The 57,671-nt window shown below is 68.8% G+C and carries 46 protein-coding genes (1 of these 46 only partly in view); 18 read left to right on the forward strand and 28 right to left on the reverse strand.

All coding sequences use genetic code 11. The features are described from left to right. Nucleotides 1-238 precede the first annotated feature (238 nt). Nucleotides 239-1,144, forward strand: coding sequence for a hypothetical protein (locus QHF84_RS05895; RefSeq protein ID WP_281312186.1), 906 nt, complete (start codon nt 239-241; stop codon nt 1,142-1,144). 7 nt (nt 1,145-1,151) lie between these two features. Here QHF84_RS05895 and QHF84_RS05900 read toward each other — a convergent pair whose 3' ends face one another. Both QHF84_RS05900 and QHF84_RS05905 read right to left on the reverse strand, forming a co-directional pair. Then, complete coding sequence (locus tag QHF84_RS05900; protein WP_281312187.1) at nt 1,152-2,132, reverse strand: lysophospholipid acyltransferase family protein; 981 nt, start codon at nt 2,130-2,132, stop codon at nt 1,152-1,154. Beyond that, nucleotides 2,129-2,416 carry a hypothetical protein gene (locus QHF84_RS05905; protein WP_281312188.1) on the reverse strand — a complete coding sequence of 96 codons (288 nt, stop codon included), beginning with the start codon at nt 2,414-2,416 and terminating at the stop codon, nt 2,129-2,131. The genes QHF84_RS05900 and QHF84_RS05905 overlap by 4 nt, the downstream gene beginning before the upstream one ends. A gap of 81 nt (nt 2,417-2,497) precedes the next feature. On the opposite strand from QHF84_RS05905, the gene QHF84_RS05910 reads away from it, so the two are divergent. Then, the gene (locus QHF84_RS05910) at nt 2,498-3,358 is read left to right on the forward strand and encodes an ATP-binding cassette domain-containing protein (RefSeq protein WP_281312189.1); all 861 of its coding nucleotides are present in this window, start codon (nt 2,498-2,500) and stop codon (nt 3,356-3,358) included. Here the strand turns inward: QHF84_RS05910 and QHF84_RS05915 are convergent. From QHF84_RS05915 to rpsB, 3 genes are all read right to left on the reverse strand, one after another. After that, nucleotides 3,355-4,290 (reverse strand): polysaccharide deacetylase family protein, encoded by a 936-nt coding sequence (locus tag QHF84_RS05915; protein ID WP_281312190.1) that lies wholly within the window; start codon nt 4,288-4,290, stop codon nt 3,355-3,357. The two genes, QHF84_RS05910 and QHF84_RS05915, sit on opposite strands and share 4 nt — an antisense overlap. After that, on the reverse strand, nt 4,283-5,221 hold the full coding sequence (gene tsf / locus QHF84_RS05920) for a translation elongation factor Ts (RefSeq protein WP_281312191.1): 939 nt from the start codon (nt 5,219-5,221) through the stop codon (nt 4,283-4,285). The genes QHF84_RS05915 and tsf overlap by 8 nt, the downstream gene beginning before the upstream one ends. A 223-nt stretch (nt 5,222-5,444) precedes the next feature. Further along, nucleotides 5,445-6,338, reverse strand: a complete 894-nt coding sequence (gene rpsB, locus QHF84_RS05925) for a 30S ribosomal protein S2 (protein ID WP_348652840.1) — start codon at nt 6,336-6,338, stop codon at nt 5,445-5,447. Nucleotides 6,339-6,671: 333 nt separating this feature from the next. Between rpsB and QHF84_RS05930 the strand changes: the two genes are divergently transcribed. From QHF84_RS05930 to QHF84_RS05950, 5 genes are all read left to right on the forward strand, one after another. After that, on the forward strand, nt 6,672-8,111 hold the full coding sequence (locus QHF84_RS05930; RefSeq protein WP_281312193.1) for an ATPase domain-containing protein: 1,440 nt from the start codon (nt 6,672-6,674) through the stop codon (nt 8,109-8,111). Continuing rightward, nucleotides 8,108-8,491, forward strand: a complete 384-nt coding sequence (locus QHF84_RS05935) for a response regulator (RefSeq protein ID WP_281312194.1) — start codon at nt 8,108-8,110, stop codon at nt 8,489-8,491. The genes QHF84_RS05930 and QHF84_RS05935 overlap by 4 nt, the downstream gene beginning before the upstream one ends. Nucleotides 8,492-8,586: 95 nt before the next feature. Further along, a complete protein-coding gene (locus QHF84_RS05940; protein ID WP_281312195.1) occupies nt 8,587-9,018 on the forward strand; it encodes a PilZ domain-containing protein in 432 nt (143 codons plus the stop codon). A gap of 44 nt (nt 9,019-9,062) precedes the next feature. Further along, nucleotides 9,063-11,171, forward strand: coding sequence for an IPT/TIG domain-containing protein (locus QHF84_RS05945; RefSeq protein ID WP_281312196.1), 2,109 nt, complete (start codon nt 9,063-9,065; stop codon nt 11,169-11,171). Nucleotides 11,172-11,190: 19 nt separating this feature from the next. Continuing rightward, nucleotides 11,191-13,197, forward strand: coding sequence for an IgGFc-binding protein (locus tag QHF84_RS05950; RefSeq protein ID WP_281312197.1), 2,007 nt, complete (start codon nt 11,191-11,193; stop codon nt 13,195-13,197). A 45-nt stretch (nt 13,198-13,242) separates the two neighbouring features. On the opposite strand, the gene eutB is transcribed toward QHF84_RS05950, so the two are convergent. Continuing rightward, nucleotides 13,243-15,684 carry an ethanolamine ammonia-lyase subunit EutB gene (gene eutB / locus QHF84_RS05955; protein WP_281312198.1) on the reverse strand — a complete coding sequence of 814 codons (2,442 nt, stop codon included), beginning with the start codon at nt 15,682-15,684 and terminating at the stop codon, nt 13,243-13,245. Between the two features lie 193 nt (nt 15,685-15,877). Between eutB and QHF84_RS05960 the strand changes: the two genes are divergently transcribed. Continuing rightward, complete coding sequence (locus QHF84_RS05960; protein WP_281312199.1) at nt 15,878-16,918, forward strand: hypothetical protein; 1,041 nt, start codon at nt 15,878-15,880, stop codon at nt 16,916-16,918. Here the strand turns inward: QHF84_RS05960 and QHF84_RS05965 are convergent, their stop codons facing one another. From QHF84_RS05965 to rd, 7 genes are all read right to left on the reverse strand, one after another. Continuing rightward, the gene (locus QHF84_RS05965; RefSeq protein ID WP_281312200.1) at nt 16,919-18,325 is read right to left on the reverse strand and encodes a hypothetical protein; all 1,407 of its coding nucleotides are present in this window, start codon (nt 18,323-18,325) and stop codon (nt 16,919-16,921) included. 51 nt (nt 18,326-18,376) lie between these two features. Beyond that, a complete protein-coding gene (locus QHF84_RS05970; protein ID WP_281312201.1) occupies nt 18,377-18,649 on the reverse strand; it encodes a hypothetical protein in 273 nt (90 codons plus the stop codon). A gap of 416 nt (nt 18,650-19,065) precedes the next feature. Continuing rightward, nucleotides 19,066-21,528, reverse strand: coding sequence for a hypothetical protein (locus QHF84_RS05975; RefSeq protein WP_281312202.1), 2,463 nt, complete (start codon nt 21,526-21,528; stop codon nt 19,066-19,068). Between the two features lie 63 nt (nt 21,529-21,591). Continuing rightward, nucleotides 21,592-23,451 carry a hypothetical protein gene (locus QHF84_RS05980; RefSeq protein WP_281312203.1) on the reverse strand — a complete coding sequence of 620 codons (1,860 nt, stop codon included), beginning with the start codon at nt 23,449-23,451 and terminating at the stop codon, nt 21,592-21,594. Then, nucleotides 23,448-25,070 carry an OmpA family protein gene (locus QHF84_RS05985; protein ID WP_281312309.1) on the reverse strand — a complete coding sequence of 541 codons (1,623 nt, stop codon included), beginning with the start codon at nt 25,068-25,070 and terminating at the stop codon, nt 23,448-23,450. The genes QHF84_RS05980 and QHF84_RS05985 overlap by 4 nt, the downstream gene beginning before the upstream one ends. A 179-nt stretch (nt 25,071-25,249) precedes the next feature. Then, nucleotides 25,250-27,058: an IgGFc-binding protein gene (locus QHF84_RS05990; protein ID WP_281312204.1), complete on the reverse strand. Its 1,809-nt coding sequence runs from the start codon at nt 27,056-27,058 to the stop codon at nt 25,250-25,252. A gap of 442 nt (nt 27,059-27,500) precedes the next feature. Beyond that, entirely contained in the window at nt 27,501-27,671 is a 171-nt protein-coding gene (rd, locus tag QHF84_RS05995; RefSeq protein WP_281312205.1) for a rubredoxin, read from the reverse strand. A gap of 169 nt (nt 27,672-27,840) precedes the next feature. Here rd and QHF84_RS06000 point away from each other — a divergent pair, with 169 nt between their 5' ends. Together QHF84_RS06000 and QHF84_RS06005 are read left to right on the forward strand one after the other, a co-directional pair. After that, a complete protein-coding gene (locus QHF84_RS06000) occupies nt 27,841-28,788 on the forward strand; it encodes a bestrophin family ion channel (RefSeq protein ID WP_281312206.1) in 948 nt (315 codons plus the stop codon). 50 nt (nt 28,789-28,838) lie between these two features. After that, nucleotides 28,839-30,242: a rhodanese-like domain-containing protein gene (locus tag QHF84_RS06005; protein ID WP_281312207.1), complete on the forward strand. Its 1,404-nt coding sequence runs from the start codon at nt 28,839-28,841 to the stop codon at nt 30,240-30,242. Nucleotides 30,243-30,259: 17 nt separating this feature from the next. On the opposite strand, the gene QHF84_RS06010 is transcribed toward QHF84_RS06005, so the two are convergent. Genes QHF84_RS06010 through QHF84_RS06020 form a run of 3 tightly spaced genes read right to left on the reverse strand, consistent with a single transcriptional unit; the run spans nt 30,260 to nt 32,837 of the window. Beyond that, entirely contained in the window at nt 30,260-31,420 is a 1,161-nt protein-coding gene (locus QHF84_RS06010) for a DegT/DnrJ/EryC1/StrS family aminotransferase (protein ID WP_281312208.1), read from the reverse strand. 12 nt (nt 31,421-31,432) lie between these two features. Then, complete coding sequence (locus tag QHF84_RS06015; protein ID WP_281312310.1) at nt 31,433-32,434, reverse strand: GDP-mannose 4,6-dehydratase; 1,002 nt, start codon at nt 32,432-32,434, stop codon at nt 31,433-31,435. A 19-nt stretch (nt 32,435-32,453) separates the two neighbouring features. Next, nucleotides 32,454-32,837 carry a hypothetical protein gene (locus QHF84_RS06020; RefSeq protein ID WP_281312209.1) on the reverse strand — a complete coding sequence of 128 codons (384 nt, stop codon included), beginning with the start codon at nt 32,835-32,837 and terminating at the stop codon, nt 32,454-32,456. 222 nt (nt 32,838-33,059) lie between these two features. Here QHF84_RS06020 and QHF84_RS06025 point away from each other — a divergent pair, with 222 nt between their 5' ends. Continuing rightward, nucleotides 33,060-33,884 (forward strand): endonuclease/exonuclease/phosphatase family protein, encoded by an 825-nt coding sequence (locus QHF84_RS06025; protein WP_281312210.1) that lies wholly within the window; start codon nt 33,060-33,062, stop codon nt 33,882-33,884. Nucleotides 33,885-34,012: 128 nt separating this feature from the next. Here QHF84_RS06025 and QHF84_RS06030 read toward each other — a convergent pair whose 3' ends face one another. Next, a complete protein-coding gene (locus QHF84_RS06030) occupies nt 34,013-34,798 on the reverse strand; it encodes an enoyl-CoA hydratase (protein ID WP_281312211.1) in 786 nt (261 codons plus the stop codon). A 5-nt stretch (nt 34,799-34,803) separates the two neighbouring features. Beyond that, nucleotides 34,804-35,649: a nucleoside triphosphate pyrophosphohydrolase gene (gene mazG / locus QHF84_RS06035; RefSeq protein ID WP_281312212.1), complete on the reverse strand. Its 846-nt coding sequence runs from the start codon at nt 35,647-35,649 to the stop codon at nt 34,804-34,806. Between the two features lie 83 nt (nt 35,650-35,732). Here mazG and QHF84_RS06040 point away from each other — a divergent pair, with 83 nt between their 5' ends. Further along, nucleotides 35,733-36,893, forward strand: coding sequence for a hypothetical protein (locus tag QHF84_RS06040; protein WP_281312213.1), 1,161 nt, complete (start codon nt 35,733-35,735; stop codon nt 36,891-36,893). Nucleotides 36,894-36,938: 45 nt separating this feature from the next. Here the strand turns inward: QHF84_RS06040 and QHF84_RS06045 are convergent, their stop codons facing one another. After that, a complete protein-coding gene (locus tag QHF84_RS06045; RefSeq protein WP_281312214.1) occupies nt 36,939-37,577 on the reverse strand; it encodes an NAD(P)H-dependent oxidoreductase in 639 nt (212 codons plus the stop codon). Between the two features lie 51 nt (nt 37,578-37,628). After that, nucleotides 37,629-38,234, reverse strand: coding sequence for a hypothetical protein (locus tag QHF84_RS06050; RefSeq protein WP_281312215.1), 606 nt, complete (start codon nt 38,232-38,234; stop codon nt 37,629-37,631). Between the two features lie 196 nt (nt 38,235-38,430). Between QHF84_RS06050 and rlmN the strand changes: the two genes are divergently transcribed. From rlmN to QHF84_RS06065, 3 genes are read left to right on the forward strand one after another with little or no spacing between them, the layout of a single operon-like run. Then, on the forward strand, nt 38,431-39,618 hold the full coding sequence (gene rlmN / locus QHF84_RS06055; protein ID WP_281312216.1) for a 23S rRNA (adenine(2503)-C(2))-methyltransferase RlmN: 1,188 nt from the start codon (nt 38,431-38,433) through the stop codon (nt 39,616-39,618). 49 nt (nt 39,619-39,667) lie between these two features. After that, on the forward strand, nt 39,668-41,062 hold the full coding sequence (locus QHF84_RS06060) for a biotin carboxylase N-terminal domain-containing protein (protein WP_281312217.1): 1,395 nt from the start codon (nt 39,668-39,670) through the stop codon (nt 41,060-41,062). 16 nt (nt 41,063-41,078) lie between these two features. Next, a complete protein-coding gene (locus tag QHF84_RS06065; RefSeq protein ID WP_281312218.1) occupies nt 41,079-42,881 on the forward strand; it encodes a phospho-sugar mutase in 1,803 nt (600 codons plus the stop codon). Nucleotides 42,882-43,002: 121 nt separating this feature from the next. Here the strand turns inward: QHF84_RS06065 and QHF84_RS06070 are convergent, their stop codons facing one another. Further along, a complete protein-coding gene (locus tag QHF84_RS06070) occupies nt 43,003-44,442 on the reverse strand; it encodes a helix-turn-helix transcriptional regulator (protein ID WP_281312219.1) in 1,440 nt (479 codons plus the stop codon). 201 nt (nt 44,443-44,643) lie between these two features. Here QHF84_RS06070 and aceB point away from each other — a divergent pair, with 201 nt between their 5' ends. Together aceB and aceA are read left to right on the forward strand one after the other, a co-directional pair. Then, nucleotides 44,644-46,284 (forward strand): malate synthase A, encoded by a 1,641-nt coding sequence (gene aceB, locus QHF84_RS06075; RefSeq protein WP_281312220.1) that lies wholly within the window; start codon nt 44,644-44,646, stop codon nt 46,282-46,284. A gap of 21 nt (nt 46,285-46,305) precedes the next feature. Continuing rightward, nucleotides 46,306-47,592: an isocitrate lyase gene (gene aceA / locus QHF84_RS06080; protein ID WP_281312221.1), complete on the forward strand. Its 1,287-nt coding sequence runs from the start codon at nt 46,306-46,308 to the stop codon at nt 47,590-47,592. A gap of 369 nt (nt 47,593-47,961) precedes the next feature. Here aceA and murI read toward each other — a convergent pair whose 3' ends face one another. Together murI and QHF84_RS06090 are read right to left on the reverse strand one after the other, a co-directional pair. Continuing rightward, nucleotides 47,962-48,789: a glutamate racemase gene (gene murI / locus QHF84_RS06085; protein ID WP_281312222.1), complete on the reverse strand. Its 828-nt coding sequence runs from the start codon at nt 48,787-48,789 to the stop codon at nt 47,962-47,964. After that, complete coding sequence (locus tag QHF84_RS06090) at nt 48,786-50,132, reverse strand: homoserine dehydrogenase (RefSeq protein WP_281312223.1); 1,347 nt, start codon at nt 50,130-50,132, stop codon at nt 48,786-48,788. The genes murI and QHF84_RS06090 overlap by 4 nt, the downstream gene beginning before the upstream one ends. A 114-nt stretch (nt 50,133-50,246) precedes the next feature. Here QHF84_RS06090 and QHF84_RS06095 point away from each other — a divergent pair, with 114 nt between their 5' ends. Then, nucleotides 50,247-52,163 (forward strand): type VI secretion system contractile sheath large subunit, encoded by a 1,917-nt coding sequence (locus QHF84_RS06095; protein ID WP_281312224.1) that lies wholly within the window; start codon nt 50,247-50,249, stop codon nt 52,161-52,163. Nucleotides 52,164-52,355: 192 nt separating this feature from the next. Here QHF84_RS06095 and tssC read toward each other — a convergent pair whose 3' ends face one another. The 5 genes from tssC to tssM all read right to left on the reverse strand — a co-directional run. Beyond that, on the reverse strand, nt 52,356-53,840 hold the full coding sequence (tssC, locus tag QHF84_RS06100) for a type VI secretion system contractile sheath large subunit (protein ID WP_281312225.1): 1,485 nt from the start codon (nt 53,838-53,840) through the stop codon (nt 52,356-52,358). A 3-nt stretch (nt 53,841-53,843) separates the two neighbouring features. Then, nucleotides 53,844-54,335 (reverse strand): type VI secretion system contractile sheath small subunit, encoded by a 492-nt coding sequence (gene tssB / locus QHF84_RS06105; RefSeq protein WP_153818121.1) that lies wholly within the window; start codon nt 54,333-54,335, stop codon nt 53,844-53,846. A gap of 195 nt (nt 54,336-54,530) precedes the next feature. Further along, the gene (tssA, locus tag QHF84_RS06110) at nt 54,531-56,189 is read right to left on the reverse strand and encodes a type VI secretion system protein TssA (protein WP_281312226.1); all 1,659 of its coding nucleotides are present in this window, start codon (nt 56,187-56,189) and stop codon (nt 54,531-54,533) included. A 135-nt stretch (nt 56,190-56,324) separates the two neighbouring features. Further along, nucleotides 56,325-57,326 (reverse strand): type VI secretion system-associated protein TagF, encoded by a 1,002-nt coding sequence (gene tagF, locus QHF84_RS06115; protein WP_281312227.1) that lies wholly within the window; start codon nt 57,324-57,326, stop codon nt 56,325-56,327. Between the two features lie 93 nt (nt 57,327-57,419). Continuing rightward, nucleotides 57,420-57,671, reverse strand: partial view of a type VI secretion system membrane subunit TssM gene (gene tssM / locus QHF84_RS06120; protein ID WP_281312228.1) — the end only. The gene runs 3,507 nt beyond the window's last position; 252 of the gene's 3,759 nt are visible here — the last part of the coding sequence; its start codon lies off the right edge, out of view — the gene reads right to left on this strand; its stop codon occupies nt 57,420-57,422.

A 57,671-nucleotide genomic window follows, 5' to 3' on the forward strand; every position in this document is an offset into this window, starting at 1 on the left:
GCATGTCATCGGCCGACCGGCTTCCCACTTCCATCGCGCCGCCAATTTATCACCAAGGCCCGGCCATCCAGGCCAAACATTCACTTTTCCGCCCCCCTTCCGCCGTGAACCCCGGTCCACGCTCCCGCTCGGCCGGCGTGATACACTCGGCTCCCCGAGGCGCTCGGCCGCCCGAGCTCCCTCGCATCGAACCCGGAAAGTACGTATGGCTTGGAACTTGCTCCTTTTCGCCCCCGCCATGCGCAAGACGATGCTCTGCTCGGCCGCGGCGCTCGCCTGGTCCCTCGTCACCGGGGTCGCCTCGGCGCAAGTACCAGCCCCGCCGCTCGAACCGCTTCCGCCCGGAGCGCCCCTCCCGCCCAACATCGTCCAGCACCCCGACGGCCGCACGACCGTCACCCGCACGCCCGAGGAGGGCGTCGACGTCCACGCGCAGACGAGCGCCGGCACGGTCCACGCCTACGAATGCGGCCGCGTCGACGTCGATCCGCGCGGCACGACGCCCACCGCGGCGCCCCACGGCGCCTGCCCCCTCCCCCACGCGTCGCCGTACCCGTACCCCTACATGCCTCCGCCTGCGTACGCCTACGCGCCCCCGCCTCCGCCGCCTCCGCCCGCGCGCAAGCAAAAACCTCGATACGCCCCGGATCCGGGCCGCCGCGGCGCGCTCATCGCGTCGAGCATCATCTTCGGCCTCGGCACCGCCACCACCGGCGCCGCGTATGTCATCTCGTTCAGCGTGAACGCGGCCTGCAGCGCCACGGAGGTCTGCGGCGTGGAGCCCTCGAAGTCCGCGCTCTACGCGATGGGCACGATCCTGACGATCACGCCGAGCGTCCCGCGTTTCGTCGTGGGCGACTGGGGCAAGGGGCTGCTCTACACGGCACTCCGGGGCGGCTCGTTCGTCGCGGGCACGATGATCGAGTGGGGCGACCCGACCTACCTCGTCCCGGTCACGTTCGCGTTCCTCGCGCCGCTCACGCTCGGCATCGTGGACCTCGCGACGACGCCGCATCGCGAGCAGCTCGAAGCGAAGAAGAAAAACGCTGCGGGTAGCTTCGAGCTTCAGGGCATCGGCCCGACCGTCGCGTACGACCTCCGCGGAAACACGATCCCGGCCCTCGGCGCGATCGGCACGTTCTGAGGCGCGCCTAGCGCTTCTTCGTCCGGCGAAGCTCCTTCCACCGCCGGTGCAACCACAACCACTGCGCGGGGTATGTCTCGACGAACGACGCGAGCGCGTCCGTGATGCGCGCCGCGATTCGCTCGACGTCGGCCCGCGTGGCGAGCGCCTCGGGCTCGATCAGATCGACCGCATCGAACTCGTGCAAGCCATCGTCGCGGCGACGGCCGAACGCGACGACGATCGGCGCACGCGCGCGCGACGCCATCAGGATCGGCGCGAGATCACACCACGCAGGCGCGCCGAGGAACGGGAGCTGCGTGACGCCGGTCGCACGCTCGGGGGCTTGATCGATCATCATCGCCACGACGTCGCCGCGCGCGAGCGCTTCGCGTACGCGCATCGTCGCGCCGCGAGCATCCACGAGCAGAACACCACGCTCGGCGCGCAGGTGTTGCCAGGTGCGATCGAGCGCGCGCCAGGACAAACGCTTCGTGATCACGTGCAGCGCCGGCGCGCGCCCCGACGGACCCACGTGATCCCTGAGCCACGCGGCCGCCGCGCACGCCGAAAGATCCCAGTTGCCCGTGTGCGCCGTCGCGACCACCACGCCGCGCTCCTGCGCGAGCGCCCGCGCAAAAAGATCCGCGGCCCGCGGCGACACCACGAGCTTCGCTTCGAGCGGCTCCTTCGGCCGCCCCGCCGTCCAGAGCAGCTCGAAGAGGCCCGCGCCGAGCGAGCCGTACATCGCGGCCGCCGCGCGCCTCGGCCTCGGCACGCCCGCGCGCGCCATGGCCGATTCGACGTGGCGTCGCCGCACCCGCACGAGCCCGCCCACGAGCGCGCCGAGCGCCGCGCCGAACGAGCGGAGCGCGCGGTAAGGCAAGAGCCCCACGAGGCGCGCCACGAGCCACATCCACACGGGTCCCCGAAGACCCTGCGGGCGCGGCTCGGGCGCGCGCTCTGCGACGGCGCCGAGCGTCTCGTCCGCTCGGCCTTCCGCGCTCAACCCAAGAAGCCTGCCTTGCGGCCCGCGGAGACCTTCGTGCCGCCGTCGAGGCTGACCGCGAAGAGGTCCTCGCGCGCCACGAAAAACATCTCGCCCTTGCTCGAGCGCGCCCGGATGACCCCGTGGGCGACGCGCAGCGCCTCCACCTTCGCGATGTTCAGCGCGACGCCGTCGTGCGCGGCGTAGAGCGTCAAGAGCTGCCCCTCCGGCAGGCGGAGCCAACCCTCCGGGTCGGTCGTCACGGAAGCGGAGTCGAGCACGGTGCGGAACATGTCCTCGGTCATGCGGCACATTTCCCGCCACGAGCCCCACGCGTCAAGCGCGAGGGCCCCTCGGACGGGACCGCGTGGTAGCCTCGACGCGCGATGTCCGCCGGAGCCGCGAGCCAATCACCCCGGATCCCGCCGGAGGATCACGTCTTCGTCGACAACGTGAAGAAATCGTTCGGGACGACGCAGGTCCTGAAGGGCGTGACGATGCACCTCCGCCGCAAGGAGACGGCGGTGATCATCGGCGGCTCGGGCGCGGGCAAGACGACGCTGCTCAGGCTCCTCATCGGCCTCGAAAAACCCACGAGCGGGCACATTTGGGTCGACGGTGAGGACATCGGCCCGCTCGGCGAGCGTCAGATGAACCGCGTGCGGCAAAAGTTCGGCATGGTCTTCCAGTACGCCGCGCTGCTCGACTCGCTGAACATCTTCGACAACGTCGCGTTCCCCTTGCGGGAGCACCGCAAGCACATGTCGGAGAAGGACATCCGCGACAAGGTCGTGGGCATGCTGAACCTGCTCGGGCTCGAGAACAAAGAGAAGCGCATGCCGAGCGAGCTCTCGGGCGGGCAGAGAAAACGCGTGGGGCTCGCGCGCGCGCTCATGCTGGAGCCGAAAATCCTGATCTACGACGAGCCCACGAGCGGCCTCGATCCGCAGACGAGCCGCATGGTCGACGATCTCATCGAGGAGACGCGTGATCGGTTCGGCGTGACGAGCGTCGTGATCTCGCACGACATGGCGAGCACGTTCCGCATCGCGCACCAGGCGTTCCTCGTGATCCAGGGCCAGGTCGTCGCCTCGGGCACGCCCGACGAGCTCGCCTATGGCGAGAGCGAGATCGCGCGTGAGTTCATCGCGGCTTCGGGCGTCGCGCCCGAGCGCATCTCGCGCGTCGAGAGCTTGAAGCAAACGCCGGAGGGCGGCGCCGCCGTGCGGTATCACCCGACGAGCTAAGCGATCGCGCGGGCAGCTTCTTCGAGCGTGACGAATTTCGCGCCACGCTTCGCGAGCACGTCGATCGCGGCCGAGAGGGCGTCGAGCCTTCGGGCGAGCGGGATCCGGAGCTCGCGCTGATGCGGGACGAGATGCGCGAGGCCGTCGCTCGCGTCGAGGAAATCGATGCCGTGCAGCTCGAGGTTCACGAGCGGCTCGTCTGCGCACTGCGCGGTGAGCACACGCGCGACGCGAGGTCCGGCGAGGGCGATCGAGGTGCCGATGAACGGTAAGCGAAGGCCCGGCGTGACCTGGATCGGTAGCTCGACGAGCGCGCGGTTTCCCGGGCGGAACAAGGGTTTGCCCGGGCGATACGGGCGCGTCGGCGCGGCGAGCACGCGCGGCGTATCGAGCACCGAAGCGCTCGTACGCCCGACGACGCGCATGGCCGCCATCACGAGCGCCTTCGCGCCGTAGTACGCGGGGCACGGGAAGACCGACGAATCGAAGCGCAGTCCGAGTTCCTCCAACGCATCGAGCACGACGTCGGTCACGGTGTACCCGGGCGCGCGGAAGCCCACGGGGCGACGGCCCGTGGCGCGCTCGATCGCGTCCTGCCCGGCCGCGATGTCACGCCGGATCTCCTCGGGAGAGGCGCGCGTGAAATCGTAGCGGTGCGAGAACGAGTGATTCTCGACGACGTGACCACGCGCCGCGAGATCCGCGAGCTTTGCAGCGCTCTCGGGCCTCGCGAGGTCCGCGCCGATGGCGAAGAGGGTGAGGGGAAGGTCGTGCGCCCCCGCGAAGTCCGCCATGCGGGCGAGGGCGATGTCGTAGACGGCGTGGAGGGCCACGGCCTCGTCCGCGAGCGGAGCGAGGCCGTGGATCTGGTGGTAGTGCGAGATGCCGTCGAGGTCGACGGAGAGCGCGCCGAAGCGCGTCCTCTCAGCCACCGGCCATCTTCGCCACTTCCGAGGCGAAGTCGGGGCCCTGCGGCTTCTCGATGCCTTCGCCACGCTCGAAGCGGACGAAGCGCACGATCTTCACGCTGCCGCCCGCCGCCTTCTCCGCGGCCTGGCGCAGCTTGTCGATCGTCTGGCCAGGGACCACGACCGACTCCTGCTCGGTCAGCGTGACCTCGCTGAACCACTTGTTGAACTTGCCCTCGATGATCTTGGGCCACGCGCTCTCGGGCTTCGGCTTCGGGTCCTCGCGGAGCTGCCCCTCGAAGATCTCCTTCTGCTTGGCCTTCGCGTCGTCGCTGATGTCCTCACGGACGAGCGCGACCGGGTTCATCGCCGCGATCTGCATCGCCGTCTCGTCGGCGAACTTCAGGACCTCGGCGTGCTGCGCGATCGCGTCGCTCTCCGTCTCGAGCGCGAGCACGACGCCGATCTTGCCGCCGAGGTGCACGTACGCGTGCGCCACGCCCGGCTTGCCGGCGGGTACCTCGACGCGGTCCCAGCGGCGGATGTCGATCTTCTCGCCGATACGCGCCGTGAGGTCGACGATCACGTCGCCCACCTTCTTGCCGCGCAGATCGCTGTTCTTGAGGTCGGCGCCGAGGGGCGCGGCCTCCGCGAGGCAGAGCACGTCGCCGACGAAGTTCTTGAACTCGTCGCTGCGCGCGGAGAAGTCCGTCTGGATGTTGACCTCGACGAGCGTGGCGGCGCGCTTGTCCGTCGAAATGGACGCGCGAACCTCGCCCTCGCTGGCGACCGCGCCGGCACGCTTGGCGCTCTTCGCGAGGCCCTTCTTCAGGATGATCTCGACGGCCTTTTCCATGTCGCCCTCGGCCTCGGTGAGGGCGTTCTTGCAGTCGCTCATGCCCGCCTGCGTACGCTCGCGGAGCTCCTTGATCGCCTGCGGATTGATGCCGGCCATGGCTCGTATTCCTCCGGAAAATGTATCGTTCGTGTTGGGGAAATCTTCGAGGTTCGGGCGCCTGGCTCGGCTCGTCCGAGCGGAGCCCCGAACGTGGACAGGATGCTCTCAGGGATCCCCGGGGGCCGAAGGTGGCAGGAAGGGCGCCACCCCGAGCGAGGCGTGAGACCTCGAGCTCGAAAGGGAGCGCCCTCCCGTCACGCTCGCCCAGCCGGGCGCGTGCTCACTGCTGGGGCTGATCGCCGCCGCCGCCGCCGCCACGACGGCCGCCGCGACCGCCACGGCCGCCCTGGTACACGTTGATCTCATCACGACGGCCGCCGCCGCCCTGCTGCGGGCCGCCCTGCTGCGGGCGCTCGCGCTCCTGCTCGCGCTCCACGTCCTTGCGGCGCTGCGAGCCCTCGAGCGCGGCGTCCGCGATCCGGGCCGTGATCAGCCGGATCGACCGGATCGCGTCGTCGTTGCCCGGGATCACGTAGTCGATGAGATCCGGGTCGCAGTTCGTGTCCGTGATCGCGATGACCTGCACGCCGAGCTTGCGCGCCTCGTTCACCGCGATCGTCTCCTGGTGGGGGTCGATCACGAAGATCGCGGCCGGCACCCCGCCCATGCCCTTCAGGCCGCCGAGGTACTTCTCCAGGCGGTCGCGCTCCTTCTCCATGCGCGAGACCTCCTTCTTGACGAACTGCTCGTACGTCCCGTCCTCCTTCATGCGCTCGAGCGTGCGGAGGCGGTCGAGGCCCTGCTTGATCGTGCGGAAGTTCGTCAGCGTGCCGCCGAGCCAGCGGTTCGTGACGAAGTACATCCCGGCGCGGCGGGCCTCTTCCTGGACGATGTCCTGGGCCTGGCGCTTCGTCCCGACGAACAGGATGCTGCCGCCGCGGCCGACCGCGTCGACGACGAAGTCGTACGCGCGCTTGAAGAGGCGCACCGTCTGGTCGAGATCGACGATGTGAATGCCGTTGCGCGCGCCGTAGATGAACGGGCGCATCTTCGGGTTCCAGCGCTTCGTCTGGTGGCCGAAGTGCACGCCCGCGTCGAGCAGCGAGCGGAGGGGCAGCGGGAACTCACCGGGGCCGGGGGGCACGAAGGTGCCGGCGGACTCGGCAGTGGACATCGAAACATCAGTCATGGCACGGATTCCTTACTCGGGTTCGGTTGGACCTCCGCTCCCCATCCTGCGGACAACCCCCCGGGATCCTCGAATCCCTGGGAGCACCGGCCGCAAGTCCCACCTTTCGGGGCGTGTGCCGGGGGAGCGTGTGGAGTCCGCTTGCCGTCGCAAAATTGCTCGGGCAAACGGGGGCGCGCATCCTGCCGCGCGAAATGGGGCTTGTCAACGGAAGGAACGGGCCTTTCGTTCGGTTCCTCGCGGTGAACCTCCTCACGCGCTATCCGTACGGGGGAAAACGCGACGACGGACGGACCACCGGCATCCCAGGGGAACGCCATGAAACAGGATGACGCCGAGCGATCCAGCCTCGACCGGATTCCGACAGGAATCGCAGGCCTCGACACCGTCCTCGGCGGAGGCTTCCTGGCCGGCAGCGTCCACCTCGTCGTGGGACCGCCCGGCAGCGGCAAGACGATCCTCGCCAACCAGATCACCTTCCGCCGCGCCGCCACGGGCCAGACGGCCGTGTACGTCACGCTGCTCGCCGAGGCGCACGCCCGCATGCTCGCGCATCTCGCGGGGTTCGAGTTCTTCGACCCGGCGTTCGTGCCCCACCGGATCGTCTACATGAGCGGCTACGGCGTGCTCGAACAGAGCGGGCTCGACGGCCTGCTCGAGCTGCTCGGCCGTACGATCCGGGAGCACGGCGCGATGTTCCTCGTGCTCGACGGGCTCGGCACGGCGGAGGAGTTCGCCCCCACGACGAGCGTGTTCAAGCGGTTTTTGCTGACGCTCTCGACCTCGGCGAGCCTGACCGGCTGCACGATGCTCCTGCTCGCCACGCAACGCGCCTCGGACCTGCCGCGGCCCGAACAGGCGACGGTGGACGGGCTGATCACCCTGGACAAACGCCGCGCCGGCGCGCGCTCGGTGCGCGAGCTCGTGGTCGAGAAGATGCGGGCAACGAAGTACGCGCTCGGCGCGCACGCGATCGACATCGACGCAAAGGGCATGCACGTCTATCCGCGGCTCGAAGCCTGGCCTTTCCAGCCGCCCTCCGTGCTGCCCCCGCACGGGCGGCTCGGCTTCGGCGTGCCGGGGCTCGACGCGATGCTCGGCGGCGGCGTCCTCGCCGGCTCGTCCACCTTGCTCGCGGGAGCGCCCGGGACGGGCAAGACGTTGCTCGGGGTGAGCTTCCTCCTCGAGGGCATCCGCCACGGCGAGCGCGGGATTTACCTCGGCTTCGGCGAGGCGCCCGCGCGGATCGTCCAGGCCGCAAAAGGCATCGGGCTCGACGCCCAGGGCGCGCTCGATCGCTCCGAGCTGACGATGCTATGGTATCCCCCTACCGAGGGTACGGCGGACGCAGTCGCGTGGCGCCTGCTCGAGGAAGTCAGCGAGGAGGGGCCGAAGCGCGTGTTCATCGACGAACTCCGCGGCTTCCGCAACATGGTGACGGACGTCGAGCGACTCGATCGCTTTCACGCAGCGCTCTGGGCCGAGCTCGCGAGGCGCGGCGCGACCACGATTCTCACGGAGACGCTCTCCCCGTGGGAGCGCGCGCCGAGCCCGTGCTCGGTCCCTCAGGCCGCGTTCGTCGACAACGTGATCGTCCTCGAAGAGGAAGAAAAAGGGCGGCGGATGCGCAGGTACGTCGCGTCGCGCAAGGTCGCGGGCGGCAAGCACGATCCCTCCTTGCGGCGGCTCCGCATTTCGAGCCACGGGATCGAGGTGGAGCGACCGAGCGCGCGAAGGCGCCTCCGGGGGAGCGCGTGAAGACGATCCTCGTCGTGGACGACGAACTCGACATCGTCGACGTCCTGAGCGACCTCCTGACCGCGGAGGGCTACCGCGTGATCACGGCCTCGAACGGGCGCGAAGGGCTCGCGCGGATCGCCGAATCGAGGCCCGATCTCGTGCTGCTCGATCGGATGATGCCCGTCGTGGATGGGGCCGAGATGCTGCGGCTGATGCGGGAAGACGCGTCGCTCGGGGGGATCCCGGTCGTGATGATGAGCGCAGCCGAGGGGCGGAGGCTCTCCCAGGAGCTCGGGTGCGCGGCGTTCCTGAAGAAGCCCTTCGACCTCGGGACGCTGCTCGACACGGTCGCGCGGCTCGCCGGCAGGGGCGATCGGGAAGAGGTCGCGCGGGGCTAGGAGACCCCCCCCAGGATCGCCTCGGGCGTTCGGCCTTGTCACGAGCGACGCTCCCGCGGGAAGATGGCTCCCCGAGCGCGCGCCGAGGTACGCCCATGAGCAACCAAGATCGTGAAGAAGAAGGACCGCTTTCCGAAGGCCCCGTGTCGGGCCCCGCATCGGACCGCCGCACCGCGTTGCGGCACATGGCCGTCTTTCCCGCCCACGTCGACACGGGCAACGGCAACAAGCGCACCGCGGTGATCCGCGATCTGAGCGTCTCGGGCGCCCTTTTGCTCACCCGCGCGCGCGTGAAGATCGGCGACGAGGTGACGCTCTCGCTCTACCTCACGGGCGATCCGAACCACGCTCGCGAGGTGAAGGGCCGCGTCGTACGGGACGAGCGGCGCAGCGTCGAGGTCTCGGACATCTGGCCGTATGCCGTCGCCATCCAGTTCAACGAGCCGTTCGAGGACATCGAGCCCGACGTGAAAGCGCTCGCCGAGAAACAAGCGAGCCTCGGCCTCATCGGCGGCAAGGATCCCTGAGCCGAGCCTCGCCCGTACCTGCCTGCATCGCGTACACTCGCCGTGTGCGCGACCTCAACGCCAGCCCGAGAAAGCTGCTCCTCCGGGGCTTTTTGCTCTTCGCGCTGACCGCCTCCGCGTGTATCGCCGGCGCGCCCGAGGGCATCCGTCGCCAGACCGACGGCGACGGAGACGATCCGCTCATCAATTTCGACGGAGGCGTGCCGCCCATCGACGCTGCGCCCGAGATTCCGAACACGGATCCCTACGCCGTGCTCGGCGCCGATCCCACGCACGGCCCCTTCACCGGCGGCCAGCGCGTGCTCATCCGCGGCAACGGCTTCGCGGCGGCCACGCGTGTCTGGTTCGGCGAGGTCGAGGCCGACACGTCCACGATGGTGCCGATCGATCCGACCCGCCTGCAGATCGTCGCGCCGAAGGGCTCCGCGGGCCCGGTCGCGCTCACCGTGCAGAAGGGCGACGACGAATCGACGCGCCGCTCGCTCCCCGGCGGATACGCGTACGACGCGCTGTATGCGGCGCCGTCGAGTGGCCCCGTCTCCGGCGGCACCGTCGTCGAGATCGTCGGCGACGGCACGAGCTGGGGGCCCGGAACGGTCGCCAAGATCGGGGGCAAACCCTGCACCACGCAGACCGTCAACGGACCGACGTCGATCACGTGCACGGTCCCCAAGGGTACGCCCGGCGCGAAGCCTGTCTCGGTCGACGCGGGTGATGGCCAGCCGATCGTCGTGCTCGACGGATACACCTACGAGGACAGCACGAACGGCTTCAAGGGCGGCCTCTCCGGCGCTCCGATCGCGGGCAAGCTCAAGGTGCTCGTCTACAACAATTTCACGGGCGATCCGATCCCCGGCGCGCACGTGATCGTGGGCAGCGATCTGCCGTCCGCGCTCGTGAAGCAGGCCGATTCCACGGGCGTGACGCTCTTCGACGATCCCTCGCTCGACGGGCCGCGCACCGTGACCATCGCGGCCAAGTGCCACAGCCCCATCACCTTCGTCGACGTCCCCGTCGACACCGCCACCGTCTACCTCGACCCCGTCTTGAGCCCTGCTTGCGTGGCCGACGGCGATCCTCCGCCCGTCGGCGGCAAACCCGGCGCCGGCGGCGGCATCCGCGGCGAGCTCGTCTGGACCGGCAACGTCGAGTTCAAGAAATCACCCTGGATCAACGTGCCCGCGCCCGCGCCGGGCGAACGCCAGGCCGCGTACGTCTTCCACGCGAACCAGGACTCGACCGCGACCTTCCAGCTCCCGCACCCCTCGAACGCGATCCTCCCCGATGCGCCCGGCGAGATCGGCTACCAGTTCCAGCTCGGCAGCGGCGCTGGCAACCGCGCGCTCTACGCGCTCGCCGGCGTCGAGACCACGAACACCGCGTCGCCGAAGTTCACGGCGTACGCGATGGGCATGGTGCAAGGCGTGAGCGTGCTGCCGGGAGCGTTCACCGATCAGGTCTACATCGTGATGGATCGGACCCTCGATCAAGCCCTCACGATGGACGTCGCGCCGCCCGCGCCGGGGCCGAAGGGGCCGGATCGCGTGCGCGCCACGGTCTCCGTGATGCTCGGCAACGACGGCTACGCGATCCTGCCTTCCGGCGTGAAATCGCCGCTCCTCCCGCTCGCCGGGCCCATCCCGTTCGTCGGCCTGCCCGCGCTCGACGGCTCGCTCTTCGGCGCGGCATACATCTCCACGGCCCGCGCGGTCACCGGCCCGCAGGCCTCGGCGCCGATGTCCGTCGTCGGCCGTCTGCTCACCACGAGCACCGCGGAAAACCTCGTCGTGGACGGGTTCGTCGGCGTGCCGACGCTGAACACGCCGGCGAGCGGCGCGGCCTGGGACGGGCGACACCTCGCCACCACGTTCGGCGCGGGTGGCTCGGCGATCGACCTCTCGGTCTACGACATCACGAGCGGCGGCGGCCTCATTCGCTGGACCGTCGTCGTGCCCAAGGGCTCGCACGCCGTCGAGGTCCCCGATCTCTCGGGCTTCCCCTTCCCCGAAGGCGGCCTGCCGAAGGGGCCCATCACCATCGGCGTCTACGGCGCGCGTGTCGACAACTTCTCCTACGGCGCGCTCCGTTATCGCGACATCCGACCGAGCGGCATGAGCGCCTACGCCCTCGACTACTTCAACGTGTTCCTGTGACCTCTGCGAGGAGACGCGCATGAACGAGCGATCCAGGCGCTCGAGGAAGCTCGGCACGGGCGCCCTCGTCCTCGGCACGACGGTCCTCGTCGCGAGCTGCTTCGACAAATCCACCCGCTGGGAAGAGGTCGAGCCGAAGCCCCCGCCGCCGCCCGTGTGCGAGGTCGGCCTCGAACGATGCACGACCGCGCTCGAGCGCTGCACGGACACGGGCGCCGGCGTGGCGTGGACCGTCGTCGAGGACTGCGCGGCCGAGGGCCTCGTCTGCGCGCCGCTCTTGTTCCGCTGCACCACGTGCATCCCGAATGCTGGGAGCTGCAAGGGACAGGAGGCCTATCGCTGCAACGCCGACGGCACCGCCGCGACGCTCGTCGACACGTGTGATCCGTCGAAGGGCATCGCTTGCCGCGCCGGGAGCTGCGTGGACCTCTGCGGCCGCGCCACCGTCGAGAAGAGCAACGTCGGCTGCGAGTACTGGGCGGTCGACCTCGACAACGCGATGATCGACGCGACCAGCAACGCGGCCGCGCAGCAGTTCGCGGTCGTCGTCTCGAACCCGCATCCGGACATCGCCGTCTCCGTGCACATCGCGCAGGACGACGGCCTGCCCGGCTCCGCCGCGGCGCCTTACGACATCGCGACCGCGGTCATCGCGCCCCTGAACCTCCAGGTCTTCAAGCTCGGCCCGCGCGAGGTCGACGGCAGCCCCGAGGGCGAATACGACACGGGCACGCACACGGCGCTGACGAGGCACGCCTACCGCGTCCGCTCGGATTTCCCCGTCGTCGCGTACCAGTTCAACCCGCTGGAAAACGTCAACGTCTTCTCGAACGACGCCTCGCTCTTGAAGCCGACCGAGGCGCTCTCGTTCGGCGTCGAGAACACCGTCATCACGTCGTACGTCGTCGTCGGCTGGCCGCAGACGATCGCCGCGACCGACGATCCGGACACGAACTTCAACCCGAACGACCCGACCAACCTCCGCTCGTTCCTCACGGTCGTGGGCACGCAGCCGAACACCACCGTGCGCGTGAAGACGACGGCGAAGGTCGTGGGCGGCGGCCCCGTGCCCGAGACACCCGAAAACGGCATCATCGAGGTGCAGCTCGACGCGTTCGACGTGCTCAACCTGGAGACCGGCGATTTCAACGCCGACTTCACGGGCAGCACCATCGAGTCGAACGGTCCCATTGCGGTCTTCACCGGCGGCGAGGCCTCGGACGCGCCCCATTTCCCGACCCTGGCGTATCGCCGCTGCTGCGCCGATCACCTCGAAGATCAGCTCGATCCGATCCGCACCGCCGGCAAATCGTTCGCCGTCCCGCACACGCCGAGCCGCACGCGAATGGTCAAGCAGGCCGGCGGGCTCATCGAAGAGGTCCCCGAGCCCGATTACGTGCGTTTCGTCGCCGCCTCGAAGGCCGGCGCGAAGATCACGACGAGCCTGCCCCCGCCCTACGACGTCATCGAGCTGAAATGGCTCGGGGATTCTGCCGAAGTCACGACGTATCGCAATTTCACGGCCGAGAGCACGGAGCCCATCATCGTGGCGCAGATCATGGGCAGCCAGGACGCCGCGGGCGTGCGGCGCGGCCTGCCGGGCGGCGATCCGAGCCTGCTCATCGTCCCCCCGCTCGAGCAGGCCCGGCCCGATTACGTCTTCCTCACGCCCGACAAATACGTATTCGATTACATCTCGATCGTCGTGCCCGCCGACCAGGGCGTCCTGCTCGACGAGATCCTCCTCGGCCCCGACGCCTGCGAGATCACCCCGGCCGACGGCCTCACGGTCGAGGAGCGCGGCGGCAGTCCACCCGAGCTCCTCGTCTACAACTGCCAGCTCAGCTTCCCGCTCATCCAGGGGCTCGCGAACTTCGTGATCACCTTGCCGGGCAAGCAAAACGATGGCGTCCACCGGGTCGTCGCCGGCGTGCCGGTCATCGTGACCGTGGGCGGGTTCGATTCGTACGTGAGTTATTCGTACGCGGCGGGCACCGAGCTGCGGGCGATCGCGCTGCCGCAGTGATCACGGAGAGGGGCTCGCCCGGGAAGGCGAGCCCCTCGCGCGACGTCAGGGCAGCGACTTCGACTTCAGGTTGTTGAGCTGCGTCACCACCTGTTTCGCGGACTCCACCGGATCATTCGAGGCGTACGTCGTGTCGGCGAGACCGGCGAGGACACTCGTGATGTCGTGGTCGACCTTGCCCGCCTCTGCCCAGTACGCGACCGTCGGAATCGTCATGTACACCGAGAACGCGCGGTGCTCGCTGCCGGGCCGCTCGCCGATGATGTGCACGACCGCTCGTTTGCTCTGCTTGTCCGCGAGGTTTCCGAAGAGAATCTCGCCGACGTGATACCCCGCGCGCACGCGCCCCGCCGTGCACACGATGTGCTCGGGCGCGACCTTGTAACCGGCCTTTTCGAGCTCCGCGCGCAGCGCCGGCAGGAACTTGTCGACGTGGCCCGGATCCGAGATCGAGAAAGCGTTCAGGCCTTCCGAAATCATGATCTGCACGTCGTACTTGGCCGCGTGCGTGTCGCGTAGCTTCGCGACCTCGCGGACCGCGTCCTCCTTGAGCTGCTCGCCCGTCGGCGGGTGCAGGATGTAATCGTCGCGATCCTTCGCGCCCGTCCAGACCTTCACCACGCTCGGGATCGTCGCGACGAACGCCGGATCGAGCTCGGCGAGGATGCTCTTCTTGCCGTCGGCCACGAGGGCGCGGATGTACTGATCGAGCTCGGGGTTCAGATCCCACGGGTTTGCCCCGTAGCCCTCGGCGATGAACACGCCCCGCTTCTTCACGGCGTCGAGCGCGTCGAGCGTCTCCTGCGCATTCATGATCTCCTCGACCATGCGCGGATCCCCCTTCGCTTGCAGATACTTCGCATAGACGTACTTCACGTTGCCGAAGTACTGCGTGGGCTTGCCCTGCGCGTCGATCACGCCGAGCTCCTGGAAAAACGCCCACATCTTGTCGTCGACCTTGTAGCCGAACTTCTCGCGGATCCGGACGTGGTCCTGGAACGCGGTCGTCAGGTACGACAGCATCGGATCGTTCTTCGTGGGCAAACCCATGAGGTACGCGGGGTTCGCCGGCATGATCTGGTCGATGCACCAGTCGAGATCGTCGAGATCGACCGACATGTGCAGCGTCGAGCAGATATCGAGGCCGATCGGCAGCCCGTGCAGCTTGCCCATCACGATGTCCTCCAGGCAGCAGCGCACGAGCTGCTCCTTCGTGCGGAAGACCTCGGGGCCGATGAAGCCGGCCACGTCGTTCAGGTGCACCCACGGCGCCTCGGGGTTGCCCGCGGCCTTCTGCGCCGCGGCGACCTTCTTCTTCAGCGCGCGCGCGAAGCCGTACTTGCGCGATTCGTGCACGACCATGTCGAAGCCCGCGCCGTGGCCGTTCGTCGCGTCCGCGCCCTGCCCCGTCTCGAAGTAGAGGCCGTATTTGCCCGAGCGCGTGGCCGCGTGGTTCAGCATCTTCTCCACGGTCACGTCGAACGTCGCGTTCGCGTCCACCGTGCTGCCGAGGCTCTGGAACCAGAGCGCCGTCGAGCCCGGGAACTGCTTCTCCACCTCGGCCTGCACGTCGATGTGCGCGAGACAGCAATGCGGCAGCGTGTCTTCGAGCTTGAACGTGACGAGCACGTCCTTCAGCGCCTCCTCGATGGCGTGCACGCTCGGGACCTCGCTCGACACGGGGTTGTTGCCGAGCACGACGTCGCCGACCGCGAAGGCGAAGCCGTTCATGACCTGCCAGATGATGTCGTTCGTGTCGTCCGTGGGCGAGTTCGGCTGGATACGCGCGCCCATGTAGCCCTTGGCGCCGATCTTCGAGCCCGGCAGCGGGTTGAACACCGTCTGGCCGACCTTGATGAGCTCCTCGTTGCTCATGAGCTTGACGATCATGCCGATGATGTCGCTCGGCAGGCCCACCATGACGGCCTTGATCTCGTCCTCGGTCTTTTCGAGCAAAAACGATTTGAGCTCCCCCATCTTCCAGGCGCGCACGCCCTCGAGCGCGGGCGCGTCGGTCGCCTCCATGATGAGGGAATGGACCGCGTCCTCGAGCATCGGCCGATCCGCGAGATCGCCGATCTTCGTGTTCGAAAGCAGCTTGCGCGCGTTCTGCCGCGACAGCTCGTCGACGGCGGCGATCCCGAGCGCCTCGTCGCCTTCCTTGAAGTCGTTGGCGGCGCCGATCACGGCCTTGTAGAACTCGTGGTCGTACTTGCCTTTGACGCGGGTGACGTACGTGATGACGTCCTCGCCGTCCCTGATTTCGGGGATGGATACGCCGGAAGGCTCGGTGGGCGTCCCCGGGCCCTGCGCGACCGGATCGGAGCCACACCCCGCCGCGAACGTCGCGGCGACGCCGCCAAGGAGCCCCATCATGAAGGTGCGACGGCGGAGCGCGAGGCGCGCCACTGTGGGAAGCGCCGCGGCCGCCATCCGAACCTGCCGAGGTCTACGAGGACGAGTGAGCTCGTTTGTCAGCTTCTTCATGCGATCGTGCTCCCAAGCAACCATCCAAGGAGTCGTCACCCGCATAGCGGCGAGCCTCGTGGAACCGGCCCACCACCCGCGGAAGGTGCCTTTCGAATAAAGCCACCCCGGCTCGATTGTAGGTCGAGCCTCCTCGCTCTGGCAACGCCCTCGTCGCGGAATCGGGTATGGTGGTCACCGAGCGAGGCACGACATGGCTTACAACCGGCGGATCGGGACTTTCGTGGGGCTCTTCGCGCTTTTGGGCGGGTGCCAGATCGTTGGCAGCATCGAGCCGGACCTCGTGCTCGCGTCCGGCGACGAGATCTGCGGCGACGGCGTCGACGACGACGGCGACGGCCTCGCGGATTGCGAAGACCCCGATTGCGGCACGAGCCTCTGCGTCCCGAACGCTCCTCCCGGCTGGGAAGGCCCGTTCTGGGTCCGCCGCTCGGCCTGGGACGGCACGTCCGGGCCCTCGTGCCCCGCGGGCTTTTCGGGCTCCGCCCATTACATGTCCCCCGCGCCCGCGACGTGCACGCCCTGCGCGTGCGGCGACGTCCAGGACGGCGCTTGCGCCCCGCCGAAATTCCGGTGCTGGGCCTCCAAGAATTGCTCGGGAGATGCCGTCAACACGACGCTCCAGAACGTCGGGCAATGCGACGCGCCGTTCGGCCCGTTCCCGCTTGCGTCCGCGAGCTGCCGCATCATCGGCCCGGGCGCCGTGCAATCGGAGGGCGCGTGCGTGGCGAGCGGCGGAGAGCTCACGGAGCCGCAGCTCTTCCAGCAGATCGTCTCGGCCTGCGAGCTCGCCGCGACGACTGGCTGCGCGGAGGGCTCCACCTGCGCGCCGCCGCTCGAACCCGGAGCGCGGATCTGCGTGCGGAGCAGCGGCGGCGGCGTATGTCCGAGCGGCTGGGACGGAGAGACGCTGACGGCGTATGCAGGCGGGCAGGACGCGCGGACCTGCAGCGCTTGCACGTGCACATTGGAGGGCGCCGGATGCGAGGGCGGCGCCTATCGTGCGTTCGATACGAACAGTTGCACCGCGTCCGGATCGGGGGCCGACGCGGCTCCCCCGATCAACATCACGGACGAGACCTGCGTCGACGTTTCCACGCTCGCCGATTCCGGCACGTTTTCGATCCTCGCCTTCGAAGCCAGCGCCTACACCGGCTCCTGTACGTCCCCCCAGGGCGGCGCGCCGAGCGGCGCGGTCCTGCTCGAAGGCGCCATCAAATATTGCTGCCGTTAGTCATTCCACACGAAATCGCGGATCCTGCCTGATTTCGCGGATCCGCTCGCGCGCCCAGGGTTCGTCCGGGCCGATGTCCGCCGAGTCGCCGCCCGCGCCGATCGAGATGGTCCGGCCGCCTTCCAGGTCGAGATCGCAGAGCCCCTCGCCCCAGAGGATCGCGGCCTCGATCGGGCGGCGCTCGGCGCGGGGTCCGGTCGGGCCGAGCACGATCTCGAAGAGCTGCCCGAGGTCGTGCTTCGCGCCGCCGCGGCAAAAACGCGGGGCGCTCTGTGGCACGTGCTGGCCGAGCTCGCCGAGCAGGAAGGGCAAACCGAGGCTCCGGGCGATCGTGAGGTCATGGTCGAGCTTCCACGTCGCGCGGGCGAACGCGGGGTCCTTGTTCGAAGGCGCGACGGCCGTGTACACGTGCGCCGTCCAGACGAGCCGCGCGCGCAGGGAGGCGGGCAGCGCCTCGATCCACGCGCGCTGAAAGGACACGTAAGACGCCTCGTGCCCGCGCAGGTCGCCGAGCAGGATCGGGTGCGGGAAACGCTCGCCGAGCAGGCGGAGCGCCGGATGCACGAATTCATTCACCCAGGCGGAGGCTTCGGGCCCGTCCCAGGTGCCGCGCGCGACGTTCCGGAAGGTATCGAGCTCGTTGACGAGCTCGAAGGCCAGGATCGCCGGATCCCCCGCGATTTCGGGCCTCGCCGCGAGGGCCTCGATGCGCTCGGCGAGGGTGCCCGCGCCTTTTTCTTTCCACCCGCCTTCGAGATAAAAACGTCGAGCAAAAAAGGGGCTCTTCGGATCCTGGTCGTCGAGCGAGCGCGTGCTGTCCGGGGCCCCGTAGCCGGCCTGGTGGTTCTGCAGCGTGACGATGAAGCGCAAGGGCCGCTCGCGGCGCGCGTTTTCGTCGAGCAGGAGCGCGAGCATGTCGGCGGCGTGCTTGATCTCCGACGGCGAGCCCGTTTGCTTCAGCGAACCCCACAGTCGCACGACGGGCGCGCCGCTCCGGGCCACGGCGTCGAGGGCGGTGCAGGCGACGCGGCGGCGATCGAGCTCGGTCGGCCCTCCCTCGTAGAGCAGTTTGTCGAGAAGATCGAACAGGTGCGTCCCGACGAACCGCAGCCGGACGGATCGACCGGCGAAGTCCTGCTCCATGTGCCCGATCACGCCGGGTTTGGCAGGAACGACCCGCGCCAATCCGTCCGGGCGCGGCCAGGCCTCGGAGACCCCGACGGTCTCGGGGCAAGCCGGATGCGGGCGCGGCGCCTTAAGCGAAGGGAGATTCGCGCGCAGATTCGGAGGCGGAGGCGAAACCAGAACCGGCGTCGGATTCGTGAGCGGCGCGGGCAGGACGGCGTCGGGGCGCGACGGCGCGTCACACGCGGCGACGATGCAAAAGAATGCCAGATAAAGACGCATGGCGGGACCGAGGAGACCGAGCTTCCTCCACGAAAGGCCCACCACCCGAAATCAGGAAAATAAAGTGGGGAGGAACTGCTGCATTTGCTTGGCCTGGGCCTCGGCGCGCGCGCGGCAGGCTTCGAGGCGGGCGCGCAGCGGGCCGTCGGCGTCCCGGGCGCCGCGGCGAAAGACCTCGGCCGCGCGCTCGTGCGTGAGCTTGAGCAAAGGAGCGAGGCTCTTCTGATCGACGCGCATCGGAGCGTCGAGCAGCACGATGCACGCTTCGGCCGCATCCCGCAGGTCCGATGCGTCGAGGGCGTCGGCGACCGGGAGAAGCTCCACGAGCGACTGCCTGAGTGTGTCTCGCCCGCCTCTGGGTATCACGCTGGACATGAGGATGCGGTCCAGGATAGCGGAGGAATTCGATTCGGCCATCCGGGGCGTTATTTGTCGCGACGCGGCATGCACATCGAGCGCTCGCCTTGCCTCGAAGCGCCAAGATCGTGCCGCAGGGGGTGCACCCCGGACGGGTGATTTCGATGAGACCGGTAACCCCTGGGCTCCCTGGCTACGGGTGTCCTGACAAACGCAAAACGAGCGAGAGGCACGATCGGTGCGCCCCTCGCTCGCGAGAGCAGCAGCGTCCCCCCCGAGCCGCTGCCTGCTCTCCTGCCCGATCCTACCCCGCGCGCGCCAAAAAGCCCCACGTCCGGAGAGCAATCCCCTGTGGGGATGTCGGTTTTTGGGGAGACGAAAATCTAGCTGGAATGGGCCGAGGCGCCCTGGGGCAGATCGATCTCGGGCACGGTCGGGCGTTCGCTGGTGGGCGTGACGCGGTCGCCGGGCAGAGGCTCGGGGCGGGGCTCCGCGAGCCGGGTCGGCCGCCGCGCCGCAGGGACGAGCACGGCGGCGAGCAGCACCGAGGCGCCTCCGCAGAGCACGGCCGCGCTGTAGCCGAGGCGGAGCGCGAGCAGAGTGCCGCCGAAAAGCGCGAACGCGGCGAACGATCCGGCGACGGCCATCGCGAGGGGAAGCGCGCGATCGGCGATCGAGGAAGCGATGCGCGCGCCGAGCGCGAGGAGCGCGCCGAGGCCGAGGCCGATCACGGAGAGGATCGCCGCGGCGACGCCGAGCCGCGCCGGCAGCGTGAGCCCGAGGGCCAAGCCGAGCGCCGGATCGAGGCCCATCGCGAGGGGCGCGAGGACGAACACGAGCGCGAGCGACCAGCGCTGCGCCGCGCCCTGCGCGCCCACGTCCCCGGGCCGATGCCCGAGCCCGAAGCCCACGCCGAGCGCGAGCAAAAAGACGAGCGGCAAGACGAGCGCCACGAGATCCGCCCGGCCCACGACCGCGCCGAGCCGCGGGATCAGCGCCCCGCCGATGAGCGAGATGCTCGCCGCGGAAAAACCGAGCGCGAGCGCGGCGCGCAGGATCGACCCGCGGGAAGCGCCCTCGAGCGTCCGCCGCGCCGCCACGAGCGGCCCGAGCAGCGCGACGAACGCCGCGAGCGCCGTCACCACGAGGCCGGCGGCGATCGTCAAGAGCCCGCGCTGGTTCTCCTTCAGCCCGCGCACGTCGAGCAGCGTCTTCTTCAGGTCTCCCGGCGCGACCGTGGAGAACCAGAAGGGACGATCGTCCGTCGGCGGCCGGAGATCCGTGCCCTGCCGCGCCGAGAGCTCGGCCGGATCGGCGCCCTCGACGATCGAGCGACGGAGGTTACCTTTTGGCGCCTCCGCCATGAGCAGCTCGGCGAACTTGTGCCGCCGGCAGTGCGAGCGGAGGTTCGTGAGCTCCTCGGCGCGGAGCGGCGTGCGCTTGACGAGGACCGTGCTGATCCGGTCCTTCGTGCAGCCGAAGAGGTGCGTCGCGGGCGCCTCTGCCCCCGTCTCGCGCAGCGCGCTCGTGACGAGCGCGACGAGCCGATCCGCCTCCACCTCCGGCCGCGAGAGCGTCACGGTGCCCTCGGGGACGACCGCGAGGATGAGATCTCGCACGGCCTGCGTCGTGAAGAGCGGGCTCGGCGTGGCCGCGACGGCGCCGACCGGCGAAGGCGCGAAGGCGTCGAAGTATCCGACGACGATGCTGCGATACGGCACGGGAGGACGCCGCACGTATCCGCGTGGCCCCTCGATCGCGACCCGGATCTCGGGTTTGTCGTAGAGCTCTCCGCTCCACGCGCGCGACTCGCCGCGCATCACCTCGTGCACGATCGCCGGGTCCGCCTCGACCGCGTGAATCTCTTTCTGGTTCTGACGGAGCGCGGACCTGAGCTCGCGCCCGCCGGCCGAGCCCACGACGAGCACGGGCCCCTTGTCCTTGTGGAGCACGTAGCCGAGCTCGTCCGGCGTGGCCGGCGGCATCTGCTTGCCGTCGTAGATCTGCGTGCCCATCGTCCCGTCGGCGCGCAGCCACGCGGCGCCCGCCGAGGGTTTGTCCACGGTGAGCAGGGCGTGGTTCGTCCAGTGCTGGAAGGAGACGCGCTCGATCTGGATCCACCGGATCGCCGCGAGCTTGAGGTACGGCGCGCCGATCTCGCCCGCGAGGAGCACCGAGCAGCCGAGCACGAACGTCGTGACGACCCCGAGGTGGACGCGCGGCGGCTCCGCTTCCCCGGACGAACCCTCGCCCTCGGCCTCGACGATCTCACGCCGCGCCGCGACCGCGAACAGCGCCGCCGCGAGGCTCGCCGCGATCGCCGCGCCGAGCCCCACCCGCGCAGGCCCGAACCGCAGGACGAACGCCGCCACGACGACGCCACACGCCGCGCCGAGGAGCCCGCTCTTGCCGACGTCGGCCACGCGCCGCCGCGCCACGCCGAGCGCGCCCGTGAGCGTCACGCCCGCGAGGAGGAACGGCAGGAGCGAGGTGCCGAGGAAGATCGCGAGCTGGCCGAGCGCCGCGCGATCGAAGGTGTCCACGGAGCGAGCGCGCACCCCGACCACGACCGAGACGGCCATCGCGCCCGCGGAGAGCGCGGCGAAATGTGCGACCGGCGCGGCGCTGCGCGGCGATTTCCCGATGCCCCGCACGAGCGAGCCGAACCACGCCCCGAGGCCGAGCCCGAGCGGCAGGAGCGCGAGCCACACGAGCTCGAAGTGCGGGCCCAGCAAGGCAGAGAACAGCCGCACGAGCGCGATCGAGAGCACCACGAACGCGGCGAGGTAAAGCGCGATACCCCCGGCGAGGGCCCTCGACTGGCTGACCGACATTGCGAGGGACATCGTCTAGCACGGGTCGAAGCTCGTTGACCCGCCGAATCTCTCGCGTTCGGTCGCTCGCGTCCCTCAGCGTTCTTTGCCGAGCGGCGAGAGCGGCCACGGGCGGAGGAGGGGTACGGCCGCCGTCGGGCCACTCTGCCGAAGCGCGCGCGTGCACTCGTCGACGAGCAGACGCCGCGGCCCGAACGCCGTCCCGTTCGCGGCATCGGCGTCCATGAGCCGCGTGGGCGTGTCGCGGCCGAAATCGTCAGGGTGACCAGGATCATCGAGCAGCACGTGCCCGAGCTCGTGCGCGAGGGCGAAGCTCGCGCGGTCGGCCCGGAGCGCGGCGCGATCCGTGATGAGCACGTTGCGCACCGCGCCGCCGTCGGCGCCGATGAAGCTCTCGCCGATGCGGCCGCTGCCCGCGAAATTCGGCACCACGATCACCTCGATGGTCGATGGGTCCCCGTCGTCGAGCGCCTTGATGAGCGCGCGCTCCTCGACCGTGCCCGCGATCGCGTCGATGTCGTTGAAGTGCTGCAGCCCGTCTTCCAGCTCGACGCGCCCGATGCACGCCGTGAGCAGCGCGTCCGTGCTGACCGGCCCCGACGCGGGCGGCTCGACGAGCGCCGGCTCGCCGCTCTTGCGCCGCACGAGCACATCGGAGCTGCCGCGCGCGCCCGCCGCGATCGTCGCGTTGTCCGAGACGCGCGCCACAAACCCTGCCGCGGCGATCGCCGTCGCGAGCACGCGCGCCGCGCCCGCGGGCGTCGTGCCTTTTTCGAGCGCCGCCGCGACCTCGCGCCCGTCCACGCGCACGCGCACCTTGCCGCCGCCCGCCGCGGGCAAGCCATGATCACAGCCGAGCGCCACGAGGTGCGGGCGCGGCGGATCCACGATCGTGATCTCCGTCTCGGCGGGCGGCCCGAAGCTCACGCCGCACGCGCCCCAGAGCGTGCTCGCCTGCGCCACGTCCGCGCGCGCGAGCGCCACCGCGCCCGCGTCGTCTCCGCCCACGGGCGGCGGCCCGCCGGGCCGCGGACGCACGAGAAACACGCGCAGCACGCCCCGATATCGCACGAGCGGCCCGAGCGGCGAGACGCGTGGTCCCGCGATGCGCAGGCCTCCGAGCTTGCGCGCCTCGCTGACCAGCGCGAGCTCCACCGCGCCGCCGAGCTCCGCGCGCACCGATCGATCCCGCACCGTCGGGTGGTTCCGATCGATCTCGTCCGGCACCACGCGGATCGGCGCGGTCGAGGCGCACCTGAGCGACGCGCCCACGCCGTCGGGACATGGAACCGCGCCGAGCATCAAGGGATCGAGCCGATCGACGATCGCGCCCGACGGCGCGCGGCCCGTCACGCGCACGACCGGCGGCAGATCGTCCGGCGTGGCCACGACGACGAACCGCACCGCATCGGGGTTCGTGGTGTTCGAATACGGATCCGCGGGCAGCCGCTCCGGCGGCGTGCGCTCGAGCGAAGCGTGCGAGCGCGCCGGATCCACGAAACGACCCTGCCCATCGACAGGCCGCACGTCGATCGCCGCGATCGTACGCGTTCGTCCGAACGCCTTCACCTCGCCGCGCCCCGCCCGCACGGCTTGCAGCGCGACACGCTTCGCGCCCGCGGGGATCACGCTCCCCGCGAACGGCCGCCCATCGACGAGCAGGCGCGCCACGTCGCCGCGGACCTCGATCGTTCGATCCTTGCCCTTGGGCAACGCGAGATCGAACAGGTCCGTCGACGGCGCGACGACGTCCTGCTCGGCGTCGGGCCGACCATCGAGATCGTCGTCGTCGCGATCGACGCCGAGCACGATCCGATCGTCGGCCTGCGCTTCAGGCAGGCTCTCCGAGCTCCCCTGCCCCGCGGCGGCGAGGACGACCCCGAGGACGAGCGCGCGCCCGAAGGGCCGACCGCGCGCGCCCCGGGCGAGGCTCACCGCCCCTCGATCGCCTGCGTGACGATGTGGAACTCGACGCGACGGTTGCGCGCTTGCCCCTCGGCCGACACGTTGCTCGCGACCGGCTTGCGCGCGCCAAAGCCCTTCGATTGGAGCCGGCTCGCCGCGATGCCACCCTTGTTGATCAGGTAGTCACGCACGGCTGCGGCGCGGTTCGCCGAGAGCTTGTCGTTGTACTCGGGCTTGCCGACGTCGTCGGTGTGGCCTTCGACGCTGACGAGCTTGATCTCGGGGTTCGCCTTGAGCAGGCGCACGACCTCGTCGAGGATCGGGTAGCTCTTCGGCAAGATCACGTTGCTGTCGAACTCGAACTCGACCTGCTTCGTGATCTGAATCTCGCTCGATCCGCTGATGCGGCGGACGAACTGCGGGCAACCTTCCTTCTCGGGATCGTCGCCGCGCATGCCCGGCTCCTTCGGGCACTTGTCCTCGGCGTCGGGCACCGTGTCCTGATCGGCGTCGTCCTCGGGGCAGCCGTCGCGATCGTCGATGCCGTCCTTGTCCTCGGGGACGGCCGGACACTTGTCGACGTTGTCGGGGATGCCGTCCTTGTCGAGATCGGACATCGTCGGACAGCCGTCGTCGGGGTTCGGCGGCGCCTTGTCTTCCTTGTCGACGGGGCACATGTCGACGAGGTCCGGGAAGCCGTCCTTGTCCGTGTCGACGTCGTCGCGGAACTGGTAACGCGCCGAGCCAGCGCCGACCTCGGTGTCCTTGAGCTGGAAGGCACCGCCGACGACCGCGACGATGCGCATGTCGGGCGCGTAGCCGCCCGTGAGGCGCGAGCCGACCGAGAGACCCGCCCACGAAAGTTTCTTCGCGTCGAGCGCCATGCGACCCGAGAGCGACCACTCGAGCGGCGAAGCGTCGAGCTCGCCGAGCGTCTCGGGCAGCATGCCCACGGAGCCGAAGAGCTCGGCCCCGATGCGCAGGCGATCCTGCATGAGCGGCACGTAGCCGCCGACGCCGTACGTGAGCTCGCGGCCGACCGTGAGCTCGTGCAGCTTCGCGGTGGGCCGGATGGCGAACCCCGCGTTCAGCGCAATGAAAAACTTCTTCGCGTCGTACTCGGTGGCGATGCCGACGCTGCCCCACGTCTCCTTGTCGCCGCCGAAGGAGAACTCGTCGCCGGTCGGCAAGAAGACCGACGCGCGCAGGCCGAGCTTGAAGGACTTGTCCTCCGTGCGGAACACGAGGAAGCGGCCATCGAGCCGCAGATCCATCGGCGCGAAGGCTTGCATGTTGACATTCTGGTTGAGCCCGGCCGTCGAGTTGCCGGTGGGGCTGCCGCTCTGGTAGAGCGCGAGCGGGAGCGTCACCTGCACCGCGCCGCGCTCGAGGATCTCGGCGCCGGCCGTGAGGTACGCCGCGAGCTGGTTGGCGACAGGCGCGCCTTTGAGCGTCTGGGCCTTGTCGATGTTGTCGACGTGGTTGTCGACGCGAAGCGGGTTCAGCGAGAAGCCGAGCCCGAACTGACCGTAGAGGCGCGTCTGACCGATCTCGGGCCGCCAGATCGCGAGGCCGTCGGCAGGCGCACCGCCGATCTGCAGCCGGTCGAGGTAAAACGTCTTGTCCTGCGCGTGCGCCGCGAGGGGCACGAGCAAGGTGGCAAGGAGGCTAGCGCCGGGCAGAAGGGTCTTTTTCGCCCGCGTTGCCCATGCGGGTCCCGTATGTCGTCGAACCATCACGCGATGTCCTCTGTATCATTGTCCCGGCCAGACCGGGTGGCCGTTGCGCGCCCTCCCTTCACGCAAGGCCACCCTGGCGTCATGGACGGTCACTTCGGCGTCGGCGGAACGACGATCTCGTTGATCGGCAGGAATCCGGCGCCCGCCGGATAGGCGTACGAAACGCGGAGCGTCTGCTGCGTCGTGCCCCAGCCCCAGACGGTGGCGCCGAAGGGCAGCGCGCTCGACATCTCCTGCGGCCCGTTCGTGCAGCCGTCGACACCCTGGAAATCACCCTTCACGAGGTCCACGCGGGTGAACTCGTAGTCGCCGACGGGCTGCCACCCGTCGAGCTCGCCCTTGCACTTCAGCGTGACGGGGGCAAACTCGCCGGTCGTCTTCGACTTGACACGCACCACGACGAGGCTCGTCTCCGGGTACGTCGGGTCCGTGAAGAGCACGTAGCGCTTCAGGAACTGCTGCGGCGGCACCACGTTCACCCAGTCCGGATCGCCGACGTTCGCGAACGGCGCGCCGCCCGTCATGTAGGCGCCGAAGTAGAACGGGTGCTGCGCGTCCTGGCTGCGCACCACGAACGGCCCCGGATCCTCGAACTCGAGGACCTGGCCCTGGTTGATCATCGCGGGCGCGCCCGCGGGTTTCGTGGGCGTCCAGGTGAGGACCGTCCCGTCGACCGCGCCGACGAGCCGCCAGAGCGACGACTCCTCCGACGAACCCGACCGGCTCTTGTACCGCACCGCGACGTATTCGTTGCCGAGCGCGCGCACCGGCGCGAGCTGCTGCTGGCCCGAATCGCAGTCGTCCTGCATCGACGGCACGTTCATGCATTTCGACGCGCCGAACACGGCCACGGGTTTGTCCGAGCCGATGGGGCTGCCCGTGAGCTCCTGGGGCTGCGTGATCTGCAGGAACTGGCCCGCGTTCAGCATGTACTCGACGGGCTTGTTCGCCTCGGACGCGGGGATGCCGCCGCCGCCGACGACCGCCACGTTCGGCAGGAGCGTGACCTTCGTGTTGTCCTGATGCGCGAGGATCGCCATCGAGGGCCAGGCGTCGCTGAAGACCTCGCTCGCCTTGTACGCGTTGATCGCGAGATAGTTGGTGTCCCAAGCGCTCGTCGGGAGCAGCAGCGTGGCCGAGGTGACGTACGCCTGACCGCCGCCGTACGGCGAGATCTGGTAGGCCACGACGGGGTAGTCCGTGGTGATGTGGAAGGCGTCGCCCTTGCCCGTGTCGATCACGCCGGTCTCGAGGTTCAGCGCCGCGGGCTTCGGGCAGTCGACGACGCTCGCGCCCTGCGACTTGCGCGACAGGAACAGGATCGCCACCTGCCCCACGTCGATCCCCGTCGCCGCGTTGTAGGGGTCGTACTGGATCGTGCCGTTCGCGCCGATGCTCGGGATGAACGCGAACGTCGCCGGATCGAGCGTCGAGCCCTTGCGCGAGACCTCGAGGTGCACCGGCTTCGACCAGGTATTCGCCACGAATGCCGCGAAACAGGCGCCGTCCGCCTGCGGCCGGAGCGCCGTCTTCAGCGCCCAGTAATCGCAGCCGTACGAGCTCTTCGACTCCTCGGCGGCCTGGCAGGGGTTGTCGATACACTTCGCATTCGCGCAGCCCTGGTCCGGGGTGCATTGCACCTTGACCTGGCCATAACAATCGACGACCGCCGTGAGGTCGTTCGAGCACGTGTCATCGCAGCCGACGCCGCTGTCGGTGTCGATGATGACGCCGCCGGAGCCGCCGTCGCCCCCCGTTCCCCCGGGCCCTCCAGGACCCGTGCCGGCGCCAGACGCCTCCGGGTCCCGATACGAATCGGTGCACGCGGCATACGCCGTGGCAGCGAGGAGCGCCGAGATCGCGAGCGAGAAGCTCGAAGCCCAGCTGGACTTTTTCACGCAAACCTCCCTTTCCGGCAATCGGTCACGAGGGTACCACGATCAGCAGGCTTCGGTACGGGGACAAACCCCGACTTCCTCCGCGTCTTCCCGGGCGAACACCCTCGCGGAGACAGACTCCGCGCGGAACGCGCGCAGCGAGGCCGGATCGATACGTCCATTCGAATGCGCCGTTCCTTTCCGTATCACAGCCACTCTCTTGGCTGCTCGCCCGCTCGACGACCGGCCAGCCTCGACCAGCCTTTCGTCGGCAGCACCGACGAGGGGTGTCGGTGGTGTATCCTCTATAACCTTTAGATGGTAAGTAACGAGCCGATCCTAGCCGACGTCGAAAAGCCCCGTCAAGGTCCGCCTCGCGGAGGCCTCGCCGGGATCTTGCCATGTGTGAAGCCATGGCCCGCACGCCCAGAGCGCACGAGCCGGCCGATGACGTTATCGCAGTTCAATCGTCCATCGGCTCGAAATCAGCCTTCGAGGCACCACATTCGGGACAATACCAGTCGTCCTTGAGGTCCTCGAACGCGGTGCCCGGAGCGACGCCGCTGTCCGGATCACCGATCGCCGGATCGTAGACGTGGGAGCACACGAGGCAGCGGTATTTCTTATTCTTCATCGGCGTCGTCCCTCGGGAAGGGGGCCCTTATATCCTCGACCCGCCCCGAAGGGTAGCCTCGTGAAAGCCGAAGCTTCTCCACGAGGAAAACGAAAGGGCGCGCGGCCGCCGCGCCGATTGCAAGAGAGAAGAAAACCACGGATCCTTCGGACCCCAACGAACGATCCGCATGGTCATCAGCAACACGCTCCCCTGGCTGAACATCCTCCGGATGCATGCGCCTCACCTCGCGGTCGTGTTCGCGGTGGCGCTCGGTCTGTACCTCGCGGACGCGCTGCTCGGCGTGCGGGTGCCTTTCTCGCCGACGCCGTTTTCCATCGTCGGCGTGGCGCTCGCCATCCTGCTCGGCTTCCGGAACAACGCCTCGTACGATCGCTGGTGGGAGGGGCGCAAGCTCTGGGGCGGCATCGTCAACGCCTCGCGCGCCCTCGCCCGGCAAACGACGACGCTGCTCGAACCCGGCGTCGCCGAGCCCACCTCGGGCGCAGCGCCCGGCGACGACACGCTCGCGGCCGCGCTGAAGAGAGAGATCCTCTACCGGCAGATCGCCTACGTGCACGCGCTGCGCGCCGTGTTGCGGCAGCAAAACGCGCTGGAGGGCCTCGCGCCGTTCCTCCCGGCGGACGAGCTCGCGGCCCTCGCGCAGCAGAAAAACGTGCCCGTCGCGCTGATGCAGACGAACGGCGAGCGCCTCGCCTTCGCGCGGAGGGCGGGCCTGCTCAGCGAGGAGCGACTGCTGCGCATCGACGCGACGCTCGTGGACCTCATCGGCCTGCAAGGCGGATGCGAGCGCATCAAGAACACGCCGATCCCCGCGGGATACCGCGTCTTCACGCACCGGAGCGTGCGGGCCTATTGCTACGTCCTGCCCTTCGGGCTCGTCGAGCACCTCGGCGCACTGACGACGATCGTGGTGATGGCCGTGACCCTCATGTTCCTCGTGCTCGACACGATCGGCAGGTTCCTCGAGGACCCGTTCACCACGGGCCCGAACGCGCTGCCGCTCATGAGCATCACACGCAACATCGAGATCAACCTGCGTCAGGCCCTCGGCGAGACGGATCTCCCGCCCGCCATCACGCCGACCACGAACGGCAAGATCAGCATTCTGCTTTGAGGGCGCCGCCGCGGAAAAACGGCCGCCCAGGAAGGATCGAAGGATCACCCATGAGCACGCCCGAAGGCACGCCCCCGCAGCCGCAAGCCGAGCCGCCGCCGGTGCGGCTCCTCCGGACGAACTGGGTCACCGAGATCCGGCGAACGGAGAGCGGCATACCGACGCTCCCGCCCTCGTTCGTCGTGTCGCAAGGCCGCCTCGTCGAGCTCGTCGACGTGCGCGACGAGGCCGATCTCGAAGGCCCGCTCGGACACGTGCCGGGCGTGCGCTGGGTGCCGACGAAGGACGTGGAGCGAATCGCGGACGTGCTCCCGCAAAACGCGCTCGTCATTCTGATCTCGCGGTCCGGGGATCGATCGGCGACGGCGGCGAAGCTGCTCGAAGCACGCGGGATGACGTTCGTGGCCTCGATGGAAGGCGGGATGCTCGCGTGGAGGAACGCGGGATATGCGACCACGCGCGACCCGTCGTTTCGAACGCGTACGATCGAGACGCTCGCCTGGAACCCGGGGATCTACTCGCCCTCCGAAGGCGGAACGAGGCCGCTCGCGCTCGCGGAGATCGAGGGCCACGTCGGGGATCCCCGATCGGTGCGCTGGGTGAAGATGAGCGCGTTCCTCACGCACGGGAAGATCTCGTGCGTCGACGGCCGCGACGATCACGGCGTCGTGGGCACGCCCGGCGGCGACGCGGGCGAGCTCTTGCTCGCGCTCGCCGCGACCGAGCTCGTCACGGGGCGGCCGATCGGCGAGGGCACGCTGGGCGCGATCCTGGAGCGGTACCTCGACACGTTCGGGCACCTCTACCTGCACACGGACACGCACGCGCTGAACAAGATGATCCTGTCCATGCGCGCCGATCCGCGCCTCGCGGACGTGCTGCCGCCGCGGGAGACGCAAGGCCCAGGCTGGCGCAAGTACATGGCCCGTCCGCCCGAGCCCTTGCAGCCGCTGATCCTGGAGCACCTGATCGTCCCTGATCACATCGGCTGCGGCCACCTCCGGCTCATGTTCCAGAACGGCGAGGAGTACGGCGTGCGGCAGGATCTCGTGCGCGCATTCCTCCGGGCCTACTACACGATGCGCTGGAGCGGCTCGACCGAGGCCGAGTTCGTGGTGCTCGGCGGCGGCCATCAGGAGGGCGCGGTGGTGAGCGTGCGCCTCGCAGAGGAGGTCTATCCGTTCACGCTCGTACCACTCGTGTCCCCCGCCTGCGGCGCGACGCAGATGTTCGTGGCGCACCCCGACGTGACCGCGTTCCTGCGCCGCCAGATCGCCGTGTTCATGACCATGCAGAAGGCGACGGGCCTCGTGCGCGCCGATCGCGAGCGCCTCTACGAGCGCATGACCACGCTCGGCGAGCGGCAGCTCACGGCCACGCTCGGCCGCCTCGCCAAGGGGCTGCCGCACTACGTGGTCCGCTTCGAGGAAGATCAGTCGTTCGGCGTGTTCTGAGCCCGGAGCGTTCGCGTTCAGCCCGGGAAAACGTCTCGCAGCGACGCGTCGAGCGCCGCCACGACCTCGTCGACCTGCGCGTCGGTCATGCGCGGGTAGAGCGGGAGCGTGAGCTCGCGCGGGGCGAACGCGTCCGTGCGCGCGAGGCCCTCGCAGCGCACACGCTCGGTCGAGCCGTGGAAAGAGAAGGCGTGGATCGGCGTGTAATGCACGCTCGTCTGGATGCCGCGCGCCTTCATGGCCGCCATCACGGCCTCGCGCGGCGCGCCCTCGGGCAGGAGCACGGGCATGATGTGGTAGGCGCCCTCCCCCACCCCGCGCGCCTCGAAATCGCGGAACGGGATGCTCACGCGGCTGATCGCGGCGAGGCGCTCGCGGTACCGCGTCACGACCGCGCGGCGCATGCGGTTGCCCTCGGCGAGGCGGCCGAGCTGCACGAGGCCGATCGCGCTGCGGATCTCGTCGATGCGATAGTTCTGCCCCGCGAGGACCACGTCGTAGGAGAACGCGTGCCCCTTGTGGCGATCGAGCGTGAGCGTGGTCATCCCGTGCGATCGCAGGAGCTTGCAGCGCTGGCGAAGCTCCTCCGTGCGCGCGGCGACCGCGCCGCCCTCGCCGGTCGAGAGGTTCTTGTTCGAGAAGAAGCTGTAGCAGCCGACGTCGCCGATCGTCCCGAGCGCGCGGCCCTTCCAGGTCGCGAGCGGCGCGTGCGCCGCGTCCTCGATCACCGCGACGCCGTGCTTCTCGGCGATCGCGAGGATCGCGTCCATGTCGCACGGGTAGCCGGCGTAATGCACGACCGTGATCGCCTTCGTGCGCTTCGTGATCTTCCGCTCGACGTCCGCGGGATCGATCGTGAGATCGTCCGGCCCGACGATGTCGGCGAGCACGACGTTCGCGCCCGTCGTGAGCGCGGCGTTCGCCGTCGCCACGAACGTGAGGCTCGGGCAGATCACCTCGTCGCCGGGGCCCACGCCCACGGCGAGGTAAGCGAGGTGCAGCGCGGCCGTGCAGTTCGTCATGGCGAGCACGCCCGTCGTGCCGAACGCCTCGCCGAGCGCGCGCTCGAAGGCCTGCGTGCGCTCGCCCATCGTGAGCCAGCCGGAGGCCACGACGTCGGCCGCGGCCTGGGTCTCTTCAGGGCCGAAATGAAGGTCGCAGAGGGGAATCTTCCACATGTTCGGATCCGATCAGATCGCGTACTCGTCCGGCCGATAATCGGCGATGCGCTCGAGGACGTACGCCCACGTCTTCTCGAGGCCCTCTTCGAGGGTCACGCGCGGCTCGTATCCGACGAGCTCCTTGGCCTTGCGGCAATCGGCGAGCAGGAGCTCGACCTCGCTCGCGTCGGGCCGCACGCGCGCGTCGTCCGTCTCCAGACGGGCCGGCTTGCCCGAGACCTGGAAGATGAGCTCGGCGAGATCCCCCATGGAGATCGTGCGGCCGCTGCCCACGTTGATGACCTGCCCGAGGGCGCGATCACTCGCGCCGACCGCGAGAAACCCCGCCACGGTGTCGCCCACGAAGTTGAGGTCGCGCTTCGGCCGCGTGCTGCCCACGCGCACGACGTCACGGCCGGCCGCGAGCTGCTTCATCACGCTCGGGATGAACGCGCGCGACGACTGGCGCGGGCCATACGTATTGAAGGGGCGGATCGTGGCGACCGGCGTGCCGAACGAGAGGAAATAACTCTCCGCGAGCTTGTCCGCGCCGATCTTCGTGGCCGAGTAGGGCGACTGCCCCGTGAGCGGGTGCGCCTCGTCGATCGGCGCATACCGCGCCGATCCGTACGTCTCGCTCGTCGACGTGTGCACGACGCGGGCGCCGTGCTCGCGCGCCGCTTCGAGCACGTTCAACGTGCCCGACACGTTCGTCGCGACGTACTGGTGCGGGGCCACGTACGAGTAGGGGATCCCGATCAGCGCGGCGAGGTGGAAGACCACGTCCGCGCCCCGCACGAGCTTGCGCACGCAGGCGCCATCCTCGACGTTGCCGAGGACGACCTCCACATGCGCGAGCACGCTCGACGGGACGCGATCGAGGTGTCCGCGCTGCGAGCTCGACGTGTAGCGGACGAGCGCGCGCACATTCGCGCCCTCGCGCACGAGGGCCTCCACGAGGTGGCTCCCGATGAAACCCCCCGCGCCGGTCACGACCACGCGCTTGCCTGCGTAAAACGAGCTCGCTTCCATCACGGGATCCTGAGTTGCGTCACTTGACGATGATGTCGCCGGCCGGCGCGCCCGCGCCCTCGGTCATGCCCTTTTCGCGGTGCACGCAGAGGCCCTGCTTGCAGTAGCTCTCGGGCGTCGGCGTGGCGCACTTGAGTTCGGGCTCCTCGCACTGGCCCTTCTTGTAGTTCTCGGCCATCGGCTTGATCGTGTCGATCGTCTGGCCATTCACGGGCTTGGCGCAGCCGGGCCACGCGCTCTGCTTGCAGTCCGCGTCGACGTTGCAGTGCTGCGCCTTGTTGAGGAGGTCGTAGGCCTCCCCGCGGATCTTGTCGCACTCCTTCGGGTCCATCTTGCTCGAACACCCGAGCGACGAGAAAAGGGCCAAGAAGGCCAGGGCTCCCAGGGTCACGACGCGTTTCATCGCCTCCGTCCTTTCCCTTCGACGCTTGGGGCCCGCTCGGACGAGCCGAGCTACGCCCCAAACCCCGTTCCGAGCGCCTTGCTACCACGGCTCGGCGCGCACGTCTCGGTCGGCCAAGGAGGCCGCGCACGCACGCACGCTCGGAGTCCGAAAAAATTACGCCGCGCGACGCCCCCTCGGCCGCTCGCCTGAGCCGCCATCGTGACGTAGCCCGAGAGGAGCATGGAACGGCTGCGCGTCCTCACGCTCAACATCTGGAACAAGAAGGGTCCCTGGGAGCGGCGGCTCGAGCTCATCCGCGAGGGCATCCGCCGTCTCTCCCCGGACGTCATCGGACTGCAAGAGGTCATCCTCTACAACGACCGCACGCAAGCCGACGAGATCCGCGAAGGCCTCGGCTACGACGCCGCCTTCGGCATGGCCCACGATCTCGGCGACGGCATGCACTTCGGCAACGCCGTCCTCTCGCGCTTCCCGATCGAAAAACGCATCGTGTGCCCGCTGCCCACGGCCGGCGACGAGGAGCGACGCGCGCTCCTCCACACGAAGATCCGCACGCCCGCAGGGACGCTCCCGTTTTTCGTGACACACCTCAACTGGAAGTTCCACGACGGCGTGGCACGCGAGTCCCAGGTGGTCTCCATCGCCGAGTACGTGATGCACGAGACCCCGATCGGCGCGGATCTCCCGGCCATTCTCGTGGGCGACTTCAACGCGGTGTCACACTCGGCCGAGATGCGCTTTTTGCTCGGGCTCCAGTCGCTCGGAGGCAAGAGCGTGCACTTCACCGACTGCTTCGAGCACCTCGGCGCGCCCCCGGGCTACACGTTCGACTCGGAGAGGAACCCATACGCCGCGCTGACGCACGAGTTCCCGCGGCGCATCGACTACATCCTCGTGCGCGGGCCCGAGCTCGGCACAGGCCGCGGCAAGCCGCTCTCAGCCGAGGTCGTGATGACCGAGCTCCACGACGGCGTCGCAGCCTCCGATCACTACGGCGTGTTCGCAGAGATCAACGTGCAGGAACTCGGGCGGCGTTTGCATTAGCGCGTTGGAGGCGCCTCGCCGGGGTTTCACCCCGGACCCGACGAGGGGCTGTCCGCCCCTCGACCCGGACCAGGGCGCAGCCCTGGACCAAGGGTGCATCGACCGCGATGCGGTCGATGCAGGCGGGATTATTTGCCCTGGAACGAGGGGTCGCGCTTCTCCATCCAGGCGAGCACGCCCTCCATGCAGTCGGCCGACTGCAGGAGCTTCACCTGCCCAGCCTTCTCGCGATCGAGCGCCTCGTCGATGGTGCTGCCAAGGCTCGAGCGGACGGCGCGCTTGATCTCGGCATACGCAAGCGGCGGGCCCTTCGCGAGGCGCGCGGCGAGCTTCATCGTCTCGGCGCGGAGATCGGACGCGGGGAGCACGTGGTTCGCAAGGCCAAGCGAGAGCGCGCGATCCGCCGTGACGCGATCGCCCGTGAGCATGAGCTCCATCGCGCGCCCAAGGCCGATGAGGCGCGGCAACCAGAACGATCCGCCGCCGTCCGGCATGAGCCCGATCTTCACGAACCTCTCCTCCAGGTACGCATCCTGGCCGAGCATCCGGAGATCACACGCGAGCGCGAGGTCACAACCAAAGCCCACAGCCGGGCCCTCGACCATCGCGATGAACGGCTTCGGCGCGTTCACGATCGCGCGAATGATCCCGTGATAGCGATCCATGATCGCGTCGAGGCCACCCGCGGCCTGCAAGCTGCCCATTGCGTTCTTGAGATCGGCGCCCGCGCAGAACGCGCCGCCCGCGCCCGTGAGCAGCACCGCGCGCACCGACGCGTCCGCGCCGAGCCGCGGCAGCGTCTCGAGAAGCGCGCCGAGCAGCTCGTTGTCGAGCGCGTTCTTCGCCCGGGGCCTGTTCAACGTGACGACGGCGACGGGGCCTTCGTGCTCGACCAAGAGGACCTGTTCGGACATGCGCTTTACCTACCCGATTTCTTGGACTCCTCCCAGTAGACGTCGAGCTCCTCGAGCGTGAGGTGATCCTCCCCGCCCGGATCGGGCCAGCCGCCATGGCGCTCGCGAACGCGGGCTTCGACATGGTCGAAGCGGCGCGTGAACTTGTCGATCGTGCGGCGCAGCGCGCTCTCGGCGTCCACGTTCACGTGCCGCGCGAGGTTCACCAGCGCGAAGAGCGCATCGCCGAGCTCCGCCTCGATCGCTCCCGTGTCGCCCGTCGCGATCGCCTCGTCGAGCTCGCGGATCTCCTCGGCCACCTTGGCCCGTGATCCCGCGACGTCCGGCCAGTCGAAGCCCACACGCGCGACCTTCTCGCCGATGCGCTGCGCCCGCACGAGCGCCGGCAAGCTGCGCGGCACGCCCGACAAGATCCCTTGTTCGGGCTTGTCCGCGCGCTCCTTCGCCTTGATGAGCTCCCAGTTGCGCAGGACCTCGTCCGCGCCCTCCACGGTCATGTCCGCGAAGACGTGCGGATGCCGCCGCACGAGCTTCTCGCAAATCGCGGCGACCACGTCGTCCGGCCCGAACGCCCCCTCCGCGCGCCCGAGCTCCGCCTGGAACACGACCTGCAGCAAGAGGTCGCCGAGCTCGCCGCGGAGCTCTTGGCGATCGCCCGCGTCGATCGCGTCGATCACCTCGCACGCCTCTTCGAGCACGTACTTGCGCAGCGTCTCGAACGACTGCTTTCTGTCCCAGGGGCAGCCATCCGGCGCGAGCAGGCGTTGCATGAGCTCGACGAGGCGGGGGAAGGTCTGACCGCGCTGCTCTTCGAGCGGGGGCACGACGACGGGATCAAAAGGCCTGGCCATGACGAACCCGTAGCACGCGCGGCCCACGTGGTCCGTCCTCGTATCCCGCCCAGGCGCGCCAGAGGCCGGTTACCATGCCGCGCGTGAACGCCTCGCCCCCCCCTCCGCCCGCGCCGGCGCGCTCGTGGCGCTGGGCCGTCCTCGCCATGGTCGTCGTTACGCAGGCCGTGTTTTTCTACACCCGCTGCGTGGTGGACGAACGCCCCACCGTGGACACGTTTGGAATGCCGAACCCGTACCTCGAGCGACCGATCATCCAGGATCGGGGCATGCTCGGCACGCGCGCGCCGGCGCAGCCCGGGGATCTCGTGGTCTCGCAGGGCAAGGCCCTCATCGCGGGCCTCGCGACCGATGGGACCCGCGTCTACTTCGGCGAGTCGCTCCTCGGGCAGCAGATTCTCGCGGTGCCCGTGGCGGGCGGCGCGGAAATCGTACTTGGATCGGGGCGCATGCCGCTCGACGTCGCGCTCGGTAAGGACGTGCTCGTCGTCGCGGACGGGGGCGGCCTCATGACCGACGGGCAAGGCACGATCACGGCCTTCCCGCTCGATGGATCGGGCGAGCCGCGCGTGCTCGCCTCGCGGCTCGTGCTGCCGAGCGCGGTGGCGGTCTCTGCGACGCACGCGTACTGGATCGACGGCGGCACCGTGGAGCGCGATTACATGGACGGCTTCGTGGCACGCGCGCCGCTCGCGGGCGGGGCGCACAAGGTGCTCGCGGCGGGCGAGCGCGCGCCGACTGGGCTCGCCGTGGACGCGACGCACGTGTACTGGGCGCGGCAAGACGTGAACAAGCAGGGCGAGGTCGTGCGGATGCCGATCGGCGGCGGCCCGATCGAGGTCATCTCGTATGGCCAGGACCGCGTCAAACGCATCACGGTCGTCGGGACGAACCTGTACTGGATCTCCGCGAAGGATCTCGAGGGGACGCGCGCCACGGTGCGCAGCGCGCCCGTCAAAGGCGGCCCCGCGCTGGACGTCGCGGTCGCCGAGAGCCGCATGTGCTCGATGGCGATCGACGGCGAGTCCGTCTACTGGTCGGATCCGGGCGAGATCACTGGGGCGGGCGCGAGCGTGCGCGGGCGCATCCTGAAGCAGCCCCTCGCGGGCGGTGAGCCGACGGTCCTCGCGAGCGGCCAGGATCGGCCGTGTTACGTCGCGGTGGACGCGGCGCACGTCTACTTCAGCACGCAGAGCCTGGAGCGGGTGAAACGGGCGCCGAAGAACCCGGCTTCAGCGCCTTGATGCTCCCCTCTCCGCGAGGGAGAGGGGCTCAGGGTGAGGGAATCTTCAGAGCGACTTGGCGAGCTCGCCGGCGCGACCGATGGCTGCTTCGAGCGCCTCTTTCGCGACCTGCGGGCCGCCGAGGCCCATCGGCTCCGCGATGATTTCGTGGAACGGGCCGAGGCCCATGAGCCCGAGGATCGTCTTGAGGTATGGCACCTGAAAATCCCACGAAGCGAAGGGCGATCCCGGCGGATACGCGCCGTCGCGCGACACGAGCAGGACGACGGGGCGCCCGCCGAGCAGGCCTTTGAACTCGCCCTTCTGCACCTCGAATGTGAGGCGCGCCTGCACGACCGCGTCGATCCAGCGCTTGAGCTGCCACGGGACCGAGAGGTTCCACATGGGCGTGGAGAGCACGATCAGGTTCGCCTGGTGGAGCTGATCGGTCCACCGGCTGAGCGCGTTCCAGCGCGTGGCCATCTCCTCGTCGAGCTCGCCCTCGCCGTACAGCATCTCGAACTTGGTCTGGACGTCCCACTCGTCCCAGGCCGGCAGCTTCTCCGCGTCCCGCACGAGATCGACCTCGACGCGATGCGTGTCGGGGTTCTTCTCCAAGTATGCGCTGAAAAACGCGTTACGAAGCTTGCGCGTCCGCGAGCGCTCGGCCCGCGGAAGCGCGAACAAGTCCAGCACGATCCCCATGACGTTTTTCTCTTCCCCTTGTTCGCAAGAGCCGCGAGGCGAGCCCGACGATCAGGCGACGGCCGCCCACTCGACGTCGAACTCGAGCTGCGACCCTTGCGCGCCCGACGTGCTCCGGAGCCCTCGCGCGAGGTTGCGCACGCCGGCAAGCAGCGGCTCGTTCGACGTGGAGAGCCACGCGCCGCCGATCGCGACCTGACCATCGATGTGCACGCGGAAGCTCACCTTCTCGCGCGCGGCCGAGATCTCGAACGTCCCTGCGCCACGGGTGAGCGCGAAGCGGGCGAGATCCGAGACGGCCGACTGCAGAAGCATGCCTCGGTTCCACTCCATCCCGAGGTAGACGCAGAGGTACCGGACGTAGTTGCGCAGGGTGATCACCGAGATGTCGTCCTTCACGACGACCGTCTTCATCGGCTTCGGCACCGCGCCCATTTCTCGGAGCAGCTTGCGCTCGAGCTCGGTGGCCTCTTCCACGCTGAGCTCGCGGAGGTTACGCACGAGGAAGCTGATCAGGCTCGCCTTGCCTTCGGAATCCAGCGCGTCGATGTCCTTGTCGGCACGCGCTCCCAGCACCTCCACAGCGGCGTCGAGGGACGAACCATCGACATACTTCGTCGCCACTCGCCGCGCTGCCTGGGAAAAGCTGACACCCATGGTGTACTCCCTAGGTCCGTTCTTTTTCGGGATTCACCCAGGCTACGACAGATTCCATCACCCGTAAAGCAAACGGGCCCGAGGGTCCGTCTCGGCCGTTTCGACGGCCGATCCCGACGTTTCGAGTCTGTGCTCGCGGCAACTCTTGTTCGCTCCCTTGCCGCTACGTCTCGCGCGCATTAACCACGACGCCATCGTGAAGCCTGCCGCATCCGTTCATCCCATCGCGCGCCTCCCCGAAGAATGGCGCGACGCGCTCACCTCGCGCGGCGAGCGGGCCTTCGCGGCCAAGCAGATCTTCGGCTGGATCCACCGTCACGGCGTCGTCGATCCCGCCGCGATGACCAACGTGTCCGCGCGCCTGCGCGCCTCGCTCGCCGAGGAGGGGCTCGGCTCCATCGCCGAGATCGTGCACGTCCATCGCTCGGCCGACGGCACGCGCAAGCTCGTCGTGCGCTTGAAGGACGGCGCCACGATCGAGACGGTCCTCCTTCCCGCGGTGAGCGGCCCCGGCGCGCGCTCCGAGCCCGACATCGACGCCGACGCGGCCGTCGCGGACGACGAGGAGGAGGAGGACGACGCGGCGGCGGAGGAGGCGTTCCGCGGCAAGATCCGCGTGACCCAGTGCATCTCCACGCAGGTCGGCTGCGCGATGGGCTGCGTGTTCTGCGCGAGCGGCGTGGCCGGGTGGAAGCGGCACCTCGGGCCGGAGGAGATCGTCGCGCAGGTCCTGCTCGGACGCGCGCTGCTCGATGAAGGCGAGGCGCTGCGGAACGTCGTGTTCATGGGCATGGGCGAACCGCTGCACAACTACGACGGCACGGCCCGCGCGCTCCGGCTGCTCACGCACCCCGACGGGATCGCGCTCTCCACGCGCCGCGTGACCGTCTCGACCTCGGGCCTCGTCCCGGAGATCGAGCGGCTCGGGCGTGATTTCAACGGGCAGATCGCGCTCGCGATCTCGCTCCACGCGGCCGACGACGAGAGCCGCTCGGCGCTGATGCCGATCAACAAGAAGTACCCGATCGCGGAGCTCCTCGCGGCGCTCAAGGCCTACCCGATGCAGCGGCGCCGGCGCATCACGATCGAGTACACGCTCGTCTCCGGGAAAAACGACGACGTCGCCGAGGCGAAGAAGCTCGCGCGGCTCCTCCGAGGCGTGCCGGTGAAGATTAATTTGATCCCGATGAACCCCATCGAGGCCTCGACGCTCGGTCCACCCGAGATGGCGCGCGTCTTCGCGTTCCAGAAGGCCCTCGTGGACGCGGGTTACTCGTGCTTCATCCGGCGCCGGCGCGGCGACGACGTCTCGGCCGCGTGTGGGCAGCTCGTGCTGCTCGGGGCGAAGCCCAAGGTCAAAGGATTCAGGAAGTCGGCTTCGTAAATCGACCGCTCTTGACGTCCCGCGGGCACACGCCCAGATCGCTGGGACCGTGTTCGAAAAGATCCTCATCGCCAACCGCGGCGAAATCGCCTGCCGCGTCGCCCGTACCTGCAAGCGCCTCGGGATTCCCGTCGTCGCCGTCTACTCGGACGCCGACGCGAATGCCCCGCACGTCCACATGGCCGACGAGGCCGTGCGTATCGGGCCGCCGCCCGTCAAGGACAGCTACCTCTCGATCGAGGCGGTCATCGCCGCGGCCAAGCAGACCGGCGCGCGCGCGATCCACCCGGGCTACGGCCTGCTCAGCGAAAAAGAGGCCTTCTGCCGCGCGGTGAACGACGCCGGCATCGTCTTCATCGGTCCGCGCCCCGAGGCGCTCGACGCCTTCGGCGACAAGATCAAGGCGCGCGAGGTGGCCAAGCGCGTGAACGTGTCTCCGCCGCCCGGCACGGACGGGCCGATCAGCGCGGACGACGTCGAGTTCGCCACGCGCGAGGCCGAGCGCATTGGCCTGCCGATCCTGGTGAAGGCTGCGGGCGGCGGCGGCGGCATCGGCATGCAGATCGTCGAGGACCTCGGAAAACTGCCGCGCGCCCTCACGGCTTGCTCGGATCGCGGCAAGAGCGCGTTCGGCGACGCGCGCGTCTACCTCGAGCGCTACATGCGCGCGCCCAAGCACATCGAGGTGCAGATCCTGGCCGACACGCACGGGAACGTGGTCGCGCTCGGCGAACGCGAGTGCAGCGTGCAGCGCCGGCACCAGAAGATCGTGGAGGAGTCGCCCTCGCCGGCCCCGTTTTTCCAGGGCGAAGCGGGCGAGGCCAAACGGAAGGAGCTCTTCGAGCAGGCCAAGCGCATCGTCCGGAGCGTCGGGTACATCGGCGCCGGCACGGTCGAGTTCGTCGCCTCGGGCGACGGCGACATCTTCTTCCTCGAGGTCAACGCGCGGCTCCAGGTCGAGCACTGCGTGACCGAGATGGTCTGGGGGATCGACCTCGTCGAGCAGCAGATCCGCGTCGCCGCCGGCGAGCGCCTCGCGCCCGAGGTGCTCGCGGCCGAGGGGCGAGGGCACTCGATCGAGGCGCGCGTCTACGCCGAGGATCCCGCGAAAAAGTTCGCCCCGCAGCCCGGGCGCATCGCGAAGCTCGTCTGGGCCCCGGCCGGCGGCGATCTGCGGATCGAGACCGGGGTCGAGGAGGGCTCGGAGGTCACGCCCTTCTACGATCCGATGATCGCCAAGATCGTCGCGTCCGGCCGGAGCCGCGCCGAGGCGATCGCCCGGCTCGACGAGGCGCTCGCCCAGACCACGCTCGAGCTCGTGGGCCCCGCCGGGCCGGCTGCGACGAACCTTCCGTTCCTCCGCCAGGTCCTCGCGTCGGAGGCATTCGTGGGGGGACGGTACGACACGCTCTTCGCGGAGGCGCTGGCGAAAGAGAAGCGGTGATACAACTGTCCGCACGATGACCGACCTCCTCGAACGCGCCCGAAGCTGGATCGAAGCCGACCCCGATCCCGAGACCCGCAAAGAGCTCACCCACCTCGTCGACGTCGCCTCCTCCGCCGCTGATCCGGCGCAGAAGGCGAGCGCTTTGCGGGACCTCGGCGAGCGCTTCGCGGGTCCGCTCGAGTTCGGCACGGCGGGGCTACGAGGCGTCATCGGCGCGGGCGAGACCCGCATGAACCGCGCGGTCGTTCTGCGGACGACGGCCGGGCTCGCGCGGTACCTGCTCGCGACGGACGAGGCCGCCGCGCGCGCGTGTGGGGTCGTGATCGGCTACGACGGCCGGCGGATGAGCCGCGAGTTCGCCGAGGACACCGCGTGCGCTTTCGCCGCGGCCGGCATCCCGGCGATCCTCTCGCCGATCCCCTGCCCCACGCCCGTCACGGCGTACGCGGTGCAGGCGCTCGGGGCCGTCGCGGGCGTCATGATCACGGCCAGCCACAACCCGCCCGAATACAACGGCTACAAGGTCTACTGGGGCAACGGCGCGCAGATCATCCCGCCGCACGACAAGGGCATCGCGGCCGCGATCGACGCCTCGCCGGCGGCGAAGGACGTGCCCCGATCGGATCTCGAAGCGGCCCGCGCGCAAGGGCTCGTTCGTTCGTTCCCAAACGATCTCGACGATCGGTACCTCGCCGCGATCGCAGCACTCTCGGTGCGGGGTGACGGCGATCGATCGCTCTCGATCGTGTACACGCCGCTGCACGGCGTGGGGAACCGGCTCGTGCGGGCGGCGCTCGCGGCCGCGGGGTTTGCCCGGGTCACGACCGTGCCCGAGCAAGCGGAGCCGGACGGCGCGTTCCCGACCGTGGCCTTCCCGAACCCCGAGGAGAAGGGCGCGATGGATCTGTCCTTCGCGCTCGCTGCGCGCGAGGGCGCGACGCTCATCCTGGCGAACGATCCCGACGTCGATCGCCTCGCCGTCGCCGTACGCCGCTCCGAGGGTGGATACGTGCAGCTCACGGGCAACCAGGTCGGCACACTGCTCGGCCATTACTTGCTCACGCGCACGCCGGCTTGCCTCGCGGACGACGTCCCCGTCGAGGACGCGGGGAAAAAACTCGTGATCGCGTCGATCGTCTCGTCGCCCATGCTCGGCGCGATCGCGCGCGCGCTCGGGGTCCGCTACGAGGAGACGCTGACGGGCTTCAAGTGGATCGCGAACCGCGCGATGGATCTCGAACGTACGGAGGGCGCGACGTTCGTCTTCGGGTACGAGGAGGCGCTCGGGTACACGGTGGGCACGCTCGTGCGTGACAAGGACGGGATCGGCGCGGCGCTACTCTTCGCGGAGCTTGCGAGCGTGCTCCAGGCTGGTGGCAAGAGCGTGCTCGACGAGCTCGAGGCCCTCTCGCGCCGGTATGGCCTCTATGCGAGTGGCCAGCGCTCGGTGACGCTGCCTGGCACCGAGGGTGTCGCGCAGATCCAGGCCGCGATGGATCGGCTGCGCGCCTCGAAGCCCTCGCATGTCGGCGCGCTCGCCGTGCTGGCGCTCTCCGATTTCCAGGCGCAGGTCCGCACGCTCCCGGACGGCCGCACCGAGCCGCTCACGCTCCCGAAGAGCAACATGATCGCGCTGGATCTCGAGGGCGGCAGCCGCATCATCGCGCGGCCGAGCGGGACCGAGCCGAAGATCAAATTCTACTTCGACATCCGCGAGCCCATCACGCCGGGTGAGGCTGTCGCCGTGGCCGAGGAACGCGCCAAGACGCGCATGGCCGAACTCGAAACATCCCTCTCTGCGATCGTGGGCATCTGACCTCCCTTGCATCGACCGCATCGCGGTCGATGCACCCAAGGTCCAGGGCTGGCCCTGGTCCGGGTGCAGGGGCGGACAGCCCCTGCTCGGGTCCGGGGTGAAACCCCGGCGCCACGCCGCCTCATCGCTTCGGCACAGGCCCGAAAAAGCTCACGCCACGCATGTTCTCGTCGATCCTGAGCGGGTGCTGCATGGGCGGGAAGACGCGCTGCTCGCAATCGTGGTGCTCGCAGAGCCTGCACGTCACGCCCACGGGGACGAGCGCCTCGTTGCTCTCCACGTCGACGCCGTCCGAATAGACGAGCTCGCGTGCGAACCTCGCCTCGCAGCCGATGCTCACCGACAGCATCGAGTGCGGCGCGTGGTAGCCGCCGCGATCGTTTCGCACGGTCCTCGCGACGCAGAAATACTTCGTCCCGTCGGTCATGCGCGAGAGCTGCACCCGGATCATCCCTGGCGTCAGGAACGCCGTGTGAACGGCCCAGCGCGGGCAGGCGCCGTTGAAGCGCGCGAAGCGGATGCCCGAGCCGCTGAAGCGCTTGGAGATGTTGCCGGCGATGTCGATGCGCAAGAAGTGGAAGGGCACGCCTTCCGCGCCGGGCCTGCGCAAGGTGGTCAGGCGGTGGCAGACTTGCTCGAAGCTCGTGCCGAAGCGATGGGCCAGAAGCTCGATGTCGTAACGCTCGGCGCGCGCGGCCTCGTGAAACGGGACGTACGGCATGAGCAGCGCGGCTGCGAAGTAATTGGCGAGCGCCACGCGGGCGAGCGCGCGTGACTCGGGCGTGGAGAGGCCGCTCTCGCCTTCGAGCAGTTTGTCGATCGCCTCGCTCGCCGAGAGCAGGCCGATCTGGTGGGCGAGCTGGAAGCGCCTGCTGCGTGGGGGCAGGAGCTCGGACAGGCTGAGGCGCCGCGCCTCGCGATCGAAGCGGCGCATGGCTTTGCGTTCGTCGGCGACGTGCAGCAGGCGGACCTCGACGCCGTGCTCCTTTTCGAGGAACCGCACGAGCGAACGGTAGACGTCGTCGGATTCGAGCCTGCCGCGGGCACGGATCTCGTCGGCGGCGTCCTCGAGCGTGGGGAAGTGATTCATGTGCCGCTGGAGCAGGTCGCTGACCTCTTCCGTCGGCAATCGCGTGGGCTCGACGCCGGCCACGCCCTCGCCGCCCTCGAGCCGCTCGGAGAGCGTCTCTGCGGATTCTCGGGTATCGCGATATGCGCGATACAGCGCGAGCACGGCCTTTGCGAGGGCAGGAGAGCTGCCGGCGAGCTCTTTGAGATCGCTCGTCGTGACGCCGTGGTTGTCGAAGAGCGGATCTCCGAACGCCTCGCGTAAATCCGAGACGATCGAGGCGTCGCCGCCCGTCCCGAACGTGGACAGGTCGAGCTCGAAGAGCTGCGCCAGCTTGATGAGCATGGGCGCCGTGAGCGGGCGCCGGTTGTTCTCGATCAAGTTGAGGTAGCTCGGCGATATCCCCAGCCGATCGGCGAGTTGCCCTTGCGTCATGTTTTCGCGTCGACGCAGCGCCCTCACCTTTCCGCCCAGCATCGTATTTTCGGCCATAGCGCAAAGCAGCGGAGCTCTTGCGGTTTGCCCCATTACTGCCAAGGCCAGTTTACAACCTTTACAACTGTGACTGCAAGTCAAACGATGGAGTCGTACATACGTAACATCCTGAATTTGTTTCGTTCATTGACGACAGAGGGCAAACGCCAAATAGTTCGTATGTCACGACGCGCAGCGTTGGACGCGGAGCGTTGAGCCATGCACGGAACCTCCTCTCCCGTCACGATCCTCGGCCCGACAACCCCCTCGCAGAGCGATGTGCTCACGCCCGAGGCGCTCCAGTTTGTGATCGACCTCACGCGCGCCTTCCGAGGGCGCATCGACGCGCTCCTCGCCCGGCGAGCCGAGCGGCGCGCGCATTTCCTCGCCGGCGAGCGCCCCGATTTCCTCGAAGAGACAGCCGAGCTCCGCGCCGCAGATTGGTCCGTCGCCGCCATCCCCGACGACATCCAGGACCGCAGCGTCGAGATCACCGGCCCCGTCGACCGGAAGATGATCATCAATGCCCTGAACTCCGGCGCAAACGTGTTCATGGCCGATTTCGAGGACGCGACGTCGCCGACATTCGCGAACCTCGTCGAAGGGCAAAAAAATCTGGCCGACGCCGTGCGAGGGACGATCGGGTACGTCGATCCCACTTCGGGCAAGTCGTACACGCTCGGTGAGCACACGGCCGTCCTCTTCGTTCGCCCGCGAGGCCTGCACCTGCCGGAAAAGCACATGCTCGTGGACGGAAAGCCCGTGCCCGGGTCGCTCTTCGATTTCGGCCTGTACTTCTTCCACAACGCCCGCGCCCTCGTGGAGCGCGGCAAGCGCCCCTATTTCTACCTGCCAAAGCTCGAGAGCCACCTCGAAGCGCGCCTCTGGAACGACGTCTTTCTGCGCGCACAGGCCGAGCTCGATCTGCCGCCCGGCACCCTTCGCGCCACCGTGCTCATCGAGACGCTGCCCGCTGCGTTCGAGATGGACGAGATCCTCTACGAGCTGCGCGAGCACTCGGCCGGGCTGAACTGCGGCCGCTGGGACTACATCTTCAGCTTCATCAAAAAGCTCGGCGCAGACCCGGCATTCATCCTGCCAGACCGGAGCCTGGTCACGATGGATCGTCCGTTCCTGAAAGCCTACACGGACCTCGTCGTCAAGACGTGCCACCGCCGCGGCGCACACGCGATGGGCGGAATGGCCGCGCAGATCCCGATCAAAGGCGACGAAGCGCGTAGTCGTGCCGCCCTGGACAAGGTTCGAGCGGACAAACTCCGCGAGGTGCACGCCGGGCACGACGGCACGTGGGTCGCGCACCCGGGGCTCGTGCCGATCGCGCGGCAAATCTTCGACGCGCACATGGACGGCCCGAACCAGATCGACGTGAAGCGCGAGGACGTGAACGTCCAAGCCGAGGATCTCCTGCGTGTCCCCGACGGTCCGCGCACCGAGGCGGGCCTCAGGCACAACATCAAGGTGGGCATCCTCTACATCGAGGCGTGGCTGCGCGGCATCGGGTGCGTGCCGCTTTACGACCTCATGGAGGACGCCGCGACGGCCGAGATCTGCCGCGCGCAGGTGTGGCAGTGGCAGCACCACGGCGTGTCCGTCGAGGGCGAGCCGCTCGATCACGCGCGGCTCGTCCGGACGATCGACGAGACGATGGAAGAGCTCGCGAAAGAGCGCGGAGCCGAGGCATTCGCCCACGGTCGCTTCGAGGAGGCACGCGAGCTCTTCACGACGCTGACCACCTCGGACGAACTCGAAGAGTTCCTCACGCTGCCCGCGTACGAACGTCTCCTCGCCCTTTCATCCACGTCGGCGGGGGAAACCGAGAAGGCGCCCGTCGCCGCATGAACCGCTGAAGGAGAGAGTCGCATGTCCGTCGCGTATCCGCTTCCCATCCGCACCACCGCCGTTTCCGAGAGCGGCCTCGTGCCGAACCGCTTTCAAGGCATCGTCCGCCCGTACACGGAGGCCGATGTCGAGCGCCTGCGCGGTTCATTCCAGATCGAGCACACAATCGCGAAGCTCGGCGCGCAGCGGCTCTGGGAGCTCCTGCACACCGATGACTACGTGGCAGCACTCGGCGCGCTGACGGGCAACCAGGCAATGCAGCAGGTGCGCGCGGGTCTGAAAGCGATCTACCTGAGCGGCTGGCAAGTCGCGGCGGACGCAAACCTCGCAGGCGAGATGTACCCGGATCAGAGCCTCTACCCGGCGAACAGCGTCCCGAGCGTGGTGCGCCGGATCAACCAGGCCCTGCTCCGCGCCGACCAGATCGATCACGCCGAAGGCAAGCGCGAGCGGCACTGGCTCGCGCCCATCGTGGCAGACGCAGAAGCAGGCTTCGGCGGGCCGCTGAACGCATTCGAGCTGATGAAAGGGATGATCGAGGCAGGCGCCTCCGGCGTGCACTTCGAGGACCAGCTCGCATCGGAGAAGAAGTGCGGCCACATGGGCGGCAAGGTGCTGGTGCCGACGAGCCAGTTCGTCCGGACACTCGTAGCAGCACGGCTCGCCTCCGACGTGATGGGCGTGCCGACGCTGCTCGTGGCCCGCACGGACGCCGACAGCGCAAAGCTGCTGACGAGCGACGTCGACCCACGCGATCGGCCATTCATCACAGGCGAGCGCACGCCCGAGGGCTTCTTCCAGTTCAACGGCGGTCTCGACGCAGCCATCGCACGCGCGCTCGCCTACGCGCCGTACGCAGACATGCTCTGGTGCGAGACGAGCACGCCAGACCTCGAAGAAGCGCGCAAGTTCGCCGAGGGCGTGCACGCAAAATTCCCAGGCAAGCTGCTCGCCTACAACTGCTCGCCGTCGTTCAACTGGAAGAAAAACCTCGACGATCTGACGATCGCAAAGTTCCAGCGCGAGCTCGGAGCCATGGGCTACAAGTTCCAATTCGTCACGCTGGCCGGCTTCCACGCGCTGAACCACGGGATGTACGAGCTCGCGCGCGAGTACAAAGTGCGCGGCATGAGCGCCTACTCGGAGCTGCAGCAAGCCGAATTCGCCGCAGAGAAGAGCGGCTACACGGCCACGCGCCACCAGCGCGAAGTGGGCACAGGCTACTTCGATCAGGTCGCGCAGGTGGTTTCGGGCGGCCTCGCCAGCACGCTCGCGCTGAACGAGTCGACCGAAGCGCACCAGTTTTGACGGGTGTGTGCGCGTGCGCGGGGCGTTGCCCCGCACCCCAGAAGGGGGCTGTCCGCCCCCTTCACCCCGGACCAGGCACGGCCTGGACCGCGGGCGGAAAAACCGCGCGATGCGCGGTTTTTCCGACGGGCCCGTGGCAAGACCGGCGAGGGGCTGGCCAGCCAAAACAGCAGGGTTGACGTGTCGGCTGGGGGCGGCAGCGCTGCCGTTTCGGCTGGCTAAGGTCGTTCCTGGTCTTGCCACCGGCTGTTCGATGAACTGCGCATCGCGCAGTTCATCGACCCCGAGTCCAGCGCTTGCGCTGGTCCGGGTCCAGGGGTGGACAACCCCTGGTCGGGTCCGGGGTGAAACCCCGGCGCTACGCTGCCATCAGAGATCGATCTGGTGCACGTCGCCGAGTGGCTCGCCGAGGAACCGCTCGGCGACCGTGGAAAAACTTTTCGGTAGATCCGTCACGAAGAGTTCGAGCTTGCCTCGTGCTGACCGGGTCGTGCGTTGCCCGCGCTCGGCGAGGAATGCGGAGACGTCGTCTGCGGTCGCTGATGCGCTGTCCACGATTGGGATCGGCGCGCCTGCGAGTGAGGCGGCTTCGGCCTCGATCACTCGCTGGAGCAGGGGGAAATGCGTGCATCCAAGCACCACGCAACGTGCCCCTGCGCGCACGAGTGGCTCGAGGTAACGCTGCGACACGAGACGCGGCACTTCCCCTTCGAGCCACCCTTCCTCTGCGAGCGAGACGAGCAGCGGCGCGGGTTGACCGAATACCTCGGTCCGCGTGGAGAGCGAGGCGACTGCGCGGGGGTATGCGCCCGAGGTGATTGTTCCGGTCGTGCCGAGCACGCCTACGGCGCCGCCTTTTGCTGCTGCGACGGCTGCTCGCGCGCCGGGCACGATCACGCCGAGCACGGGCCGGTCGAGCTCCACGCGCAGCATGTCGAGTGCGACGGCGCTCACGGTGTTGCAGGCGACCACGATTGCCTTCACCCCGCGGTTCACGAGCACGCGCGCGCAGCCGAGCGCGTAACGCACGACGGTCTCGGCGGATCGTGTCCCGTACGGCACGCGCGCGGTGTCGCCGAGGTATACGATGTCTTCTGCGGGACAACGTTCGCGGAGTGCGCGCACGACGGTCAGACCGCCGAGACCGGAGTCGAAGACGCCGAGTGGGGCGTCGGGATCCAGGTGGAAGCTCGTCACGAGACCTCGATGCGGTAAAGGCGCGGCGGCGCCGCGAGGAGCCCTTCTGTGCGCATACGTTCGAGCGCCGCGGTCACATTCCCTTCACGCGCCACGTGGGTGATCACCACGATGTCGACGGGATCGCCCGGCGCGGCGGGGCGCTCCGGCTGCACCATCTGCTCCAGGCTCACGCCGAGCTCGCCTAGCTCGCCTGCGATCCGCGCCATGAGCCCCGGGCGCTCCGGCGCCGAGAGGCGCAGGTAGAACCGGGTCTCGACGTCCTCCTGCGGCTTGAGCGGGCGTGGCTCCATCGCGATGCCCCGCGTGAGCAAGCCCGATGCGCCGGCCACGATCGAGCGCCCCACGTCGAGGATGTCGCTCACCACGCTCACGGCTGTCGGCAGATCGCCGGCGCCGCGGCCGTAGAGCATGCATGGGCCGAGCGCACGGCCTTCGAGGAGGATCGCGTTCAGGACGCCCGACACGTTCGCGAGCACGCTCGTCTTCGGGATGAGCGTCGGGTGCACGCGGAGCTCGATCGCGTCGCCGAAATCACGGCCGATCGCGAGGTGCTTGATCACGTAGCCGAAGCGCTCGGCATAACGATGATCCCGCTCCTCGATGCCCTCGATCCCCTCCACGTGCAGCGCGCTCGCGGGGACACGCGCGCCGAAGGCCAGCATCGCCAGCACGCAGAGCTTGTGCGCGGCGTCGTGGCCGCCCGTGTCGAGCGAGGGATCCGCCTCCGCGTAGCCCTTCGCCTGGGCCTCGCGCACGGCCTCGTCGAGCCCGAGCCCGCCCTCGCGCATGCGCCCGAGCACGTAGTTGCACGTGCCGTTCACGATGCCTGCGAGCCGCTCGACCCAGTCGCTCGCGAACGCCTCGCGCAAGGTGCGGATGATGGGGATGCCGCCGCCCACCGCGCCCTCGAACGCGAGATCGGTCCCACGCGCGATCGCGAGGTCCACGAGCCGCGGCCCGTGCTTCGCGAGGAGAAGCTTGTTCGCCGTGACGACCCCCTTGCCCGCTGCGATCGCGCGCTCCACGAGCTCGAGCGCGGCCTCCTCGCCGCCCATCACCTCGACGACGACGTCGATCTCCGGGTCGTCGACCACGTCCTCGGGGCGCGTCGTGATCCAGCGCGGATCGCAGGCGGCGACGCGTTCTTTGCGGGGGTCGCGGACGAGCACGCGGCGCACTTCGAGCGGCGCGCCGACCCTTCCTTCGAGCCATCGAGCGTTCGCGGCGCAGAGCTCGAGCACACCGCCGCCCACGGTGCCGCACCCGAGCAGGCCGAGTCGAATGGAACCGCGCCGCGGAGTCGTCGCAACGGCCTCCTCGGCGTTCGCAGGGCCACGCATGGGCGCGGAGCTTAGCAGGGCCCGGCCCACGTCAAAGAAAGCCGCGCGGCCGTGATTTCACGCGCCGCGTTTGCCGCTTCTCCCGCGCGCGCTCCCCTCCTACACTCCTCGGCCATGGCCGCCGAAACGAAGGGTTTCATGAAGGGTGGGATGAACTTCAACGTGGGCGACGAGGCCCCCGAGCAACTGGAGCAGACCGAGGGGCCGCTCCTGCCGCTCCGCGTGCTCGTCGTCGCGGACCTCTTGCCGCGCGACGAGCACAACGCCGGCGCCAGCGCGCCCGAGCTCGCGGTGCGGGTCGATCCGCTCGCGTTCGACGACCTCTTCACGCGCCTGCGTCCGCGCATCGCGATCGAGGTGCCCAGCGTGCTCGCCGAGGGCAACCGCGCGCGCGTCGACCTCGCGCCGACGAGCCTCAAGAGCTTCCGGCCCGATGGGCTGCTCACGGAGGTCCCGCTTCTCCGCTCGCTCCTCGATGGCAAGCTCACGCTGGAGAAGCTCCGCGACGGCTCGATCGATCGCGACCAGGCCCGCGTCGAGCTCGATCGAATCTGGAACTCCTCGCCTTTCGTGAGGGACGTCCTGCGCCTCGTCTCGGAGGCCGGCAGCGCGCCCCGCGCCGCGAGCGTCTCCGCGCCCGCGCGTGACACGTCCGAGGCCTCGGTCGCCTCGATCCTCGACATGGTCGAGACCGATCCGAGCCGCGCCGAATCCGCGCCCGCGCCCGTCGTGCCGGCGAGGCCGCAGGCCCCTGCCTCCGACGCCCGCTTCGGTGCGCTCATCTCGGCCGTCGCGAACGCCGGCAAGTCGAGCTCGGCCCGCTTCAGCCCGCAGGAGGCCATCCAGCGCGTCGAGAAGGCCATCGGCGCGCAGCTCGGCGCGATCCTCCAGCACCCCGAGGTGCGCCGCCTGGAAGAGGCCTGGCGCGGCCTGCAACTGTTCGCCGATCGCTCGAAGGGCACGAAGGGCCTGAAGATCGACGTCGTCTGCGCGCGGCCCGAGCTCGCGGCCATGGCGCTCGAACGCGCAGCCCGCCAATCCGCCGGCGGCGAGCCCCCGGTCTCCTGCGCGATCGTGGACATCACGATCACCGGCACCTCCGCGACGCTCTCTCAGCTCGAAGAGATCGCCCGCGTCGCCGAGGCGCAGACCGTGCCCGTCGTGCTGAATGCATCGCACGCGCTCCTCGGCCTGGATCGGCTCGCCGATCTCGAACGGCTCGACAACAAGATCGCCCTCTTCTCCACGCCGGATCAGGTGCGCTGGCAGTCGACGGCGCAGAAACCGGCGATGCGCTGGGTGACGATGGCGATGAACGGCATCCTGGCGCGCGCCGCCTACGACAAGGCGACCTCGCGCGTGCGGGAAATGGTGGTCAAGGAGGAGCCCGCGGACGAGGGCGCGATGGTCTGGATCGCGCCGGCCTACGGCGTGGGCGCGCTCATCACGACGAGCTTCCGCGAGACGCGCTGGCCGTGCCGCATCGTGGGCGCCCGCAGCGGCGGCACACTCGGAAACCTGACGATTCACGAGGTGCGTGGGCAGGTCGACGACGCCGAGGTCGTAGCGATCCCCACGCAAGCGTTCGTCTCGACGGACTCCCAGCGCGAGCTCTCCAAAGCCGGCGTCCTGCTTTTGGCCTCGGCCCCGAACAGCGATTCGATCTACGTGCTCGCGGCGCCGACGTCCTACGTCCCGCCGCCCAAGCGCACATACGACAGCGCCTCGACGGAGCCCGAAGCGCGGCTCGAACGCGTCTCTTTGGTCGATCAGCTCTTCGTGGCCCGGATCGTCCAGTTCCTGCGCGTCCTCGCCGGCCGTTTGCCCGGGAACGTCGCGCCCTCCGAGGCGAAATCGCTCGTGGACCGCTCGCTCTGGGCGCTCTTCGAGGACGCCAAGCCCGGCAGCATGGAGATCGCGGTGAACGCGCACGCGACCTCGGATGGCACGGCCGTCGCCGTCACGATCCGCCCGCGCCGCTTCCTCGGCGTCGCCCTCGAAGAGTTCTCGCTCGAATTCTTGGTGGGTTAGGCCGCGCCGGGGCGCTGCCCCGGGCCCCGCGGGGGCTGTCCGCCCCTCGACCCGGACCAGGGCAAGCCCTGGACCTTTGGTGCAAAGGCCGCGATGCGGCCTTTGCAAAGGGGGGGTGAGCAGCGCACAAAAGCACGAAGGCCGGCTCTTTCGGGCCGGCCTTCGGCGTTTGTCGGGATCAGCCGAAACGGCTCATTCCTTGTCGAGCTTGCCGACGAGGCTCAACGTGAAGAATGCGCCCATGTACTTGAAGTGCGGGCGCACCTGCATGTCGACCTTGTACCAGCCGGCGTTGCCCTCGACCTCGGTCACGATGATACGCGCCTTGCGGAGGGGGCGACGGCCGCGGATGCTCGCCGAGACGACGTCCTGATCGGCGACGTACTGCGAGATCCAGTCGTTGAGCTCCTTCTCGAGATCGGCGCGCTCCTTCCACGTACCGATCTGCTCGCGCTGCAGCACCTTCAGGTAGTGCGCAATGCGGCACATGATGAACATGTACGGGAGCTGCGTGCCGAGGCGATAGTTGAGCTCGGCGGCGCGGCCCTCCTCGCTCTGGCCGAAGTACTTCGGCTTCTGCACGCTGTTCGCCGAGAAGAAGCACGCGTTGTCCGAGTCCTTGCGGTAGGTGAGGCCGATGAAGCCTTCCTCCGAGAGCTCGTACTCGCGGCGCTCCGTGAGCATGATCTCGGTCGGGATCTTCGTCTGGATCTCGCCCATCGCCTCGTACTGGTGCAGCGGCAGGTTCTCGACCGAGCCGCCCGCCTGCGGGCCGATGATGTTCGGGCACCAGCGGTACTTGGCGAAGCTGTCCGCGAGGCGCGTCGCGAATGCGAAGACCGCGTTGCCCCAGCAGTACGACTCGTGCTGGCCGATGACGTTCTCCTCGTAGTTGAACTCCTTCACGGGCACGGTGTTCGCGCCGTAGGGGAGGCGGAGGAGGAAGCGCGGCATCACGAGGCCGACGTAGCGGGAGTCCTCGGTCTCGCGGAAGGCGTTGTACTTCGTGTACTGCGGGCCTTCGAAGAGCGCCTTGAGGTCCTTCAGGTTCGGCAGGTTCAGGTAGTCCTTCAGGCCGAAGAACTGCGGGCCGGCGGCCGCGATGAAGGGCGCGTGCGACATCGTCGCGACGGAGGCGCACTTCTGCAGGAGCATGATGTCCTGCGGGCCGGGGCCGAACTCGTAGTTCGCGATGATCGCGCCGTAGGGACGGCCGCCGAACTGACCGAACTCCGCCGAGTACACGAGCTTGTACAGGCCGCTCTTGGGCACCTCGGGGGCGTCCTCGAAATCGGCGAGCAGGTCTTCCTTCGAGCAGTTCAAAAGCTCGACCTTGACGTTCTCGCGGAAGTCCGTGCGGTCCACGACGAACTTCAGGCCGCGCCACGCCGACTCCAGCTTCTGGAACGTCGGGTGGTGAAGGATCTCGTCGATCTGGCGCGACAGCTTGGCGTCGATCTCGGCGATCAGCGCGTCGACGAGGGCCTTGTCGACCTTCTCGCCCTCGCGCTTCGGCGCGATGAGCTCCGCGATGAAGGCCTGGACGCCGCGCTTGGCGACCTCGTAGCCCTCGTCGCCCGGAGCCATCTTCGTCTCCGAGAGGATGTCGTCGAGAAGGCTGCCACCTTCGAGCGTCTGTACGCCCGCGCCGCCTTGCGCCTGATGCTCGGAAGCCATCGGTTATTCCTCCCCCTGCTTGAGACCGAGCTCGTTGATGAGCCGGTTGCGCTGGGCCGGATCGTTCAAGATCGTCTGAATCTTGTTGCGGAACGCCTTCTCGTTCCCGAGCGGGCCCTTCAGCGCGGTGAGCGCGGCGCGGAGCTCGAGCAGCTTCTTCAGCTCGGGCACCTGGTTGGCGATCGCCGCAGGCTCCATATCCGACAAACGGCGGAACTTGAGGTTGACGTTGAGCTCGTTGTCCTCGTTCTCCGACAGCCGATCCTTGACCGCCAGGTTGAGCGACAGCTTCTGCTCCGCCATCACCTTCTGGAAGTTGTCCTTGTCGACGTTGATGGGCTTCCGATCCTCGAGCGGCGTCGGGTCGGGGCGCATGGTGTAGTCGCCAAGCATGAGGAGCTTCAGCGGGAGCTCGACCTCTTCCTTCGCGTTCCCCGTCGCTGGCTTGTACGTGATGTTCACGCGTTCTTTCGGCGCGACTGATCCTTCTTTCATCGCGGAAGGCTCCTTTCCCCTACGCTTGGGAGCTACATGCTCCGAGCGGCCTTTCCGAGCCGCCCTACGTTGAAAACGTGATTGCCGTCAGGTCGGGGCCCACCTCGACAGGCGCCGAGAGAATACCGCAAACTACCCCGACTTCGTCCATCGTTATCTTTCGGAACGAGTTCGCTCGTTTCACTACGCGGGCGCTCAGGTGGCCGAGATGCGGAAGGCCGCCGCGGCATCCAGCTCGCAGAGGCGTTCGAACGCCTCGTTCTCCCTCTTACGCGCTTCCTCACTGACCTCGTATCCCTGGTTCAACCCGCGAAGCGCCGTGTAAAGCGCCCCATAAAGCTCCGCGCAGAGCTCCGGATCCCACTCGTCGAGTTTGTGCTGCTTGGCCATGCGCTCGAGTCCATCGAGCTGCGCACGCGCGATCGCGAGCTGCCCGAGCTGCAGGCAAACCTGCGCGATCGCGAGCTTGCCCCGGAACTTGTCGACCGGCGTCACCGCCGTCCCCGCGACCTTTGCCACGGCCTGGATCGCCCCGAGGGGATCACCATTTTCGATGAGGTTTCGCGCCTCGCCGATCGCCTTGTCGAGCGCGCGGAAGCCCTTGCCTCCCGGCGCGCCGCCCGCCGCCGCGCCGCCGCCGCCTCCACCACCGCCCGATCCGAGGACCGGACGAACCTCGGCGTCGATCCAGGCCTTCGTGAGATCGTCGGCCAGCGGGACGCCGTCGTTGAACGTGAGATCCGGCAGCGTCGGCGCGCGCTGCAAGAGGAGCCCGACCTCACGCAAATGCGCGAGCTTCGCGTCGGCATACCCGAGCTCTCCGAGCGCGTTCGAAACGTGGCGGTGCGGATCGAGCCAGAGGCGATGTTCCGAGACAACCTCGTCGACCGACGCGAGGATCCCCTCCCAGTTGCTCGCCTCGGCCATGCCGTCGAACGCGCCGCGCACGTGATCCGGCGGCGAAGGCAGGTAGGTTTGTCCACCCTCGGCCGGCGGATCCTGCTGCATGAAAAGCCAGAGGCCGATGCGGCTCACGCGATACGCGAACGCGTTCGACGGATCGGCCGCGCGTAGCGCCTCGCCCGCGCGCATGAGCAAGGTGCTCACCTGATCGAGCACCGCGTTCGCCGAATCCGCGTCCGTGATGGCCGTCCCATCCGGCACCGAGACTTCGACCGGCGCCGTCTCCACGGCCGGCGCGGAATACGCAGGCGGAGGCGGCGGCGGAGGCGGCGGCGGCGGACGCTGGGCGGCCGCAGGCGGCGGAGGAGGCGGCGGAGGAGGCGGCGGGGGCGGCGGCGGAGGAGGCGGAGGAGGCGGAGGCGGAGGCGCTTCCTTCGGAACACTCGCGAGCATGCGCCGCGACGACTCGCGCAGCGAGCCCATGCCCGGGTACGCGTCGCCGAGTTTGTCCCGGAGCTCTCCGTCGAGCAGGCGGCTCTGCTGATCGAGCGCGCCGACGATGTCCGCGTCCTTCGCCGTCGGGTTGAAGGTCCCGATCGCGGCCGCGACCTGATCGCCGTACCAGCTCATCAAGTTGCCGCGCGTGCGCGGGCGCTTGATGGGCGGATACATCTTGTCCCAGAACGCCGTGTTCAGCTCGTTGATGAGCACGAGCCCATCGACCGCGCCCTGGACCCCGTCCGTGTGCGCCTTCGCCGCCGCGTAATACACCGCGAGGCGAAAGTCCTTCGACTTCTCGGTGAGCAGCTCCTCGGCGTTCGTCACGATCTTCGACCAGTCGATCTTGCCGCCCTCGAGGGACTGCGCCTTGTCGACCTCGGCCTTGATCGCCTCGAACAGCTCGTCGTACGAGACGTCCTGCCCAACACCCCCCGAGATCGGCTCGATCATCGCCGACACTCGGTTCTTTGCAGCTTCAACCGCGTCACTCGCCGCCATGGACGGCATCATAGCCGCGGGTCGCGCCCGTTCGCACCACGTGTGCGCGCCTCGAACGAAAGGCGCGTCGTTCGGACGTGGGGTGCGTTATTGGCCGAGGCCGTCGAGGAAGCCCGAGATGGTCAGCTCCGAGCGCGCCACGAGGGCGTCGAGCTGCACGCCGAGGGCGCGGCGCGAAGTGGGCTCGTCGACCGTCGGAGGACGGCAAAGCTCCACGATGTGATCGGCATATCCCGTCGGCGCGATGAGCTCCCGGAACGACGCCACGTGCGGCGGACCGAGGTGTAGGAGCATCGTCTGCTGCGGGACCCAGAAGGCATTGAGCAGCGTGTTTTTCCAGCGCGCGAGGCGCAACGTCATGTCCATCCACACGGCCGCTGCGTAGGCGTCGCCCGCGCCGAGCGGCAGGCGAATGCAGAGCCCCGTCTTCGGGTTCTCCTGCCCCATGAACGGCTCGACCGACGCGAACACGTTCTGCAAGACCCAGAAGCGGCCCGCGTCCGTGCCGAAGCCCGTCTCCCAGAGCGCTTTCATCGACTGCGTGGTGAGCCACGAGCGATAACCGGCGCCCGCTGCGTCCGCGTCTTCGAGCGAAGGAGGAACGATGCGCGAGACGCGATCGACGAACGCGTCGACCGGCAGGGTTCGTCCGCTCGTGGCGATCTCGTACGACGAGGCGAGCAGCGACCAGAGCGCGATCGGGAGCGACGCGCCGGCCGACACGAGCTGGCCGTAATCGTACGAAGCAAAAACGACCATCGGGTACGTACGACCCGCGTTGTCGCCGCTCGCGGCCCAGGCGCCGACCATGCCGCGCGTGGGAGGCTCGTTGTCTTTGCCTTCGCCGTGGAAGATGAAGAGCCCGACGGAGGGCTGATACGCCGCCTCGAACGAGGTGCCCATCGCGCGGCGCGCGAAATCGAGGCCCCCGCCGAGCCAGCGATCGAACGCCGCGAGCTCGTCTCCGCCGGCATTGAAGCGGATGAAATCACCCGTCGCAGGCAGCTTGCCGAAGCAGCCAATCTGCGGGGGGATCGCAGGAGCCTTCTTCTTTCGCCAGAACATCACCGGCCCGGCCCACAAATACACGAACCCCCTCTTTTTACAAGGGGGCGTACTGCCGCGGGCGAACCCTGGGAGGGCATTCCACAGGCGGATACGCGGCGCCTGTGGAACACCATCTCAAGAGCCCTTCTTGCCGCCGAAGCTGTCGCCAATGCTGGGGGGGCAGTTGGTCGCGCGGAAGAAGCTGTTGACGAAAGGATGATTGGCGCGGGTGGGGCGCACTTCCATCGTCACCGTCACGGGAGGCGCAGTCATCTGCCACGTCACCGTGAAGACGCTGTCCTTGTCCTTCTCGGCCGTCGTCGTGCCCGCCTCGAACAGGCGGAAGATGCCCCACGGGCCCTCGCGCACGAGCTCCTCGTCGAGCCC

The organism is Polyangium sp. y55x31, assembly GCF_029946505.1.
In the GTDB taxonomy this organism is placed as follows: Bacteria; Myxococcota_A; Polyangia; order Polyangiales; family Polyangiaceae; genus Polyangium.

Bases quoted from the DNA above. Each gene is read 5' to 3' on its own strand.
- QHF84_RS05895 (WP_281312186.1), top strand. From the start codon at position 239: ATGCGCAAGACGATGCTCTGCTCGGCCGCGGCGCTCGCCTGGTCCCTC.
- QHF84_RS05905 (WP_281312188.1), bottom strand. From the start codon at position 2,416: ATGACCGAGGACATGTTCCGCACCGTGCTCGACTCCGCTTCCGTGACG.
- QHF84_RS05910 (WP_281312189.1), top strand. From the start codon at position 2,498: ATGTCCGCCGGAGCCGCGAGCCAATCACCCCGGATCCCGCCGGAGGAT.
- tsf (WP_281312191.1), bottom strand. From the start codon at position 5,221: ATGGCCGGCATCAATCCGCAGGCGATCAAGGAGCTCCGCGAGCGTACG.
- rpsB (WP_348652840.1), bottom strand. From the start codon at position 6,338: ATGTCCACTGCCGAGTCCGCCGGCACCTTCGTGCCCCCCGGCCCCGGT.
- QHF84_RS05930 (WP_281312193.1), top strand. From the start codon at position 6,672: ATGAAACAGGATGACGCCGAGCGATCCAGCCTCGACCGGATTCCGACA.
- QHF84_RS05940 (WP_281312195.1), top strand. From the start codon at position 8,587: ATGAGCAACCAAGATCGTGAAGAAGAAGGACCGCTTTCCGAAGGCCCC.
- QHF84_RS05950 (WP_281312197.1), top strand. From the start codon at position 11,191: ATGAACGAGCGATCCAGGCGCTCGAGGAAGCTCGGCACGGGCGCCCTC.
- eutB (WP_281312198.1), bottom strand. From the start codon at position 15,684: ATGAAGAAGCTGACAAACGAGCTCACTCGTCCTCGTAGACCTCGGCAG.
- QHF84_RS05960 (WP_281312199.1), top strand. From the start codon at position 15,878: ATGGCTTACAACCGGCGGATCGGGACTTTCGTGGGGCTCTTCGCGCTT.
- QHF84_RS05965 (WP_281312200.1), bottom strand. From the start codon at position 18,325: ATGCGTCTTTATCTGGCATTCTTTTGCATCGTCGCCGCGTGTGACGCG.
- QHF84_RS05975 (WP_281312202.1), bottom strand. From the start codon at position 21,528: ATGTCCCTCGCAATGTCGGTCAGCCAGTCGAGGGCCCTCGCCGGGGGT.
- rd (WP_281312205.1), bottom strand. From the start codon at position 27,671: ATGAAGAATAAGAAATACCGCTGCCTCGTGTGCTCCCACGTCTACGAT.
- QHF84_RS06000 (WP_281312206.1), top strand. From the start codon at position 27,841: ATGGTCATCAGCAACACGCTCCCCTGGCTGAACATCCTCCGGATGCAT.
- QHF84_RS06005 (WP_281312207.1), top strand. From the start codon at position 28,839: ATGAGCACGCCCGAAGGCACGCCCCCGCAGCCGCAAGCCGAGCCGCCG.
- QHF84_RS06010 (WP_281312208.1), bottom strand. From the start codon at position 31,420: ATGTGGAAGATTCCCCTCTGCGACCTTCATTTCGGCCCTGAAGAGACC.
- QHF84_RS06015 (WP_281312310.1), bottom strand. From the start codon at position 32,434: ATGGAAGCGAGCTCGTTTTACGCAGGCAAGCGCGTGGTCGTGACCGGC.
- QHF84_RS06020 (WP_281312209.1), bottom strand. From the start codon at position 32,837: ATGAAACGCGTCGTGACCCTGGGAGCCCTGGCCTTCTTGGCCCTTTTC.
- QHF84_RS06025 (WP_281312210.1), top strand. From the start codon at position 33,060: ATGGAACGGCTGCGCGTCCTCACGCTCAACATCTGGAACAAGAAGGGT.
- QHF84_RS06030 (WP_281312211.1), bottom strand. From the start codon at position 34,798: ATGTCCGAACAGGTCCTCTTGGTCGAGCACGAAGGCCCCGTCGCCGTC.
- mazG (WP_281312212.1), bottom strand. From the start codon at position 35,649: ATGGCCAGGCCTTTTGATCCCGTCGTCGTGCCCCCGCTCGAAGAGCAG.
- QHF84_RS06045 (WP_281312214.1), bottom strand. From the start codon at position 37,577: ATGGGGATCGTGCTGGACTTGTTCGCGCTTCCGCGGGCCGAGCGCTCG.
- QHF84_RS06050 (WP_281312215.1), bottom strand. From the start codon at position 38,234: ATGGGTGTCAGCTTTTCCCAGGCAGCGCGGCGAGTGGCGACGAAGTAT.
- QHF84_RS06065 (WP_281312218.1), top strand. From the start codon at position 41,079: ATGACCGACCTCCTCGAACGCGCCCGAAGCTGGATCGAAGCCGACCCC.
- QHF84_RS06070 (WP_281312219.1), bottom strand. From the start codon at position 44,442: ATGGCCGAAAATACGATGCTGGGCGGAAAGGTGAGGGCGCTGCGTCGA.
- aceB (WP_281312220.1), top strand. From the start codon at position 44,644: ATGCACGGAACCTCCTCTCCCGTCACGATCCTCGGCCCGACAACCCCC.
- aceA (WP_281312221.1), top strand. From the start codon at position 46,306: ATGTCCGTCGCGTATCCGCTTCCCATCCGCACCACCGCCGTTTCCGAG.
- QHF84_RS06090 (WP_281312223.1), bottom strand. From the start codon at position 50,132: ATGCGTGGCCCTGCGAACGCCGAGGAGGCCGTTGCGACGACTCCGCGG.
- QHF84_RS06095 (WP_281312224.1), top strand. From the start codon at position 50,247: ATGGCCGCCGAAACGAAGGGTTTCATGAAGGGTGGGATGAACTTCAAC.
- tssC (WP_281312225.1), bottom strand. From the start codon at position 53,840: ATGGCTTCCGAGCATCAGGCGCAAGGCGGCGCGGGCGTACAGACGCTC.
- tssB (WP_153818121.1), bottom strand. From the start codon at position 54,335: ATGAAAGAAGGATCAGTCGCGCCGAAAGAACGCGTGAACATCACGTAC.
- tssA (WP_281312226.1), bottom strand. From the start codon at position 56,189: ATGATCGAGCCGATCTCGGGGGGTGTTGGGCAGGACGTCTCGTACGAC.